Consider the following 57,671-nt stretch of genomic DNA (forward strand, 5'->3'; position numbering starts at 1 on the left):
TGGCGATGGACAGGCGCAGAATGCCGCTGTCGTGGGTGTTGTGGACCAACGGATAGAAGCGGGTCTCGCCATCACGGGCACGCACGGCGATCAACGAAACCTCGCCGGTGAACGGCACAAAGCCTTCCAGCAGGCACGGCACGCTGCCCAGTTCGGCGAAGGTGTCGCTCACGTCTTCAGGGGTGCGCAGGACTTTCTGGCCCTTGCCGTCGTAACCCAGCGTGCGGGTTTTCAGCACGGCCGGCAGACCGATGCTGGCCACCGCAGCGTCCAGATCCGCTTGGGACTTGATGTCGGCGAACGCCGGCGTCGGGATGCCGAGGTCCTTGAACATGCTTTTTCAAACCAGCGATCGCGGGCGATGCGCAGTGCTTCGGCGCTCGGGTAAACCGGCACGAACTGCGACAGGAAGGCAACGGTTTCAGCCGGTACGCTCTCAAACTCGAAGGTGACCAGATCAACATCGTTCGCCAGCTGGCGCAGGTGTTCCTGATCACCGTAATCGGCGAGCAGGTGCTCGCCAAGCGCAGCGGCGCAGGCGTCCGGTGCGGGATCAAGGAAGGCGAAGTTCATTCCCAGCGGGGTGCCCGCCAGTGCCAACATGCGACCCAACTGGCCGCCACCGATTACGCCGATCTTCATGAAAACCTCAGGCCTCGCGTGGGTCTGGATTGTCCAGAACGCTGTCTGTCTGCTCAGCACGGAATTTCTTCAGCACTGCGTGGAAGTGTGGGTGCTTGGCGCCCAGGATACTGGCCGACAACAGCGCGGCGTTGATCGCGCCTGCTTTGCCGATGGCCAGCGTTGCAACTGGAATACCGGCAGGCATCTGCACGATGGAGAGCAATGAGTCGACGCCCGACAGCATGGACGACTGAACCGGGACACCCAGAACGGGCAGATGAGTCTTGGCAGCGCACATGCCAGGCAGATGAGCAGCGCCACCAGCGCCGGCGATGATCACCTCGATGCCACGGCCTTCGGCTTCTTCGGCGTACTTGAACAGCAGATCGGGCGTGCGGTGCGCCGAAACCACTTTGACTTCGTACGGGATGCCGAGCTTTTCAAGCATGTCGGCGGTGTGGCTAAGGGTGGACCAATCGGACTTGGAGCCCATTATCACGCCAACCAGTGCGCTCATCGTCGTGCCTCTCATCGGGCGCCCGCAGGCGCGGCTAAAAACAACAAGCCACGCGGGAAAACCGGCGTGGCTTGTCGTACAAATGATGACCAGTCGAACCGGCCGAAGGCCGCGGAGTATACCGCAAAGCGTCAGGATGACAGCCCCCATACGTTCAACCGTCCAGGTTTTTTATAGCGGCAGGCGGCACGGAAAAGTCCGGCAGAGGATCGGCACTTGTACCTCACACCAATCAAACGAGGACTACTGCAATCGGCGTCGATCCTGATTCCCTGTCGACGCCAGTTGCTATTAGATATCCGGCGTCGGGCTATACACGGCCCGACAATAATCCACCTACTCAAGGAAGAGTACGATGCTCAAGAAATATACAAGTTGTCTGCTGCTGCTCTGCGCGTTAGCGCTGAGTCACAAGGCGTGGGCCAACGATAACCCCTCCAGACAACCGTTAACCCTCTACCTGGTTCTCCACGACGACCTTTCACATCACAACATCCACGAATTGCGCCAGGATTACTTCGCCTGGCTTATCAGGGATCTGGAAAGTTTCACCGATCGTTATGTGCGACTGGCGTTCATTCGGGACGTCCCGGGCCTCACGGACTTCGCTTATCAAAATGATGATGTGGACGAAACCTATTACGCCTGGAAGAACAGGATGGATCGGCATGTCATCAACAACGGCATGGAGCGCAACGCGACCACCAAATACCTGTTGTTAACTCAGAACAAGATCAACTCGAATACGCTGGGCGCGAGTGAGGACAAGAGCTACACGGGCATAGCATCACTGGAAACGTTCGCAATACCCGCGCACGAACTGGGTCATATGCTCGGTGGCACTCATAAGGCCGCAGAGGTTCTCTATAAAGGCGGATGGTGGTGCCAGACGAATATCATCGAAAGTCACGAAAAAATACGCTCCAACTGCTATGTCTACAGCGACGCGAACAAGCAAATTATTGCTGAGCATCTGAACAGGTATCCTTGACGCAACATGGGTCGCTCTTCGGCATTGCCGGGAGCGGCCCTCGTCATGGGGAATCTGGTGCCGCCGCACTTTCGAGCTTGCGCCACAACAGCCGGACATTGGCCTTGCGAACCAGCGCGCAGCGGTAGAGCCGAATCTCCAGCGGGACGTGCCACTGAGTGCCGCCGCAGATAACCAATTCGCCTCGTTCGAGCTCCGCCGTCACGCTCAGCCGAGGCACCCACGCGATACCCAGCCCCTGTAGCGCCATGCCCTTGAGGCTGTCGGCCATCGCCGTTTCGTAAATCGTCGTGAAGCGCACGCTGCGTTGGCGAAGTAGCAGGTTCACCGAGCGCCCCAGAAACGCACCGGCGCTGTACGCGAGCAGCGGCACGCTTTGCTCCCCTTCCAGGTCGAACAGCGGCCGCCCCTCTTCGTCTGTCGAGCAGACTGGCAGCATTTCGGTCATACCCAGGTGCAGCGACGGGAAGATCTCGGCGTCCATCTGCAACGCGGCATCGGGGTCGTAGAACGCCAGCATCAGATCACAACCGCCTTCACGCAGCGCGTGTACCGCGTCGCCGACGTTGGTGGCGACCAGGCGCGTGGCAATGTTCAGCCCTTCATTGCGTAACTGCGCGATCCAGCGCGGAAAGAAGCTCAGCGCCAGCGAGTGAGCGGCAGCGATCTGCATGACCTCACCCTGCCCGCTCTCCAGGTGGTGCAAATGACGCAGTACTTCGCCGAGCTGGTCGACCACTGTCCTCGCGGTGACGAGGAATAATTGCCCTGCCGCCGTCAGCTCGATCGGCGTGCGCGAGCGATTGACCAGCGTCAGCCCAAGCGCCGCTTCAAGGCTGCGAATGCGCCGGCTGAAGGCCGGTTGCGTGACAAATCGACGCTCCGCAGCCTGGGAAAAACTGCGGGTCGCGGCCAGCGCACTGAAATCTTCCAACCACTTGCTTTCCAGGTTCATCGTTTCTCCAGCGTTAGAAATGGCGCATTCGCAGGTGCGACGGAGCGTCATACACTGATTCACACGTTCGCAACAATCCCCGCGTCACAGCACCATTATGCCGATTGTGCATAGGGCAGCGTTTTACAGCATTGGTCCAGAATCGCCTGCAAGCCTAGTATCAGCGGCGTTCCGGCTTAGTCCGTGCCCATCTTGAGACTTTCTCTATCATGTCCTCCGCTGCATCATTTCGCATCGAAAAAGACTTGCTTGGCGTTCTCGAAGTACCCGCTGAAGCGTATTACGGCATTCAGACCCTGCGCGCGGTGCACAACTTCCGCCTCTCCGGTGTTCCGCTTTCGCACTACCCGAAGCTGGTTGTAGCGCTGGCGATGGTCAAACAAGCTGCAGCGGATGCGAACCACCAGCTGGGTCACCTGAGCACCGATAAGCATGCGGGCATCAGCGAAGCCTGCGCACGACTGATCCGCGGTGATTTCCACGATCAGTTCGTCGTCGACATGATCCAGGGCGGCGCCGGCACCTCCACCAACATGAACGCCAACGAAGTCATCGCCAACATCGCGCTTGAAGCGATGGGCCATGCCAAGGGCGAATACACGTTTCTGCACCCGAACAACGACGTGAACATGGCGCAGTCCACCAACGACGCGTACCCGACGGCCATTCGTCTGGGTTTGCTGTTGGGCCACGACTCACTGCTCGCCAGTCTCGACAGCCTGATTCAGGCATTCGCGGCCAAAGGTCACGAGTTCAACCACGTGTTGAAAATGGGTCGTACCCAACTGCAAGACGCGGTGCCAATGACCCTGGGTCAGGAATTCCGCGCCTTCGCCACCACCTTGACTGAAGACCTCAACCGCCTGCGCAGCCTGGCGCCTGAGCTGCTGACCGAGGTCAATCTCGGCGGCACCGCCATCGGCACCGGCATCAACGCCGACCCTGGTTATCAGCACCTGGCCGTTCAGCGGCTGGCGACCATCAGCGGCCAGCCGCTGGTGCCGGCGGCGGACCTGATTGAAGCAACCTCCGACATGGGTGCTTTCGTGCTGTTCTCCGGCATGCTCAAGCGCACCGCGGTCAAGTTGTCGAAGATCTGCAACGACCTGCGCCTGCTCTCCAGCGGCCCGCGCACCGGCATCAACGAGATCAATCTTCCGGCGCGTCAGCCAGGCAGCTCCATCATGCCGGGCAAGGTCAATCCGGTGATTCCGGAGGCGGTGAACATGTGTGCCTTCGAAATCATGGGCAACGACCTGGCGCTGACCATCGCTGCCGAAGGCGGCCAGTTGCAGCTGAACGTGATGGAGCCGTTGATCGCCTACAAGATCTTCGACTCGATTCGCCTGCTGCAGCGCGCCATGGACATGCTGCGCGAGCATTGCATCGTCGGCATCACCGCCAACGAAGTGCGCTGCCGTGAACTGGTCGAGCACTCGATCGGCCTGGTTACTGCGCTGAACCCTTACATCGGTTACGAAAACGCCACCCGCATTGCCCGCGTCGCCTTGGAAACAGGCCGTGGCGTGCTGGAGCTGGTGCGCGAAGAGGGCCTGCTCGATGACGTCATGCTGGCAGACATCCTGCGCCCAGAGAACATGATTGCGCCGCGGCTCGTGCCTTTGAAGGCTTGATCGTCCGGCTCTCCAGCACTTGCAACACGATCACCAGGCTGAGGGTCTAGACACCCCTCACCCTTTTGAGGGCCGGAAGCACACGCTTCCAGGCCCTTTTTTGCCTGCTTTATGCCGGCTTGCAGTAAACCGAATAAAGACTCCAATAACGCGCACCGGTATAGTGCGCACCCTCTAAGAAAGCGAGGAAACACCAATGCTTGAAGTCATCAACGACTTCCTCTCGGGAAAAGTACTGATCGTGCTCATTGTTGGGCTCGGTGGATATTTCACGATTCGCTCGCGTTTCGTTCAGTTCCGTCACTTCTTTCACATGTTCGCGGTGTTTCGCGACAGTTTGCGCAGCAGCGCCGGCCAGTTGAGTTCATTCCAGGCCCTGATGCTGAGCCTTGCCGGCCGCGTCGGCGCCGGTAACATCGCCGGCGTCGGCATCGCCGTCACCCTCGGCGGACCGGGCGCGGTGTTCTGGATGTGGGTCACTGCGCTGGTGGGCATGGCGAGCAGCTTTTTCGAATGCTCCCTTGGTCAGCTGTACAAACGCTGCGACGCCGAAGGGCAATACCGCGGCGGTCCGTCGTATTACATTCAGCACGGCCTGGGCAAACGCTGGCTGGGCATGATCATGGCGGTGTTGCTGCTGGTGACCTTCGGCTTTGCCTTCAACGGCCTGCAATCCCACGCCGTGACCCACTCGCTCAACGACGCGTTCAAGATCTCGCCAAGCTACGCCGGCGTCGGTCTGGCGATTCTGCTGGGTCTGGTGTTTGTCGGGGGATCAAGCGCATCGCCAAGGTCGCCGACCTGCTGGTGCCGATCAAGACACTGGTCTACATCGCCGTCACGCTGTACGTCATCGGCGTGCAGTTCGAGCACGTTCCGCACATGCTGATGACCATCGTCAAAAGCGCGTTCGGCATGGATGAAGTGTTTGGTGGCCTGATCGGCAGCGCCATTGTCATGGGCGTCAAACGTGGCGTCTTCGCCAACGAAGCCGGCCTGGGCAGCGCGCCGAACGTAGCGGCGGTGGCTCAGGTCGAGCACCCGGTTGCACAAGGTGTGGTTCAGGCGTTCAGCGTGTTTCTTGATACGTTCGTCATCTGCACCTGCACCGCGTTGCTGATCCTGCTGTCCGGTTTCTACACCCCGGGCTTCGAAGGCGATGGCATTGCCCTGACGCAGAACTCCCTCGCCGCCGTCGTCGGTGACTGGGGCAAGCTGTTCATCAGTGTGGCGCTGGCGCTGTTCGTGTTCACTTCGATTCTCTACAACTACTACTTGGGCGAAAACAGCCTGCGCTTCCTGCTGGGTGAGAACCGCAAGGCGATCTTCGGTTACCGCGTGCTGGTCCTCGCGTTGATTCTGTGGGGCGCGGTCGAGGATCTGGGCACGGTGTTCGCCTTCGCCGACATCACTATGACGATGCTGGCTTTCGTCAACCTGATCGCGCTGGCGATGCTGTTCAAAATCGCGCTGCGGGTGCTGAAAGACTACGATGCCCAGCGTAAAGCCGGGATCAAGACGCCAGTTTTCGACTCCAGCCAGTTCCCCGATCTGGACCTGGACCTGAAAGCCTGGCCAAAGCCTGATGCCGCTCAGCCTGCGGCGCACATGGCAGCGGTCAGCGGCAAACCGGTCGCGGACGCGCGTTGATCATTTGAACCTCAATCCAGGGAGACAGGCATGAGTCGCAAAAACCACGCACCCGCCCGCCAGGTGATGGTGCTGTATACCGGTGGAACCATCGGCATGCAGGCCAGCGAAAACGGGCTGGCACCCGCTTCCGGCTTTGAAGCGCGCATGGCTGAGCAACTGGCTGCGCTGCCTGAAATGGTCGTGCCGCATTGGTCGTTCCGCGAAATGTCTCCCCTGATCGACAGCGCCAATATGACGCCTGCCTACTGGCAACGCCTGCGTGAGGCGGTGGTCGACGCGATTGAGGTTCAGCATTGCGATGCCGTGCTGATCCTGCATGGCACCGACACCCTGGCCTACAGCGCAGCCGCCATGAGCTTTCAGCTGTTGGGGCTGAACGCCCCTGTGGTGTTCACCGGCTCGATGTTGCCAGCGGGCGTTCCCGACAGCGATGCCTGGGGAAACGTCAACGGCGCCTTGCAGGCATTGGGTCAAGGGCTTGCCGCGGGAGTGCATCTGTACTTTCACGGCGAGCTTCTCCAACCGACGCGTTGCGCGAAGATTCGCAGCTTTGGCCGCAACCCTTTCGCTGCGCTCAATCGTGCCCAGGGCGGCGAAGCCGCCTCGACGTTGCCTGCGGCGCTGGATTATCGCCAGTTCAAGCAACTGGCGAACGTGGCGATACTGCCCCTGTTTCCCGGCATTGGCGCGGCCCAGCTCGACGGTTTGATCGACAGCGGTATTCAAGGTCTTGTGCTGGAATGCTTCGGCAGCGGCACAGGGCCCAGCGATAACGCCGACTTCCTCGGCAGCCTGCAGCGTGCTCACCAGCAAGGCGTGGTTGTGGTGGCGATTACCCAATGCCACGAAGGCGGCGTCGAGCTGGATGTGTACGAGGCTGGCAGTCGTCTGCGAGGCGTCGGCGTGCTGTCAGGCGGCGGCATGACCCGCGAAGCGGCGTTCGGCAAGCTGCATGCGCTGCTGGGGGCCGGACTGGATGGCAATGAGGTGCGGCGATTGGTCGAGCTCGATGTGTGTGGCGAGTTGCGCTGAGCGAGTAGCGTCGCTTAGATAGTTGTCTGCACGCGTTTACCGGCGATGAGCCCAGATATTTCGCAAGGTCGATAACCCACAACAGGCCGCAAATTGCCCGGTGTCCAGACGCTATACTCGCGCAGCAAACACAACCCTGTGGGAGTGAGCTTGCTCACGAAGACGGCATTTCAGCCGCTGAAGATTCAGCGCACGTCCTACCCCTTCGCGAGCAAGCTCGCTCCCACAATTGGTGTATCGGCGGCGTGGTTTCGTATTTGATGAGAGCAAGCTTGCTCGCGAAAGCGGCCTCTTCATCGACGGGTATCTCGCGGATGGACCGTCCTCTTCGTCCGGATGCGTCTGGCGTCAATCATGCCCTCATCAAGCAAGGGCATGACCTCATCACGAATAAGCAACCTCAACCGGCCGCTTGTCCATCGCGTCCTGCAGCATCGAGTTCAGATTGCCGGAGATGTTTTCGCACAGCGCTTTCATCTGAATCTCGTGCTCGGAGGCCTTGAACGGGCTTTGCAGGTCGGTGCCGATTTTCTCGATTGCCAGCAGCATGAAGCCCACGACAGTCGAGGCCAGTGGCGTGAACCAGCCCAGTGTTTCGACCAGACCGATCGGCACGATGATGCAGAACAGCGTGATGAAGAGGCGCGGGAACGTCACGTACGGGTAAGGCAAAGGGGTATTGGCGATGCGCTCCATGCCGCCCTGGTTATTGGAGATTTCCACCAGCGTCGCTTCAAGCCGCTCAAGACGAATGCTGTCCAGCCGACCGGCTTTGTATTCCTGAGCGATGATCGCGGCGGACTCATTGAGGATCGCGTTAGGGAAGTTGTTGGTGCGCGTGCGGCGCTCGAATTCTTCCCGGGAAATCATCGCCGTTACCTGCTCGCCGCAATCGCTGCCCTTCAAATGGGCAGACAGGCATTCAACATAGGCAACATGACGGCGCAAGAGCGTGGCCTTGACCGGGTTCAGCCCGTCCTCGTCATCAATGAACGTCAGCACCTGCCGGGCAAAGCTGCGGGAGTTATTGACCAGCGCACCCCACAGCGTGCGCGCCTCCCACCAGCGGTTATACGCGCTGGTGTTGCGGAAGCTGGTCAGCACGACCAGCGCAGAACCCAACAGGGTCAGGGGCATCGATGGCAGAGTGATCTTGCGATCCAGAAACAGCATGAAGTCGACGGTAACGACGACGTCCCATATCAGCAGCCAGAACAAGGACCAGCCGATGTAGGTAAATGTCCTGATCATGGCGCGGTACTTCTTGACGATCATTTCCTGCAAAGGCCACCTCCGGCGCAATACGTTGAATCAGTCGGCAAGGGCTCGACCCAAGGCTTCGAATACGTCTGGGCAACTTCGTTCGTTACGCGCACAGGCTATATGTAACCAAATACTCAATGGAAGCTGAATCGCTTCTCCAAAAGACTGGCTGACAGATTGTTCATGGAACGATAACGCCCTCGCCGCGCTCAACACCTATCTGGATGCTTCCGCTACCCGTCACGAGGAGAACGTTAATGAGCTCGTCTGCCAACTCTCACTCCACCGAACGATCAGGCGCAGTGCGCACGTTTACGCCGCACACTGACCGCGACCAACTGACCATCAATACCATCCGCACCCTGGCCATGGATGCTGTGCAGAAAGCCAATTCCGGGCACCCCGGTACGCCGATGGCGCTGGCACCTGTCGGCTACACGCTGTGGAAAGATTTCCTGCGCTATCACCCGGAACACCCTGACTGGCCAAACCGTGACCGTTTCGTGCTATCGGTCGGCCATGCTTCGATGCTGCTGTATTCGCTGCTGCACCTGGCCGGCGTGATCGAGATCGATGAGCACGGCAAGCCATCAGGTAAACCTGCGGTGAGCCTTGAGGACATCAAGCAGTTTCGCCAGATGGACTCCAAAACCCCGGGCCACCCTGAGTACCGCATGACCACCGGCGTGGAGACCACTACCGGTCCGCTGGGTCAGGGTTGCGCCAATAGCGTCGGCATGGCGATGGGTGAGCGCTGGCTGGGTGAGCACTTCAACAAGCCGGGCGCGACGCTGTTCGATTACAACGTGTACGTGCTGTGCGGCGACGGCGACATGATGGAGGGCGTGACCGCCGAAGCGGCTTCAATCGCCGGGCACCTCAAGCTGTCGAACCTGTGCTGGATCTACGACAACAACACCATCAGCATTGAGGGCCACACTGAACTGGCTTACAGCGATGATGTGCAGAAGCGTTTCGAAGGCTACGGCTGGAAAACCCTGCACGTCAAAGACGCCAACGACGCCAGTGCGCTGGCCAAGGCGCTGCAGACCTTTCAGCAAACGAGCGATGCGCCGACCCTCATCGTGGTCGACAGCGTCATCGGCTTCGGCTCGCCCAACAAACACAATACGTCTGCCGCCCACGGCGAACCGCTGGGCGATGACGAAATCAAGCTGACCAAAAAAGCCTACGGCTGGGATGAAAACAGCTCCTTCCTGGTGCCGGAAGATGCCCGTCACTGCCTGCGTGACGCACTGCTGGAACGTAGCGGCAGCGATTACGACGCCTGGCTTGAGACCTTCAACCAGTTTGAAAAGGACCAGCCAGAGCTCGCCGATCAGCTCAAGCGCATGCGGGCCGGTGAGATGCCCGAAGGCTGGCAAGACAAGCAGATGAATTTTGAAGCGGACGCCAAAGGCATCGCCTCGCGCGCTTCCGGTGGCAAGGTGCTGAATGCGTTTGCCGAGCAGATCCCGTGGCTCATCGGCGGCTCGGCAGACCTTTCGCCGTCGACCAAAACCAACCTGACGTTTGATGGGGCGGGCAGCTTCGAAGCAGGTAATTACGGCGGTCGAAACCTGCACTTCGGTATCCGCGAACATGCCATGGGTTCCATCGCGAATGGCTTGGCCCTGTCCTACATCCGTCCGTACACCTCGACCTTCCTCGTGTTCAGCGATTACATGAAGCCGCCGATTCGTCTGGCGTCGATCATGGAATTGCCGGTTATTTTCGTCTTTACCCATGACTCCATCGGCGTCGGCGAAGACGGCCCGACCCACCAGCCCATCGAGCAACTGACTCAGCTGCGGGCAACACCCGGTGTGCTGACGATTCGTCCGGGCGATGCCAACGAAACGGCCGAAGCCTGGAAAATAGCGCTGGCGCAAACCAGCAGACCGTCCTGCCTGGTGCTCTCGCGCCAGCCGTTGCCGACCCTTGATCGCTCGAAATACGCCGCCGCCGAGGGCCTGACTAAAGGCGCGTACGTGCTGGCCGATGCGGTCGAAGGCAAAGTGGACGTGATCTTGATCGCCACTGGCAGCGAGGTCGGCATGACCGTCGAAGCGTTCGAGAAGCTCAAAGCCGAAGGGGTTGCGGCGAGAGTGGTGTCGATGCCGAGCTGGGAATTGTTCGAGGATCAGGACAAGGCCTACCGCGACGGCGTGCTGCCGCCGGACGTCAAAGCCAGGGTGGTGGTGGAACAGGCGGGGCCGGTGGGTTGGGATCGGTATGTCGGGCAGACCGGCGCAAAGATCGTGATGAACACCTTCGGTGCATCGGCTCCCATCGACAAGCTGCAGGCCAAGTACGGATTCACGGCGGAAAACATCGCCAAGCTGGCGAAGGAACAAATCGCTGGTTAATCCTGTGTAAGAGCGCTTGCCCGCAACTCGCGGGCAAGCGCCCTCCTTCCTTCAGATCACCCGTTCAGCATCCGGTCAACACAGCGGGCCGACGTTCGCCCTCGAAGAAGAACGGTCGAATCCGCACGCCCACTGCGTTGCCCGCAAATGCAGCAACCAGCCAGAGCCAGCCATGCAGGCTGCCTGAGGCGATGCCGCTGAAATAAGCGCCGATGTTGCAGCCGTACGCCAGGCGCGAACCGTAACCCAGCAACAGCCCGCCAATCACTGCGGCAATCAACGAGCGTGTCGGGATTTTCAGGCTCGGGGCGAATCGCCCTGCAAGGCCCGCCGCCACGGCCGCACCCAACATGATGCCGATGTCCATGACGGTGGTGATGTCCTCCCACACCGGCGCGGCCAGCGCCTTGGCGTTCGCTGGCATTTGCCAGAACGGCCAGCTGCCCACGTCCACACCCAGACCACCGGCGACTTTCGCGCCCCACAGCGCGAAGGCCGAGGTGATTCCCCAAGGGCGACCGGCCAATGCCAGCGTGGCGTAGTTGAGCAGCGCCAGGCCTACCGCACCCCACACCAAAGGCCAGGGGCCGCGGAGGAAACGGCGCAGGCCAACGTGTTCGCTGGTGACGGCCGCTTCCAGATCCCCGTGTCGGCGCTTTTCCAGCTTCACGGTGACAAGGGCAATGACTGCGAACAGGGCCAGGCTCATCAGCAGCGCCGGAATCACACCGAAGGTTTTAACGATGGAAGTGGCGGGAAACGACGGCAGCGAGAACCACCAATCGACGTGATGGGTGGCGATCAGCGAGCCAATGATGAAGAACAGCAAAGTGACGAGCATCCGCGCGTTGCCGCCGCCAACGGTGAACAGTGTGCCGGACGCACAGCCGCCGCCCATTTGCATGCCGATGCCGAAGATGAAGGCGCCGAACACGACGGACACACCTGCCGGGGCCACGAGGCCGGTGACCGGCGTGCCAAACAGCGTACCGGCACCCAGCGCGGGGAAGAACAGGACCACCGCCACGGCAAGCATCACCATTTGCGCGCGCAAACCGGCACCGCGTCGCTCGTTGATGAATACCCGCCAGGCCGAGGTGAAGCCGAATGCGGCGTGATACAGCGTTAGGCCCAGCGCGGCGCCAACGATCAGCAACAGCACTTGCCTGCCGCCAACGGCAGATTGCAGAAACAGAGCGCCGACCACCAACAAGAGGAAGGCGATCAGCGGCGCGCCGAGCTTGCGCTGCGGCGTCGCAGAGAGGGGAATACTCATGGGCGTATCTCGGAGATGGATTGCGATGGCCGCGAGTATACGCCGACGCCTGCTGGATGACGCGCCGACGCCACAACCGGCTTCAGCACCCTCAAACCTGCCAGGCGCTCCGTAACCGCGCCAGCGCCGAGGCAATATCCGTTTCAGGCACCGCTGCAAACCCCAGCACCAGCCCGGCCCGATCATCCACCGGCGTCTCGGACTCCGGCAGCCAGTACTCACTCAACGGCGCTATCTCGACGCCGACACTTTCCGCCTTGGCGACCAGTTCCGTTTCACGCTCCAACGTGTCCACTACGACGGTCACATGGAGCCCTGCAACGGGCTTGATCATCGGGCTGCAACCCGCAAGGGCCTGGGGCCAGCCGGCCAGTAATGCGTCGCGTCGACTCAACGCCGCCCGGCGCATGCGACGGATGTGCCGCTGAAAGTGGCCCGCCGCGATGAACTCGGCCATGACCATTTGCGTGCCGACCTCGGAATGACGCATGTCCACGGCCCGGCGTCGACTGAACGGCTCAACCAGGTTGCGCGGCAACACCAGATAACCCAGACGCAAGGCCGGAAACGCGACCTTGCCGAATGTCCCGACGTACAGCACGCGACCGCTACGATCGAGCGCCGCCAGGGAGCCAGCGGTGCGCCGCTGTAGCGATACTCGCCGTCATAGTCGTCTTCGACGATCCAGCCCTGATTGCGCTCGGCCCACGCGAGCAGTTCCAGCCGCCGCGCCAGACTCATCGTCACGCCCAGCGGGTATTGATGAGACGGCGTCACGTACGCCAGCTTGCAACCTGAGTCATCGAGAGCCGGGCTGCGCATGCCTTCGGCGTCAACCGCCATGCCCTGCAACCTGGCGCCCGCCACCCCGAAGGCATGACCGGCTGCGCGGTATCCCGGATTTTCGATCGCCACCAGGTCGCCCTGCTCAAGCAGCAGCTGTGCACAAAGGGTAATCGCCTGCTGCGCGCCATTGGTGATCACAATTTGCTCAGGCGCGCAGCGCAGGTCGCGAGACGTCCTCAAATAAACGGCGATCAGCTCCCGCAATCGCCATTCGCCAGCCGGGTCGCCATAACCCAGGTGTTGCAGGCCCGGCTTACGCCAGAAAGCCGCGTGCAGCTTGCCCCACGTGTCGAAAGGGAACAAATCGAATGCCGGAACCCCTGTTCGAAACGCCTTCGGCAGGCCGCTTTTTGGAGGCCGCAAATGATGCTGGTCCAGCGTATGCATCGCTGTGCTGTGGATAAGATTGTTGGACAGTCCGGCGTTCAAAAGAGCAGGTATTGTGGATAACCCTGTTGATAAGCCTGGTGATAACCCTGTGGACAGGTGTGTGGATAGTTTTTTTGCAGCCAGCGGTTTCTCCCTCAACAGTGCCACGTAAGTACCATCGCCCACGCGGCTCTCGGTAAAGCCTTCGGCGTAGAGCTGGTCATACGCACGCATCACGCTGTTGCGGGAGATGGCGAGGGACAGCGCCAGATCCCGGCTTGCCGGCAAGCGCGTGCCACCGGACAAACGACCGTCGAGAATGCGTTCGCGCAAAGTCTGATAGAGCTGGCGGCTAAGACCATGGCGGCGGTTCAACTCGATGCCAGCGAAATCAAACGTCAGCGCGGGTGCGGGTACGTGCATGGGATTGGCCCTATGAGATTAACCATTAATGGCTCTTACAACGAACCAATAGGCTGCCTAGGATTGGCTCAGCCGCCAAGGAAAACCTCATGTACACACCCAGCTATTTCAGAGATGAAGACCTCGTCAGCCTGCACGGGCAGATCGAATCCACGCGCCTCGCGACACTGGTCACGTTTGACGAGACCGGCTTGCAGGCGAGCCATATCCCCTTGTTGCTCGAACCGACGCAGGGTCCGCAGGGCACGCTGTACGGGCATCTGGCAAAGGCCAATCCGCAGTGGAAAGCCCTTGAGGCAGGCGCTCAAGCGCTGCTGATTTTCCAGGGTGCGGACGCCTACATCAGCCCCTCTTTTTACGCCGCCAAAGCCGAACACGGCAAAGTGGTGCCTACGTGGAATTACCTGGCGGTGCATGCCTACGGCCGTGCCGATGTGTTCACTGATCCAGAGCGACTGTCGCGGGTCGTCACCGGCCTGACCGACAAGCACGAGGCCGGCCGCGCCGAACCCTGGGCCGTGACCGACGCTCCGGCCGATTACATCGAGAAAATGCTCAACGGCATTGTCGGCTTCGCGATTTCCATCGAGCGGCTGGAAGGTAAACGCAAGCTCAACCAGAACCGCAGCGCCGAAGATATCGCCGGCGTCAGCAAAGGCCTGGCGCTCAGCCAGGACCCATCCGATCAGAAAATCGCTCAGTTGATGAGCCAGGGAGCATCGCGTGTCTGACCTCCACATCCGCCCCGTCACCGCCGAAGATCACGACGCTTGGTTGCCGTTGTGGCACGCCTATCTGACCTTCTACAAAACCACACTGGCCGATGCGGTTTCACAGAGCACCTGGCAGCGGCTTCTGGACAACAGCGAGCCCACCAACGCCGCCCTCGCCTGGCAGGACGGCAAAGCGGTAGGCATGGTGCATTTTATTTATCACCGCTCGAACTGGAGTATCAGCAATGCCTGCTATTTGCAGGACTTGCTGGTAGTGCCGGAACAACGCGGCACGGGCGTTGGTCGCCAGTTGATCGAGTACGTCTACGCGGCCGCCAAACGGGACGGTGCCGACAAAGTCCATTGGCTCACCCACGAAACCAACGCAACTGCCATTCAGCTCTATGAGCGCATCGCTGAGCGTCCGGGCTATATTCAATTTCGCAAACCGTTGTAAGACCAGGAGTTCTCGATATGTCGGATCTCACTCAGTGGCAACCGGCCAGTCTGCCGGACACGCGCACGCTGCAAGGACGCTTTATTCGTCTGGAAAAACTCGACACCGCCCGCCATGGCGATGGCCTGTGGGAGGCACTGGAAGGTCCGGCCGCTGACCGCAAGTTATGGGATTACCTGTTCGTGGGCCCGTTTCCCGAGCGCAGCGCATTCGATGACTATCTCGCAGGCCTGGAAGACTCGACCGATCCGTGGTTTTACACGGTCATCGACCAACAGACCGGGGCCATCGACGGCTTTCTGAGCTTGATGTCCATCGTCCCGAACGCAGGGCGCATCGAAATTGGCCATGTGACCTTTGGCGCCTCGATGCAACGCACGCCAAAAGCCACAGAGGCGGTTTATCTCCTGGCGAAGGAATCTTTCTCGCTGGGCAATCGCCGCCTGGAATGGAAATGCAACGCTAACAACGCCCGCTCCAAACGTGCGGCCGAGCGCTTCGGGTTCAGCTTCGAAGGCACCTTCCGCCAGCACTCGGTGTTCAAGGGTCAGAATCGGGATACGGCCTGGTACTCAATCATCGACAGCGAGTGGCCGGCGGTACGGCAGGCGTTCGAAACATGGTTGTCTGTGGATAACTTTAAGGACGATGAGCAGATCAGAACGCTGGAGCAACTGCGCGGCAACTGAGTGCGTCGAAACGAAACAGCCGGAGGCGCCCAGCTTCAGGCAAAAAGAGGAGCCACGAGAGCTCCCCCAGAGGTAACCGTTTAGCCTGCCGCCTCTGTGCTCGGCAGGCTTTCAACTGTGCAGCGGCTCTTTCAGCCCTCGATTTCGATCAAAATCTCGCCCGGGTTTACGCGATCGCCTTTCGCGACGTGGATGGCCACAACCTTGCCAGCGATTGCAGCCTGGACTTCGGTCTCCATCTTCATCGCTTCGGTGATCAGCACTGCCTGACCGGCGCGGACGGCATCGCCCTCCTTCACCAGCACGTCGACGATGTTGCCCGGCATGGAAGTGCTGACATGGCCTGGCTTGCTGGCCTGGGCACGCTTGCCGATCCCGCTGCCAACGAACTCATTGAGCGGCTCGAACACCACTTCTTCCGGCATGCCGTCGATGGACAGATAGAAGTGACGCTTGCCCTCGGCCTTGACGCCCACGCCTGTGATATCAACGCGGTAGCTTTCGCCGTGAACATCAATGACGAATTCGGTCGGGACGCCCTCGCCGCCCGCCTTCGCTACCGCGCCCGGCTCGGGAATCGGCAGCAGAGGCTCTGGGGCCAAGGTGCCCGCCGCACGTTCTTCGAGAAACTTGCGGCCGATGTCCGGGAACATCGCGTACGTGAGCACGTCCTCTTCGGTGCTAGCCAACGCGCCGATTTCGCCGCGCAGCTTGGTCATTTCAGGCTTCAGCAGGTCGGCCGGACGCACATCGATCAGCTCTTCGTTGCCGATAGCCTGACGACGCAGCGTCTCGTCCACCTGCCCCGGCGCCTTGCCGTAGCCGCCCGTCAGGTAAAGCTTCACTTCATTGGTGATGGTCTTGTAACGCTCGCCGGCCAGCACGTTGAAAAACGCCTGGGTGCCGACGATCTGCGAAGTCGGGGTCACCAACGGCGGATAACCCAGGTCTTTGCGTACCCGCGGAATCTCGGCCAGCACTTCGCCCATGCGGTTCAACGCGCCCTGCTCTTTGAGCTGGTTGGCGAGGTTGGAGATCATGCCGCCCGGGACCTGATTGACCTGCACGCGGGTATCGACCGCCGTGAATTCGCTTTCGAACTGGTGATACTTCTTACGCACAGCGTAGAAATACAGGCCGATTTCCTGCAGCAGTTCCAAGTCCAGGCCGGTGTCGAATTCGCTGCCTTTCAGGGCCGCGACCATCGACTCAGTACCCGGGTGGCTGGTACCCCAGGCGAAGCTGGAGATAGCGGTGTCGATGTGGTCGGCACCGTTTTCGATGGCCTTGAGCTGGCACATCGCAGCCAGGCCTGCGGTGTCGTGGGAGTGAATGAACACCGGAAGCGATTGCTCGGCCTTCAGCGCCTTGACCAACTCGCCCGTGGCATAAGGGGTCAGCAGGCCGGCCATGTCCTTGATCGCGACTGAATCACAGCCCATCGCTTCCATCTCTTTGGCCTGCGCCACAAATGCGCCAATGGTGTGCACAGGGCTGGTGGTATACGCGATTGTGCCCTGGGCATGCTTGCCGGAAGCCTTCACCGCTTCGACCGCCACGCGCAGGTTGCGCACGTCGTTCATGGCGTCAAAGATGCGGAACACGTCGATACCGTTGTCCGCCGCCTTGGCGACGAATGCCCTGACCACGTCATCGCTGTAGTGGCGATACCCCAGCAGGTTCTGGCCGCGAAGCAGCATTTGCAGACGTGTGTTGGGGAGCGCCGCGCGCAATTGGCGCAGGCGCTCCCACGGGTCTTCCTTCAGGAAGCGCACGCAGGCGTCGAAGGTCGCACCGCCCCACACTTCCAGCGACCAGTAGCCGACTTTATCGAGCTTGTCGCAGATCGGCAGCATGTCCTCGGTGCGCATGCGGGTCGCCAGCAGAGACTGGTGGGCGTCGCGCAAAATGGTGTCGGTGACGAAGATCTTTTTAGACATTTGAATCTCCTTTTGGCCACAAGCCTCAAGCTACAAGCTGCAAGTAAAAGCCGAACGCGCTCTCGCTTGAAGCTTGCCGCTTACAGCTTGTAGCTGCTTTGTTCAAAGCCCCGCATGGGCAGCGATGGCGGCGGCGATGGCCAGGGCCAGCTCTTCGGGTTTGCGCTTGATCGAGTAATTGGTGAGCTCGGGATGGCTCTCCACGAAGCTGGTATTGAACTGGCCGCTGCGGAATTCCGGGTTGCGCAGGATTTCCTGGTAATACGCGGCCGTGGTCTTCACCCCTTGCAGACGCATGTCATCCAGCGCACGCAGGCCGCGGTCCATTGCCTCCTCCCAGGTCAGCGCCCAGACGATCAGCTTCAGGCACATGGAGTCGTAATACGGCGGAATGGTGTAGCCGGTGTAAATCGCCGTATCGGTGCGCACGCCGGGGCCGCCGGGCGCGTAGTAACGGGTGATCTTGCCGAAGCTCGGCAGGAAGTTGTTCTTCGGGTCTTCCGCGTTGATGCGGAACTGCAACGCGAAACCACGATGGATGATGTCTTCCTGCTTGACCGACAGTGGCAGCCCGGACGCAATGCGGATCTGCTCGCGGACGATGTCGATCCCGGTGATTTCCTCGGTGATCGTGTGCTCGACCTGTACGCGGGTGTTCATCTCCATGAAGTACACCTCGCCCTCGGCGAGCAAGAACTCCACGGTGCCGGCGTTCTCGTAGCCCACGGCCTTGGCGGCGCGCACGGACAAGTCGCCGATGTAGGCGCGCTGCTCTGGCGTCAGTTGAGGGCTTGGGGCGATTTCGATGAGTTTCTGGTTGCGGCGCTGGATGGAGCAATCGCGCTCGAACAGGTGCACGACGTTGCCGAAGCTATCGCCGAGGATCTGCGCTTCGATGTGCTTGGGATTGACGATGCACTTTTCGAGAAAGACTTCAGCCTTACCGAAGGCCTTGGTGGCCTCGGAAATGACTCGAGGAAACGCCTGCTCCAGCTCTTCCCGGCTGTTGCAGCGACGAATGCCGCGCCCGCCGCCGCCCGAGGTGGCTTTGAGCATGACGGGGTAACCGATGCGATCGCCTTCCACCAATGCTTCGGCGATGTCGGCCACGTTGCCTTCCGTACCGGGCGTCACCGGTACGCCGGCCTTGATCATGCTGCGCCGAGCTTCGGTTTTGTCGCCCATGCGGCGGATCACTTCAGCAGACGGGCCGATGAACTTGATACCCCGTTCAGCGCAGATATCCGCCAGCTCCGCGTTTTCCGACAGAAACCCGTAGCCAGGGTGCAATGCGTCGCAGCCGGTTTCAACGGCGAGGTTCACCAGCTTGCGCGGGTTCAAATAGCCTTCAAGGGGGTCCGATCCGATGCCATAGGCTTCGTCGGCACGCTTCACGTGGAGGGCGTGCCGGTCCGCGTCGGAATAGATCGCCACCGAGCGGATGCCCATTTCGGCGCAAGCGCGCACGATCCGAACAGCGATTTCCCCACGGTTGGCGATCAGGATTTTTTTATCACTGGTATTTCCTCGACCGATTAGCAGACGGACCAGATGGCTGGCCAATACCGCGCGACATTCCGTTACTGCATGTTGCTCGCAGGTGAAGCCACCCTATGACGAATCAGCAATTAACAAAAATGAGTAAATATTGGGTGAACCATAAGCAAAACCTTATAGTTCCCAATATCAACTAATCGGCTAGGGCTTTAGAAATGCGTAAGTCATTGATGCGAATGACATTGCGTCAATTGCGGATCTTCAATGAGGTCTGTGATTTGCGCTCTTACAGCCGGGCAGCTGAGGAAATGTCGCTGACCCAGCCGGCGGTGAGTCTGCAGATTCGTCAGCTGGAAGAGCTGGTTGGCCAGCCGCTGTTCGAGTACGTGGGTAAAAGCTCTATCTCACGGAAGCAGCCGAAGCGCTGCAGCTTGCCAGTCGTGACATCTTCGGTCGGCTGGAGAACCTCGACATGCAGCTCTCCGACATGCAGGGCTCCCTGCAGGGGCAGCTCAAACTGGCGATCGAATCCAGCGCCAAGTATTTCGTTCCTCACCTGTTCGCGGCCTTCAAGCGTAAATACCCGGAAGTCATGCTCAACCTCACGGTCGTCAATCGGGCGCAGGTGATTCGGCGGCTGTCGGATAACCGCGATGACCTAGTCGTCATGTCGATGGTCCCACAGGACATGGGCCTGGAGTTTTTGCCCTTCCTGAATAACCCGATCGTTGCCGTGGCGCAGCCGGACCATCCGTTGACGCTATTGCCCAATCCGACGCTGAAGGATCTGGAGGCAGCAACGCTGGTGGTTCGCGAACAGGGTTCAGGGACGCGCAAGGCCTGCGAAGAATATTTCAAGGAGAAGCGCATTCATTTCGAGCACACGCTGGAGGTGTCCTCGGCGGAAGCGCAGCGTGAATGCGTGGTGGCGGGGCTCGGCGTCGCACTGCTGACGCGCCATGCGCTGAGCCTGGAACTCGCCACCGGCACGCTGATCGAGCTGCCAGTGGCCGAGTTACCGCTGTACCGAAGCTGGTGCGTCGTACAGGCGCGGGACAAACGTCTGTCGCCGGTGGCTCACGCGTTCCTGTCATTCATTCGGACAGAGCGTACGCAAATCAGCGAGCTGGTCGCGCGCTTTGATGGCCACCTTCCGAAGCGCTAGCGCTTTGCCAGAAGTGGGCAGTGGCGCTATCCAGGTAGCTGGAGAGCTCCTGGTTAAGGCGGCGTTCTTCGGAATGGCTTTCGATCGCTCGCCGGAACGCCATGCGGCGCTGGTCTTCCTGCTGACGGCGGGTCTTGGTGCTGGAGGTGCTGTGCTGCTGCGAGTCATCGTAGTGCCGAGGCATATCCTGTCTCCCATTCGTGTGCGGGAGTACAGAGTGGCGGGCAGCGGTGACGATCAGACGTCGGAAGCGTTACAGGTTGATGAATGATGCACGTCTAACTCCGCCTCAATCATTTGAAACACACTGCGACTTCACGTCCTCCATTTCTGGAATAAAGTCAGCAGGCAGGAAGCAAAACACATTTTCTTATTCAAGGAGCTACACCATGAACGTTATCGATACTAAAAACTGGTCCGCACGTATTAACAAAATGCCTTCGCTTGAAGGTCCAAGCCTGACAGTTACAGGAACCGTGATCGTAGGGAACAGCGCTACCCAGGCTGTTCTCGTGCTGCCACCCGTCCAGGACAAGTCTATGGGGCTGAGGCTGGAGCTCAAACTGGAACAAACGGGCGCAGGCGCAACGGCTCTCACCGAGAAATCCGTTACATACTCGGTAGCCGGCTATGACAACACCACTCATGTCACTATTTTCAGTGAGGGAAAAGAGCTGATCCGCATTGATGATATTGAAGTCGTGTATTAATAAATCGGTCCAGCCTTGATATAAAAAAACGCCAGCCAGATTTTTCTGGCTGGCGTTTTTAGTTATGGGTCCGCTGCACATTAATTAAGTAGCGCTGGGCGATCAGTCCTCAGACGATTTGATCGACTTCGGCGACAACCGCAGGCTGCGCAAGCTGCGCTTCACGCTTTTCAGGTGATTGACCAGACTTGGACCGCGCGCCATTGCAACGCCCATCGCCAGGACATCAATGACCACCAGATGCGCGATGCGTGAGGTCAACGGCGTGTAGATTTCGGTGTCTTCGTGCACGTCAATCGCGAGGTTGACCGTGGACAGCTCGGCCAATGGCGTCTGACTCGGGCACAGGGTGATCAGATTGGCGCCGCTTTCGCGCACCAGATTGGCAGTAATCAGCAGGTCCTTGGAGCGACCTGACTGCGAGATGCACACCGCGACGTCAGTGGGTTTGAGCGTCACAGCCGACATCGCCTGCATGTGCGGATCGGAATAGGACGCCGCCGTCAGCAACAGACGAAAGAACTTATGCTGGGCGTCAGCCGCAACCGCACCCGATGCGCCGAAACCGTAGAACTCGACCCGATGCGCCGCCGCCATGACCGTCACCGCTGCCTGCAAGGCATGGGGGTCTAGCTTTTCGCGCACTTCTATCAATGTGTGCAGCGTGGTGTCGAAAATCTTCAGGCTGTAATCGGCGACGGAATCGTCTTCGTGGATGGCGAACTGGCCGAAGCTCGCGCCAGCGGCGAGGCTTTGCGCCAGCTTGAGTTTCAGGTCCTGAAAACCGGTGCAGCCAATGGCGCGGCAGAAACGCACGATCGTCGGCTCACTGATACCGACCGCATGTGCCAGATCGGCCATGGAGCTGTGCATCACGGCCGCCGGATCGAGCAGCACGTGATCGGCTACTTTCAGCTCCGATTTGCGCAAGAGATGGCGTGACTGGGCGATGTGCTGCAACAGATTCAAAGGACAGGACTCAAGTGAAGGATGGGCCGGGCTGTAGCTTTCTTGTAGTTATACTACATGACCTGCAAACCGCACAGTTAAACGATCTTCCCGCAGTCAACCGATTGCTGTTGAGGGTCATGTCGCTGTGTAGTGTAGGGCTTTTCGCACAGGGCTCCAGGCTTCGGTAAGCTGACTGCGCAGGATACTGCCCATTATGCAGGCCTCCACCGGCCGACTGATCAAATAGCCTTGCACCTCGTCGCAACCGTGAGACCTGAGAAACTCCAACTGTTCGCAATCTTCCACGCCTTCGGCCACCACCCTGAGGTCAAGACTGTGGGCCATCGCGATGATCGCCCGAGTAATCGCCGCGTCTTCTGCCCCTTCATTCAAACCACGAATGAAGGCCTGATCGATCTTCACGTAGTGCACTGGAAAACGTTTCAGGTAGCTCAACGATGAATAGCCGGTGCCGAAGTCGTCGATGGCCAGTTTCACCCCAAGTGCGCGCAACTGCTGAAACGTTGTGATGATGTGCTCGACGCTTTCGAGCAACTGACTCTCGGTGAGCTCCAGCTCCAGGTATTGCGGCGCAAGCCCTGTTTCTTCAAGCACTTGGCGCACGAGGCTGACCAACTTGCCCTGCCGCATCTGATGCACCGACAAATTGACCGATACCCTGATTGGAGCCAGGCCCTCGCGCTGCCATTCGCAGGCTTGATGGCAGGCTTTGCGCAGCACGAACTCCCCGATGTTGGCGATCAGGCCGGTCTCCTCCGCCAACCCGATAAACTCACCAGGCGCAATCAGACCGCGCTCGGGATGACGCCAGCGCACCAGAGCCTCCGCGGAATTCAGGCGCCCGCTTTCCAGCTCCAGCTTCGGCTGGTAAAAACCTCCAGCTGCCCTTCTGCAATCGCGCGCCGCAACTGAATTTCCAGCTGCAGGCGACCGGGCGTCCCCGCCTCAAGGCTCTCGCTGTAGAACTGGAAATTGTCGCCGCCAAGATGTTTGGCGTGCTGCATCGCCATATTCGCCTGGCTGACCAGCGCGGCGATGTCTCGGGCAGAACCCGGCAGCAACGCGATGCCGATGGAGGCGCTGACCACCAGCTCATGGCCGGAAACCGATATGGGCGAGCGCAGCTTCGCCAGCAGGCGCGTCGTGATCCGTGCCAGCGTGGTCAGATTGCCATGGCTGTCGAACAGCACGGCAAACTCGTCCGCAGACAAACGCGCGACGGTATCGGCATCTGCCACGTTGGCATTCAGCCGGCGCGCGACAAGGCGCAGCAATTGGTCAGCAATGTCGTGACCCAGGCTGTCGTTGAGCAATTTGAAGCGATCAAGGTTGATGTGCAACAGGGCCAGCGTCCGCCCCCGTGCCGCGCACGCTGATTGGCCTCACGCAGTCGCTCATTGAACAGGGCGCGATTGGCGAGGCCGGTCAGCTCATCGTAATGGGTCAGGTAACGCGTACGTTCTTCGTACTGACGCGTCAGTTCGCGGTTGAGCTCGTCGCTTTTAGCCTGGGCCTGTTGAAGGTGTTCAATGAGCGCCACGTTCTGAAATCGCCGGATCAGGCCCCGCTCGATCAAGCGGTTGACCTGAGCGGCCACCACGATCAGCGCCAGCAGCAAAATCAATCCGAGCCAACCCCAGCCGTGGCGCTGCGAATCGCCGGCCCCGAACAGATAGACAATGGGCGGCAGCAGACACGGCAGCGTGAACGTGAGGAACGCCGGAATGCTGACGGCATAGGCCACGCTGGCAGAAAGCGTCGCAGCGCCGATCAGACCGAACACCCAAGCCTGTTGGGCGAGGCTTTGCGCCGGCATCAGCACCAGCGCAGCGCTGGAAAGGGTGAAACCGCTGACGCATGCGCCGGCCAGAAACATGCGATTCCAGATCGGCTGCGATCGACGATCGAGTGATGCTGACCTGAACGCTGCGACTTGCAGCACACGCAGACACACCAGCGCTGACAGCCAACCCAGCCAGACGCCCACCAGCACGTAACGCTCGGGGCTCCAGAGCAGCCAGGCGCAGAGCAAACCATTGATGAACATGAACAGAGTCGGCAGCAGCGATCCCTGATAAAGAAGGCGGGTGCGCTCGGCGGCGAGCTGAGTCGCGAACTGCTTGCAGATGACACGACGTGTCGCCACCGCGTCTGCCGGGGCTTCGGAGCTGAAGGTCATGGCGGTTCTTATAATTGGGGGCCTTGAACGTTCGCGGAGGATACACAAGGGATCGTCGAGACCAAACAGTCATTAATTAAAATCTACAGACGGCAAAAATGGGACCGGTAACATCACGACCGGCCAGCGTTAGGGTTTGCCCATGCCCTCACGGCACCCTAGAATGCCCCGATGCGCGATGACCTCTCCCTTCTGCTTAACTCCCTCAACGATGCCCAACGCCAGGCCGTAGCTGCCTCCGTGGGTCGTCAGTTGGTCCTGGCCGGCGCTGGTTCCGGCAAAACCCGTGTGTTGGTGCACCGTATCGCCTGGTTAATCCAGGTCGAGAACGCCTCGCCGCACTCGATCCTGTCGGTGACGTTTACCAACAAGGCCGCTGCCGAGATGCGCCATCGCATCGAGCAGTTGATGGGTATCAACCCGGCCGGCATGTGGGTGGGCACCTTCCACGGCCTGGCGCATCGCCTGCTCCGGGCGCACTGGCAGGAAGCGGGGCTGAATCAGAGCTTCCAGATTCTTGACAGCGATGACCAACAGCGATTGGTCAAGCGCGTCATGCGCGAGCTGAACCTTGATGAGCAGCGCTGGCCGGCACGGCAGGCGCAGTGGTTCATCAATGGGCAGAAGGACGAAGGGCTACGCCCCAAACACATTCAGGCTTCGGGCGACCTGTTTCTGACGACCATGAAGTCGGTCTACGAGGCGTACGAAGCGGCCTGTCAGCGCGCTGGCGTTATTGACTTCTCGGAGTTACTGCTTCGGGCGCTGGACCTTTGGCGCGACAACCCGAGCCTGCTTGCGCATTACCAGCGTCGTTTCCGCCACGTGCTGGTGGACGAATTCCAGGACACCAACGCCGTTCAATACGCCTGGTTGCGCCTGCTCGCCCAGGGTGGCGACAGCCTGATGGTGGTCGGCGACGACGATCAGTCCATTTACGGCTGGCGCGGCGCGAAGATCGAGAATATTCATCAGTATTCCGAAGACTTCCCCGACACCGAGACCATTCGCCTGGAGCAAAACTATCGCTCCACCGCGAGCATCCTCAAGGCCGCCAACGGCTTGATCGTCAACAACACCGGGCGTCTGGGCAAAGAGCTGTGGACGGACGTCGGCGATGGCGAACTGATCAGCCTTTACGCAGCATTCAACGAACACGACGAAGCGCGCTACGTGGTCGAGACCATTGAAAGCGCGATCAAGACCGGCCTCGCGCGCAGCGACATCGCCATTCTGTACCGCTCCAACGCCCAATCGCGGGTACTTGAAGAAGCCTTGCTGCGCGAGCGCATCCCGTACCGTATCTACGGTGGCCAGCGATTCTTCGAGCGCGCCGAAATCAAGAACGCCATGGCGTATATGCGCCTGCTTGACGGTCGCGGCAACGACTCAGCGCTGGAGCGGGTGATCAACGTTCCACCTCGCGGTATCGGCGAGAAAACCGTCGAAGCGATTCGCGAGCACGCGCGCCATGCCGACGTGTCGATGTGGGAGGCCATGCGCCTGCTGGTCGCCAACAAAGGCTTGGCCGGTCGTGCGGCGAGCGCGCTGGGGGCGTTCATCGAACTGATCGAAAACCTCGCCGCGAAGGCCGCAGACATGCCCCTGCACCTGATGACCCAAACGGTCATCGAGCAGTCCGGCCTGATCACGTACCACAAGGAAGAAAAAGGCGAGAAAGGCCAGGCCCGGGTGGAAAACCTTGAGGAACTGGTCAGCGCCGCGCGCGCTTTCGAGAACAGTGACGAAGAGGAAGACCTGACGCCGCTGGCTGCATTCCTCGGGCACGCCTCGTTGGAGGCAGGCGATACGCAGGCGGATGAGCACGAAGACAGCATCCAGTTGATGACGCTGCACAGCGCCAAAGGTCTGGAGTTCCCGTACGTCTTCCTGGTGGGCATGGAAGAAGGCCTGTTTCCGCACAAGATGAGCCTGGAAGAGCCGGGGCGTCTGGAGGAAGAGCGTCGTCTGGCTTACGTGGGCATTACCCGCGCGATGCAGCATCTAGTGATGACATACGCAGAAACGCGACGCCTGTACGGCAGCGAAACCTACAACAAGGTCTCGCGCTTCGTACGGGAGGTACCGCCCAACCTGATTCAGGAAGTGCGGCTGTCCAACAGCGTGACCCGTCCGTTCGGCGGCTCCAAAACCATGGCCCCAAGTCGTCTGTTCGATGGCGAAGCCATTCCGCAGAGCCAGTTCTCCCTGGGTCAGCACGTGCAGCATGCGGTGTTCGGTGAAGGCGTGATCCTCAACTTCGAGGGTTCAGGCGCTCAGGCACGGGTCCAGGTGAATTTCTCGGAAGGCAGCAAGTGGCTGATGCTGGGGTACGCGAAGCTTGAGCCTGTCTGATCGACGACTGGCGATGCGTTGATGCAACCCTTGCATTCCCACATCCACCCCCCATCTTTCCTACAGAACTTTCTTCATCTGCCTACAACCCAAGTAGGACAGGCAGGTGAAGATTCACGCAAAAGCCGGAAACATATGGCCGCTGGTCATCCCCATTTGTCCTGTGCAACATGGCGCGCGTGCAATCCACAAACGGGAATTCCCTTATGCAACGTTTTCTTAGCATCGCTTTGGCAATGATCATCGGGCTCACCATGAGCCTTGATGTCAATGCTGCGCGTTTCGGTGGTGGCAAGAGCATGGGCTCGGCGCCAAGTCACCAGGCGCGTCAAACAGCTCCTTCTACTCCTGCCGCAGCACCTAACGCCGCTGGCCGTCCTGCGCCTGCTGCGGGCGGTGCTTCCAAATGGCTGGGCCCACTGGCCGGTCTCGCTGCCGGTGGTCTTCTGGCCTCCATGTTCATGGGCGGTGGCTTCGAGGGCATGCAGTTCTTCGACATCCTGATCATGGCGATCATCGCCTTCGTGATCTTCCGCTTCATCGCGGCCCGTCGACGCAAACAGCAGCCGCAGATGGCTCCCGCCGGTGCTCCTTACCAGCGTGAAACCTTCGAACAACCACAACCGGCCCAGAACTCGATCTTCGGCGGTTCCGCTCCAGCAGCGGCAGCCCGTCCAGTGATCAACGCGCCAGCCTGGTTCAACGAAGAACGCTTCATTGAAGCGGCCCGCAGCCACTTCCAGTCGCTGCAACAGCACTGGGATGCGAACGAGATGGATAAGATTTCCGAGTTCGTGACCCCGCAGATGCTGCAGTTCCTGAAGAAAGAACGCGCCGATCTCGGTGAAGGCTTTCAGTCCACGTTCATCGACAACCTTTCCGTGCAGCTCGACGGTCTGGATGACCGCGCCGACAAGACCATCGCCACGCTGACCTTCAGCGGTGTGTCGAAAACGTCGCGCTTCGATCAGGGCGAAGTCTTCAGCGAAAGCTGGAACATGGAACGCGCTCAGGGCGACAACCAGCCTTGGCTGGTGGCAGGTATCCGCCAGAACGGCTAATACCGCTGAGCTGCTGCAACTGAACCCCGGACTTGTTCCGGGGTTCTGCTTTTATAGAAGCCAAGTTAATTTGGCGATGCCTTTGAGCTACTGTATAACCCGCGCAAATCGTTAGAGGATCCACGTCGTGGAAGAAGTCATCGAACAACTCCGTGAAGCCAATGAACCGGTCCCTGTCCCGCTCGAGCTGCCTGATGAAGATCAGTTGGTCGAGGTTGAGGAGCAACTGTTCATCAATATCCCCTTCGTCTTCAAGGAGTTCTTGCTGACCGTCAGCGACGTGGTCTACGGCAGCCTTGAGCCCGTCACTGTCACTGATCCGGGCTCGCATACGTATTTGCCGGAAGTGGCGGCGACCGCCTGGGACATCGGCGTGCCACGCGAGCTGATCCCGATCTGTCAGGACGGCGAGGATTACTACTGCGTTGAAGAAGACGGCACTGTGGTGCTGTGGTCTGGCGAAGAAGAGCTCGTCACCGAAGAAAGCTGGGAGTCCGTCTGGCACTGGGCGCGGGACGTCTGGCTGGAAAGCTGAGAAGCACAACCGCTCCCCTGAATCAGCGTTGAGGCACGCACCTCAACGCTGATTTACAACTCAGGGCTCAGGATGATTGCCCAGGGTTTCAAGCAACGCGATCTGCATGCGCGTATGCACCCGGATGAACCAGCGCCACAGCACCGCAGCCACTACGGCCGCCACAACGACGATCAGCATTAACCACTCACGCGTCGGCAGCATGCTGGATGACAGCAATGCGATGAGCAGGAAAATCACCATCAATGACAGCAGCGGAATCACTTCGGCGATCACCCGACGGACGCGCGCGGTGTGCCTGCCCGCCATCTCCGGCTTCACGCTCATCTCTGCCAGCAGCATCGACAGCGCCTTGAGCTTGCGATAAGCAGCGATCAGAAACGGCAGTGACAGCAGCAACGACGCACCCCAGATCCAGGCTTTTTGCTGCCCGACATCGCTGACCCAATCGCTGAAATACACACCAATCCGCTCCGCAAAAAATGCCCCGGTGAAGAAGATGGCGATGACCAGCGCCAGATTGATACCGACTTGCAGCAGAATCTTCCGGATCATCGCTGCCAGCACTGCGCCCTGCCCCTGGGGCTGAATGCTGCGCAGCCACTCCCCGTACATTCCAAACACACGCGCCATGCGTGCAGGAACAATGGCGCCCAGCGTGTGGGACAGAGGGTCTGCTGCGCGGATGAGATAAGGGGTCAAGAGCGTCGTGATCGCGGAGACCGCCACGGCGACCGGGTAGAGGAAATCGCTGGTGACCTGCAGTGTCATCCCCAGCGCTGCGATGATGAAGGAGAATTCGCCAATCTGTGACAGCCCCATCCCCACCCGCAGCGAAGTCTTGCCGTCGTTGCCGGCGATGAAAGCGCCAAGCCCACAGGAAATCATCTTGCCCAGCACCACAGCGACGGTGATCACCGCGATGGGCCAGGCGTAATCGAGCAGAATCTTCGGATCGATCATCAAGCCGATTGCGACGAAGAAGATCGCGCTGAACATGTCACGGATGGGCTCGACCAAGTGCTCGATCTTCGCCAGTTGCCTGGATTCGGCCATGATCGCACCGATGAGAAATGCGCCCAGCACCATGCTGTACTCGAGTTTGACCACCAGCAGGCAAAACCCGAAGCACAGGCCTAGCACCGTGATCAGCAGCATCTCGTTGCTTTCGAACTTCGCCACATAAGCCAGCAACCGCGGCACGACCAAGATGCCGATGACCAGCGCGACAATCATGAATAGCGACAGCTTGCCGACCGTGGAAAACACCTCACCGGAGCTGACCGTGCCGCTCACGGCGATGCCTGACAAGAGCGCGATGATGCCAATGCCGAGGATGTCCTCAACGATGAGCACACCGAAAATCAGCTGGGCGAAGCGCTGGTTTTTCATCTTCAGGTCGTTGAGCGCTTTGACGATGATGGTGGTGGACGAGATTGCCAGAATGGCACCCAGGAACAGCGAATCCATGGTGTTCCAGGCGAAGAACTGGCCGATTTCGTAACCGATCCAGATCATCAGCATGATTTCGAGAAACGCGGCAATGAACGCCGTCGCGCCGACCTTGAACAGCTTGCGCAGACTGAATTCCAGGCCGAGGCAGAACATCAGAAAGATCACGCCGAGTTCGGCGAGGGTCTTGATGGTGTCCTCGTCGTGAATGAGGCCAAACGGCGGGGTATGCGGGCCGATGATGAAGCCGGCGACGATATAGCCCAGCACCACCGGTTGCTTGAGCCGATGAAACACCACCGTTACGACGCCAGCGACGAGCATGATCACAGCCAAGTCTTGAATGAAACTGATGGCATGCATGGGCGCTGCTCCTGCTGGCAATCGATGAAATACGCGTATCCGTCTGAAAGAGAGACGACTGCTGTACGAAAACTCGCCAACGAAGCCTGAATATTCTGACTGAGACGCAGGATTTACCCCATCCAAGGGCTTCCGCAGGTTAACACCGCACAAAAGCGCGAGAAGCCAGTGCAATATATGGAAACAGATGGGTACAGGGCGTGACGGCGGAGCGGTCGTTGGCGTCCCGGTATCGATGGTTTTGTCGCCAATCTGCATTCGAGCACCCGAGCAAGGTGCCTTCTGACCCTTTTAGACCGTGAGCAACGCTATGGAACCCGGAAACGCCCAGCTGTCGATGACTGTATTGATGACCCCGGACATGGCCAACTTTTCCGGCAACGTGCACGGCGGGACGCTGCTGAAGTACCTCGATGAAGTGGCCTACGCGTGCGCGAGCCGTTACGCAGGCCGCTATGTGGTGACCCTGTCGGTGGATCAGGTGATTTTCCGTGAGCCCATTCACGTCGGCGAGCTGGTCACGTTCCTGGCATCGGTCAATTACACCGGCAATACGTCCATGGAGGTGGGCATCAAAGTCGTGACCGAAAACATCCGCGAGCGCTCGGTTCGTCACACCAACAGCTGCTTCTTCACCATGGTGGCGGTGGACGACCAGCGCAAACCTGCCAGCGTACCGCCACTGACGCCGGCCAACAGCGAAGACAAGCGCCGTTACGTGCAGGCGCAACAACGCCGCCAGATCCGTCAGGAACTGGAGAAGCGTTATCGTGAAATCAAGGATGAGCCGGTTTAAGCCAGCATCCGGTTCAGTTTAAAGCCGGACTCCTTCGAACCTGACGCGCGGGTGAGCGATTCGGTCTTGCGCGCGTACCAGTTCCAGCTCGTAGCTGCCGCAGGCCTGGGTTTCCAGCAGCACTTCATGCACCGCTGACGCCGCGAATTCGAAGGCGCTGCGCAAGTCGTCACCGAGCAGAACGCGTGACAGGAACAGCCCGGACGTCAGGTCGCCCACGCCGACCGGCTGTCGAGGGAATGCCAGGAGCGGTCGGCGCAAGTGCCAGGTGTCGTGCTCGGTCACCAGCAGCATCTCAAAGCCGTCCGCGGGTTTACCCTGGTAGGCCAGGTGCTTGACGACTACCGCCTTGGGGCCTCGGGCCAGCAATGCTCGCGCCATGGCCACGCAGTCGAGCAACGATTCGGGTTTGCGGCCGGAAAAGCTGTCCAGCTCCAGCTGATTCGGACACAGAAAGTCAGCAACCGCAGCGGCTTCATCGAGCAGGAAATCGCTGACCTCCTGCGGCACGATGCAGCCCTTCTCCGGGTGCCCCATCACCGGATCACACAAATACAGCGCGCGTGGATTAGCGCGTTTGATCTGCGCAACGGCGCTCAGAATGGCCCGTCCCTGCGCTGCGCTGCCCAGATAACCCGACAGCACCGCATCGCAATTGCCCAGTTCGCCTATCTCCGCAATCCCCTCGACCAACGCCGGAATCTGCTGCGGCGCCAGAACTTCCCCGCCCAGTGTCCATATTGAGTGTGGTTGGAGAACTGAACGGTATTCAGCGGCCAGACATTGATGCCGATACGCTGCATGGGGAACACGGCTGCGCTGTTGCCAGCGTGGCCAAACACGACATGCGACTGGATGGCGAGTAGATGGGGCGTACGTTTCATGACAGGTTCCTGAGACCGGGAAGGCACATTAGTGGCGATGCCGGACGAAGTGAAGCGAAATTAAACTTTCGGGCTATGGCTGTCTGTCACCCGACGCAGTTAAGCTGCAAGCCTTCTCTTGGAGTTTCTTTTCCATGCTGACCCTGGGCAACATTTTCGTCCTCATGCTGCTGGCGACTGCCGGCGCCTGGCTGTGGCACGCCCATGGCTTGCGCGAACGGGCGCTGGAACGCGTCAAACAGCATTGCGCCAAACTCGAGCTCGAATTGCTCGACGGCAACGTGGCGCTGAAACGAGTCGCGTTCAAGCGCGACAACGAAGGCCGCAAGCGCCTGGCGCGGATTTATAACTTTGAGTTCACGGTCACCGGCGAGCATCGGCATCCCGGCACGATCACCATGTTCGGTGCCCACGCGGCGCAGATCGAGCTGGCGCCCTACCCGTTCGAAATCAAAGACCCGAAGCCCACCGCCGAAATCATCCAGCTGAGCCAGTGGCGCCAGGAACACAACAAGTGGAAGCAGTAACCCTCTGTGGATAACTTGCTCTAGCGCAGACAGGCCGCCAGGGTTCTCTGCAAAGCATCTTCGTCTTGGGGCACGTCGAAGATCAGCTCAAGGCGAGAATCCTTGCGCCACTCACTCGACGCCCATTCCAGCAAACTCCCGTTCAGCCCATTGCCCGAGATCCACCCCTTCTCACTGTGGATAACGAGCTTGGCCCGCCGCCAGCCCATGCTTTGCAGCCAAATCTGCACGCTCGCCGCATTGAATACTCGCTCAGGGTGCCAGCGCCAGCCAATGCTCCAGCCCTCCGCCTGTTGCTGGCTCAGGCAGACCGGCGTCATCGGCTCTGCCCACACTGCGGGGGTGGGCCAATGACCGGGGGACGCCCGGATTGTCTGAGCCAGCCTGAGCGCTGACGTCGATGCCGGGCAACGAAGCCAGAGACAATACGCCGTGGTCAGTCCAGCGCTGCGAGCGAACAGGCAGCCCATCGGTGATCGCCTTTCGCGTGGACGCGTTCAGCCCTTCGGACTTGTTCATTAGCAGCAGGCCAGCTTGTGCGAGGGCTTCTCGCTGGGGGTCAGGGAGCGCTTTGCCTTGGGCAAGTGCCTGGGCGTCGAGCACCATGACGCTGGGCTGGATCGCCAGGACCCCAACCCAGGGCGCCTCCTGTAATTGCTTGATCAACTGAACCGGATGCCCCAGCCCGGAGGGCTCGATGAACAAGCGGTCCGGTCTGGCCTTGCGTAACAGCCGGCCGAGGCCAATCTGAAAAGGCGCGCCATTGACGCAGCACAGGCAACCGCCAGCCACTTCGCCAAGTGCGATACCATCGTCGCCGGTCGTCAGCAGCGCAGCATCCAGGCCTATCTGTCCGAACTCATTGATGAGCACAGCCCAGCGCTCGCCCACAGGTTTCTGCTTGAGAAGATGCCTGATCAGGCTCGTCTTGCCGGCACCTAGCGGGCCAGTAATGACATGAGTGGGGATGTTCTGCAGCATGTCGGCCATTCTTGAGATCGCTCCTGAAGTGAGCGCTGACGGAGGTAATTGATGCGAGCAATCTGGCTGCCCATATGGCTGGCGTGGACGCTGTTGGCGATGACGTCGACGCAGGTCCGGGCGCAGTCTTGCGTCGTGCACAGCCAAGGCGAGGGAGTGGACGTCAAGGTCTGTCAGGAGAATTTGAACATCCCGCCAGACCTGTTCCATAACGGGTTCTGCAAACCCCAGCTCAAGGATCAGAAAACCGAGGTCACGTACTCGGAGCAGTGCCCTGCCGGGTCATTTGGCCAGTGCAGCAACGCGCAGGTGGCCAATATGCCTTATCGGCAGAACATTCACTATTACGGCGTTGCCAGCGACGCTGCGTTTCTCAAACCGTTCTGCGAGCAGCAGAGCAAGGGCATCTGGAAAACACAGTGAGTCAGACGGGTGCTACGCCGCGTCGCCATACCAGTCGCCAAACGGATCAGGCATCGAGCGCCAGTCTGCAACGCCGGCCGCCATCTCGGCGTCAGTCAGCAGGCATTCATCGAGCTCGGCAGCCAGACGGCCGAAGTCGATGTTCTGCCCGATGAACACCAGCTCCTGACGGCAATCACCGGTCTCCGCCTCCCAGCTGCGCATGATCACCTGCGTGCTTTCGGCGTCTTGCGGCCACTCCGCTTTGGGCACGAAGCGCCACCAACGACCCGCGAAACCGTGACGCATCAAGCCGCCGGCCTGGGACCAGCTTCCGGCGTCCTGGTGTTTGCTGGCGAGCCAGAAAAACCTTTCGAGCGCAGCAGCCGGCCGTTTTCCCACGGCGAATTCAGAAAGTCGAAAAAGCGTTGGGGGTGAAAAGGCCGACGCGCCCGATAAGCCGTGGACGCGATGCCGTATTCTTCGGTCTCCGGCGCATGTTCGCCACGCAACTCCTTAAGCCAGCCCGGTGCTTGAGCCGCACGCTCGAAGTCGAAACGACCGGTGTCGAGGATCTTGCCAAGGGGCACGGCCCCCATGACCATCGGCAGAATCTCCGCCTCACTGTTAAGACGGCGCAAAATTGCCATTAGCTCCCGGCGATCGGCTGAACTGATGAGGTCGATCTTGCTGATCAGAATCACATCGGCGAACTCGACCTGCTCAATCAGCAAATCAGTGATCGCCCGCTCGTCGTCCTCACCCAGGGTCTCTCCGCGGGAGGCCAGGCTTTCTGCTGCATTGAAGTCCTGCAGAAAATTCAGGCCATCGACCACCGTCACCATGGTGTCGAGGCGGGCAACATCGGCCAGGCTCCGGCCCTGTTCATCGCGAAAGGTAAAGGTCTCAGCCACCGGAAGCGGTTCCGAAATACCCGTGGACTCGATCAGCAGATAGTCGAAACGGCCCTCATGGGCCAGCCGGCTGACCTCTTCCAGCAAGTCTTCGCGCAGGGTGCAGCAAATGCAGCCGTTGCTCATCTCCACCAGTTTTTCTTCCGCCCGATTGAGGCTGATGTCCCGCTGAACTTCACTGCCGTCGATGTTGATCTCACTCATGTCGTTGACGATCACCGCGACGCGCAAGTTGTCGCGATTGCGCAGGATGTGATTCAGCAGCGTGCTTTTGCCCGCGCCAAGAAAGCCGGACAGAACGGTAACGGGAAGGCGGTTCATGAAGGTTTCACCAGAGTGCGGATGTGATCGCTTTTTACGTTATAGTATAACGATACACAGGTGCTAATATTTTTTAAGGCCGCTTCATGACTCGGTGGTTTTGGTTGTTAATAGGGTGCTTGCTGGTCTTGAGCACGCAGGCTTTCGCCATGCCGCCCTCGCCAAGGCTGGACAAGGCGTTGTGCACGCGCACCGCGACGCTGTTGGCCTGCGTTGATGCCGAGGACAACACGTACAGCGTGGCGGTGGCAGGGAAAACGATGTTCGTGCGCGGCTTTGAAAGCGCGGGCAAGCGCCACTGGGCTCAGACTAACAGCCGTTATGGCTCGCTGACGTTCTTCACGGGGCTGGCATCGGACGGTGAAATCTGGGTGGGGTACATCCAGAAAGTCGGGTGGACGACGATCAGTCGGGTGTCGAGTTCGAGCGGGAGTCGGACCAAGATCACCTGCGACCGAGTGATGGGTTGTCGGTGACCTGACCCCTGCAGGAATGAGGGAAGACTCCGTCGTCCATACGCCGTGCTGGCTCCCTGGCAAACACTGTCCATGGGGGAGTGAGCTTGCTCACGAAGACGGTGTTCCAGGCGCTATATATGCAGCGGATGTTCCGACCTCTTCGCGAGCAAGCTCGCTCCCACAATGACTGTTTAGGCAGGTGCATCTGCAGTGGTGTCAATTTTGATGAGAGCGAACTTGCACATTCTGCCTCATGGCCTAGTCCGTCAGACCAACGCCTCATTCGCCTTTTGCTCTTGCCGCCAGGCCACGTACGAGCCTGCAGGCGGGTTGCGTTCGAAGTAGCGCTTCATGCCATCAAACAAGCCATCGGCAACCGCCTGCTGATGGCGCGCGGTGACGAGGCGCTGACTGTCGCGGCTGTTGGAGATGAAGCCGGTCTCGACCAGAATCGACGGTACATCCGGTGACTTCAGCACCGCAAAACCGGCCTGTTCCACACGTTTCTGGTGCAGCGTCGTGATCCCTTCCAGGCTGCCCAGTACGGTGTGACCCAAGTCCAGACTCGCGGCGATCGTGGCGTTCATCGACATATCGAGAATGACACCGGCCAGCATCGGGTCCTTGTCTTTCAGGTTCAACAGGCTGGTCGCGCCGATCAGGTCGGCGCCGTTTTCACGTTGGGCCATGAAGCGTGCTGTCGCAGACGTCGCGCCGTTCTCCGACAAGGCAAACACCGACGCGCCGGAGGCCGTCAGCCGAGGGGCGGCGTCGGCGTGGACCGAGATGAACATGTCAGCGTTGTATTTGCGTGCGACGTCCACGCGCTTGCGCAGCGGCACGAAAAAGTCGTCGTTACGAACCAGGCGCACATCAAAACCCTTCTCGCGTTTCAGCCGCTTGGCGAGCAACTGCGCGATGGACAGCACGACGTCCTTCTCCCTCTCTCCCTTCGAGCCGACGGCGCCGGGGTCTTTGCCACCGTGACCTGCGTCGACGACCACCATGATGTCGCGCTTGGAACGGTCCCTTCCAGGGTTCTGCGCGGGTGGCTCTTTCGCCAAAGGCGCTGCTGTGGCGAGCTGCACTGGAGGACGGGAAAGCACGTCATGCCCCAAGTCCACAACAAGCCGGTTGCCCTGCGCGCCTTCGGGCCCTAGCAGAAAACTGTTGATCTGCACGGGTGATGTCAGATCGAGCACGATGCGCGTGTCGCTCTGGCCGAAGTGACCGGAACGAATCGATTTGATCGGCGTGTTTTCAAGCGCCAACTGACTGAAGTTGCCATCAAGCCGCGCGCCACTGACATCGATGATGATCCGCTCCGGCGCGCTGAGCGTGAAGGTCTTGTACTGCACCGGGCCGCTAAGGTCGAACACGAGCCGCAGCTTACTATCGGAACGCCACAGGCGGGCGTTTCGGATCTGCGTCGCGTTGACTGAGAATGGAAGCGCAAAGGCGGCGCTGGCCAAAAGCATGTTGAGCAGCATTTGACGTCGGTGCATGGCACGTTCCGAAGGCGAAGAGCATCCCGGCTCAGAGATGGAGGGCGATGGTTACAATATAACAGCCGGGATATCGGGCAAAGATGAAGCTTTTTATAAGTTAGGCGGGATTTTATTGAGCCTCTTCAAAGCCTAAGGCGGAAAAGCTCATGTGAAACAACAAGATGTTCCACGTGGAACACGGCCCGTCATCTGTACAAACAAAAACGCCCCGACAAGTCAGGGCGCTTAGTAAGCAGAGAAAGTCAGGTCCTTGGTTTTACAGTGCCGCACTGCTGACCGAGCCATACAGCGCGCGTGTCCATGCTGCCGTTCTGTTGCTGACCTGTGGCGTTGAACGAGCCAATGACATGGGTGTTGAACTCGCGGTCACTGAGGAACTGTGCTGTGCCGGTGCCTTGAGCGCGTGGGCAACTGAACTTGAACTTCCAGGTAGCGCCGGTACGTTCTGTGATCTGCTGGGTGCAGCCCGACTTCGGATCAGTCAGCGGAATTTGCTCATTCTTGACCTGCTCCTGCGTGAGGCAAATACGAACGCCCTTCCCGCCCAGAGTAACGCCTTGTTTTTCCAGCATTTGTTCCATGGCTGCGCGCTGCTGCGGCGCCATCATCTGCAATTGGGACAACATCACCTGCAAGTCCGGCATCTGCTGGCCGTCCACCTGCATGTTGCTTGAGCTCAACTCCCACAGCCCGGGCTGCAACACCTGAGCCTGTGCAAGAGGCGCAGCCAGACAAACCATCAACGCCAGTACTCGCTTTTTCATGAATCGGATTTCCTTTAGGACTCTTGGGCATCTTGATGCGACCTGCTGGCAGGTCACTGAACGATGACGGTTAGACGACAGATCGGGCAGCCAGTTGCAGCCTCAATAAAATAGCGACAATCCCGGCGCCATGTGGTCTGTTAGACACCAATAAGCTTATGGCACAAGGTTGCGCATGGATTACCACAGCCCGTATTTCTTTGGCTATTTGCTGGGTTTCACTCACCTGCTGGGCATTGTCGCAGCAATCCACGCCTTACTCACTGTGCGTACAGCTCAAGGCTCAATCGCTTGGGCGATGCCCCTGATCTTCATCCCCTATGTCGCGCTGATTCCGTATCTGGTTTTCGGCAGGAGTACGTTCGACGCGTACATCAAGGCGCGGCGTCAGGCGAATACCGAGATGCGCGCGGCAATCGCCGACTTCAACTGGAAGCCGTGGATTGAAGAGGCAGTAGCAGCAAGGCGATCCGACGCTTATCGATCCCTACGCGCGATGCCGAAGCTGGGACGCATGCCGTGCCTGGCAAACAACGAAGTGAAGCTGTTGATCAACGGCGATGAAACGTTTGGCGCAATCTTCGAGGCCATCAAAGGCGCCCGGCAAGTGGTGTTCGTGCAGTTTTTTATCATCCACGACGATGATCTCGGTCGCCGCCTGCAAGGGCTGCTGCTGGAGAAAGCCGCAGAAGGCGTCGCCGTCCATGTGCTCTACGACCGCATCGGCAGCCACGCGCTGCCGGCGCGTTACATCGACAAGCTCCGCGACGGCGGCGTGCAGATCAAGGCGTTCGCAACCCGGGGCGGCTGGCTGACGCGCTTCCAGATCAACTTCCGTAATCACCGCAAGATCGTCGTGGTGGATGGGATCAAAGGCTTCGTTGGCGGGCACAATGTGGGCGATGAATACCTCGGCCTCAAACCGCCGCTAGCGCCATGGCGCGACACCCACGTCAGCGTTGTCGGACCTGTCGTAGCGTGTCTGCAAGAATCGTTTGCCGAAGATTGGTTCTGGGCAACCCGCGAGATACCACCGCTGATCCTGCCGGACAGTTACCCGGAAGACGGCGTGCTGTGCCAGTTACTGGCCAGCGGCCCGGCCGATGCGCAGGAAACCTGCTCGCTGTTCTTCGTAGAAGCCATTCACGCGGCGACCGAAAGGGTGTGGATCACGACACCGTATTTCATCCCCGATGAAGCCGTATCGGCGGCGCTGAGGTTGGCGGTCTTGCGCGGAGTAGATGTGCGCCTGCTGCTGCCGTCGCGCCCCGACCATTACACGGTATATGCCGCTTCCAGCCTGTACGCCTTTGAAGCCGTCCGCGCAGGCGTTCGTATCTTCCGCTACAAGCCCGGCTTTCTGCACCAGAAGGTGGTGCTGGTGGATAACGCGATCTCGGCGATCGGGAGCGCCAATCTGGACAACCGTTCGTTCCGGCTCAACTTCGAACTCATGCTGCTGACCGTGGACGAGGACTTCGCACGCGAAGTCGAAGCTATGTTGGTCGACGACTTCGCCCTTTCCCACGAAATCTCCAGCGAAGAAAGCAAAGAGACCCATCATTTGCAGCAGTTGGGGATGCGGGTAGCCAGGCTGATTTCGCCGATTCTGTAAAGGTGAGTGAGCAGTACGCCAAGTGTGGGAGTGAGCTTGCTCACGAAGACGGTATTTCAACCGCCGATGATTCGGTGGGTGTACCGACGTCTTCGCGAGCAAGCTCGCTCCCACAAGTTGACGCCATTACGCGTAGATGTCGTCCCTGGTCAGCGGCAAATCATGGCTGCCGTCCGCGTGGGGTTTCACCGCCAGGATCTGATGCAGATTGATCCAGCCCTTGGAAAACGCATACGCGCAGCCAGCCAGATACAACCGAAAGATCCTGAGCGCCTGCTCCGGCACCATCGCGGCGGCGACGCCGAGCTTCTCCTCCAGACGCGCGCTCCAGTGTTCGAGCGTCTTGGCGTAGTGCAGGCGCAGACTTTCCACATCGACGACTTCCAGACCCGCCTCGCTGATGAATCCAGTGATCATCGACAGGTGCGGCAGCTCACCGTTGGGAAAGACGTAGCGATCAATGAAGTCGCCGGCGCCCCGCCCTACAGGTCGCCCGTCGGTGTGCTTGGCGGTGATGCCGTGATTCATCACCAGACCGCCCTCCTTCACCGCATCAAACAGACATTTCGCGTACAGCTCCAGATTGGCGTGGCCGACATGCTCGAACATGCCGACGCTGACAACCTTGTCGAAACGGCCGTCTTTAGGCAGATCCCGGTAGTCGAGAAGCTGCAGTTCGACACGGTCCTGCAAACCGTCCGCGCGCACCCGCTCCCGGGCCAGCGCCAGTTGCTCGCGGCTCAGCGTGATGCCGAATACCTTGACGCCGTATTCACTCGCGGCAAAGCGGGAGAGGCCTCCCCAGCCACAGCCGACGTCGAGCAAATACTCCCCGGGTTTGAGCCGTAGCTTGCGGCACAGGTGGTGAAATTTGTTCTGTTGTGCCTGATCGAGCGTCTCGTTGCCGGTCTTGAAATACGCGCAGGAGTAGACCATCTCCCGGTCCAGCCACAGGCGATAGAAGTCATTGGAGAGGTCATAGTGGTAGGAGATCGACGCAGCATCGGTGGCCTTGTCGTGCTCGGTGCGCACAGGGAGATAGTCGTCGTCCTCGTCCACCAGCGCCTTGGTCAGCTCGTCGCACACCCGGACCACTTCGCTGATCGAGCCTTCCAGCTCAAGCCGACCCTCAACGAAAGCACTGCCAAGAAGGCCCAGACTTGGGTGGGTGAAATCGGAAACAAGCGACGGGTCCTTTACCACGATCGTGACGCGGGGGTCATTTCCCAAATCGAGTTCGTTGCCGTCCCAGAGCTTGAGACGCAGCGGCAAATGAAGGTTCTGTAACGCCGGTGGAAGTTGCGCGAGCATATGAAATCCCCCTGATCCAGCTACATGGAAAAGGGTAGTCCATAACCGGCCCCAGATCAGGAGCCGCCAGGCGATCGGCTGGTTTGAACGACGACGAATCTACAACGGGTACGACCCTGCGCCCCAGAATTCGAGCCAGTTTGACGCCTGCAAATGGAGCACCCCGAACAAGACTGAACTTAATTTGTAACAGAGTTCTTCAAAGCTCAAGCAAATTTTAATACTTAGTGGAGGCCTCTAACCCGACGCTTTCAATGCAGGCGCCGGGAAATCTGGCTTAGGAGGGATTGTGAAACTTCGCGATGGGCTCATGAAAACGCAGCAACCGCCCGGCATTGCCCAGCACCAGCAGCGTGCTGAGGTTGTGCAAGACCGCAGCGATCATGGCGCCTGCCGCACCCAGCACGCCGAAAGCCGCCATGGCAACAATGGCCAGCGTCCAGCCGAGTCCGATGATCACATTCACCTGCAAGGTATGGCGACACTGGCGGCTCAGGCGCACGCAGGTGCCCAAGCGGCGCAGGTCACTGCCGATCAAGACGATGTCGGCAGAGGCCAACGCGATGTCCGCCCCACCCGCCCCCATCGCGACGCCGACTACGCCGGCCTTCAACGCCAGCGAGTCGTTGATACCGTCGCCGACGACCATTGGGCGAAAGCCCTTTTTATTTCGCTCATGACCCGATTGAGCTTGTCCTCGGGCAACGCCTGGGCGTGGATGTCGCCGATGCCGACCTCGTGACCCAAGCTGTCGGCGACACTCTGCCGATCCCCCGTCAGCAACAACTGTCGACCCAAGCCTAGCTCCCGCAGCTCACTCAGCGCCTGACGTGCTTCAGGCTTGAGGCTGTCGGCCAGCAGCAGCCAGGCCAGGAAGTGGCCATTTAGCGCGAGCCCGGCAATCGGGCCATCGTGATCGGGGATAGGCGAGGTCGCGATTCCCAACTGTGCGAACAGCTCAGGCCGTCCTAATGCAGCTTCACCCCGCGCGGTCCGCGCAACGACGCCCAGCCCTTGGCGCTCACGAATGTCATCCAGAGGGAGCAGATGATCCTTGTCGACCAACGTGGCCAGCGCGCGACTGACCGGATGACTGCTCGCCGAACCCAGGCTTGCTGCCAACGCGATCACATCATCGCCCGCGCCCTCCTCGGCCTGGACCGATTGCAGGCGCAAACTCCCATAAGTCAGCGTGCCGGTCTTGTCGACGACCAGCGAAGTGAGGTCGGCCAGCTCCTCAAGAAATGCCGAACTGCGGATCAGAATGCCGTGGCGGGCGGCGACTGCAATACCGGCGATGGCTGTCGCCGGCGCCGACAGCACCAACGCGCAGGGGCACGCGGCGACCAACACCGCCAGCATGGCCTGGGCGTTATTGGTGATGAACCAGGTCACGGCCGCGATCAACAACACCAGCACCATGTAGCTGCCCGCGTACTTTTCCAACAGGCGAGTGATGGGCGGTTTGGAGCGTTCGGCGCTTTGCATCAGCGCGATGACCTTGCCCAGGGTCGACTCGTTGCCGATACGCGTCACTTCAATACGCAGCAGCCCGTCGAGGTTGATCGCGCCACCGAAGACTTCCATGCCCGCCCGCGCTTCGAGCGGAACGGACTCGCCCGTGATGGGGGCCGTATCGAGACTGGCCTGCCCCGAGATCACCAAGCCGTCAGCCGGTACGCGGTCACCGGCGCGCACTTCAACGCGGTCACCAGCAACCAACGTACCGTTGTCGACTTCGCGGATGGCGCCATCCTTATCGATCAGCCGGGCATGGCTGCGGGTCAAACGGCCCAGTGCCTGAATAGCTTCCTGAGAGCCGATCACGCTGCGCTCCTCCAGCACGTGGCCGAAGATCATGATGATTGGCAGCAGCGCGGCGGTCATCAGATCGCCCGTCGCCCAGGCGCCCAGCATGGCCAGTGCGATCAGTTGATCGGTAATGCCGTGCAGACTCGGGTACCGCAAGCTGTGCCAGCCGGCGCTGACCACCGGGATGGCCACCAGCAGAGAGGCGGCGCCCAACAGCAGCTGGCTGACCCCAACTTGCTCGGGCGAGAAAAATCGCCAGACCAGCCCCAGCGCGAGCAGGCCGAGGGCAAGCATCGCCAGCGTCAACTGCCGGGCGGCGCTGCGCTGTTCGCGACTGGTTAGCATGCTGCCGGGCGCGGCGGGCTCTGCATGCTGGTGAGAAGGTTCGTGGGAATGGTTATGCACGGCTTCGCCACTCATTTGTCAGCTCCCTGAATGATCAGACGGGAATCGTCGCGGGGGTCGACCGTGGTCACTGAACCCGCCTGTTTCAGGATGGCGGGCACCCGCTCGCGGTAGATCCGCAGCAGCAATCCGGGATCGCTTTTGTTCTGGATCGACATCGCCAGCCCGGTCACCGCAGCGGTGTCGGTCTGCGCCTTGGCCAGCCGCTCGGATGCTTGCGCATGGGCGACCTGCAGGGTCCGGTCGGCTTGCTGATTGGCGGTCTGGTTGAGTTTCTCTGCGTCAGTGCGCGCGTTTGCCACAGCCTGATCGGCTTGCTGACTCGCAGTCAGCACCGCGTTGAACGCGTTTACCGCAGCCGCTGGCAGACTGGACTGCACGTCGACCCGCACGACTTCAACACCCAGCCCCACGCCAGTGGCCGTCAGCTCGCCAAGCCGCATATTGATGCCCTGCACCAGATCGCCGCGCAGGCGTTCTCGACGCTCGGCAGACTGGCTGTCAGAGCCGACCAGCTCGGGACGCGCCACCAGAATGGTGTCCAAGTCACGCGCTGCAGCAAGGCTGACGGCGCTGCGATTGACCAGACGATCCAGCGCCGGCAGCACGTGCTCGCCCTGCAGAACGAACTCCCGGGGATCTGTCACTTTGTAGTACGCCGTCACGTCGAGCTGTACGACACCGGCGTCACCCGTGAGCAGATAGCCCGAGCCTGCCAGCGCGTCGCTCATCGGCGTCGCAAAACTGGTGATCTTGTCGGCCGCCAACGCAGTGGGTGAGCGCAACAGCGTTTCGACGTGCCGCTCGATCACGCGATCAGCGGAAGGCAGCAGCACCACCTGCTCGAACGGTTGCGGCCAGGCCAACAGCAAACCGGCGTTCTGCACACGGTCCAACTCGCCGAATCGAAACACGACGGCGCGGTTCTGCGGATCGATTTCTCGCACGTTGGAGACCGCCCAGCCGAGCGTCGCCAACAGGGTCACGACATACAACCCCAGAAACGCCAGGCGACTGGCCTGCAGCCAAGGGCTGTTCACCACCGGCCGCTCGATGTGCGCAGCGTCGTGCTCGGTCATGGCTGCGTTCCAGCCTTGCCATCCAGAGTCGGCGGGCCGTCCACGAGCACCCGGAACGGTGCGGCATCGGTGCGCAGAATCAGTTTTGTGCTCGGCCCCACCACGGTGCCGAGGGTGTCCAGCGAGCGCAGCAAGTTGTACAACTGGGGCGAACCGGCGTAGGCGCGGCCGTAAATTTGCGCCGCTTCAACGCGGGATTGCGCCTCGATATCGGCGGCTTTCACGGTGGCGTCGGCCTCGACAATCCGCGCATCGCGTTCGGCAGCGGAGCGGATCTGCGCCGCCTCGCGCTTGCCGATGGCGGTGCGCTCGGTGGCGATGGTTTCGCGCTCCGCGCGCATGCGGTCGACCGTCGCGTTGAGGGTCACCGAAGGCAGCGTCAAACGTTCGACCCCGACTTGCAGGACGCGAACGCCGTAGGTGGTCAGCAGTTGCTTGTCGATCTGCTGACGCAGCTGGTTTTCGAAATCGGCGATGCGCACCTGATTGGCGTCGGTGTTGATCAGGCTCGACAGATCGAAGCTCGCGGCGGTGGTCTCGAGTGCAGAGCCGACGAAGGTGCGGATCTGCCGCGCGGCTTCGTCCGGCTGGTTTTGCACGGCGCGCATGAAGCGCTTCACGTTGTCCGGATCGCCCTGCACCTGCCACGCCACGTACGCCTGAACGATGATGCGCAGGCCGTCACGGGTACCGACGTCCTGCAAACCGCTTGAGGTGGTGCGCAAACGCAGGTCAACGGGGATCGCTGCTTCGAATGGCGCCGGCCAGCGCCAGCTCAGGCCGGGATCCAGCAATACCCGGGCGGGATTGCCAAAGCGCGTGATGACCGTCGCTTCGCCGGAGCGCACCTGCACCAGACTCGCCGCCGCAACCGCGAAGGCAATCAGCACCGCCGCCAACGCAGCACGACGCCACGGAAACACGGTCGGGCCGGAGGCTTCGTCATGGTGATGACCATGGTGGTGGCCGCCATGACCATGGCCTGCGTGGTCGTGACCGGAATGGTCGTGGTGATCGTGGGAATGAAACAGACTCAAGGGAAGACTCCTTATTCAGCCGAGGGCTGGTCAGCTGATTGAGTCGACGCTGCGGGGTCGACCGGGAGGACAAAAGATCGTAAATCGATGGTCGGCGCGCTGGTGCCGCCAAGCCGATGATCCAGCACCAGCAACTTGGCGTGGGTCAGCCCCTGGGTCAGCTGACTGAAGTACTGCTCCAGCAGAAATGCCTGGCCCGCTTTGGCGTAGCCCTGCTGTTCGGCGCTGAAACGCAAATCCGCACCTTGCGCCGTTGCCATCACTTCCCGCGAACTCGCGGCCGCCTGGTCATGGGCCATGCTGGCGTGTAATTGCGCCACGTTGGCCTGATCGGCCGCCGCGCCGCGTTCTCGGGCAATCAACGCCTGAGCGCTGATCTGAGCGGCCTGGACCGCGTGATAGGCGTTGGCCGCACCTGCTGGCGGATGAATCGACTCGACCACGGTGGCGAGAATCTCTACACCGCTGTCGAGTTTTTTCAGGTCGCGCTGTACGGCGTCGCCGATGTCGGCCGCCAGATCATTCCGCTGCTCGCCAAGTAACTCGTCGAGAGTGCGGGATGCAAAGTCGTGTACCAGCACGCGGCTGGCGGTGCTGCGAATCAGGCTGGGGATGTCGGCGCTGTTGTACGTGGCGGCCAGTGCGGCCTCGTCCGTCAAACCGATGCGATACACAAAGCGCACGTCCATGTTGACGATCTGGAAGCTCTGCTTATCACCGGAACCGCTGGCGATCACTTGCGATTTGTCATTGATGTGCGTGGCGTCCCACAGCCGGTTGGCGATGGCAGGCGGCGGGCCTTCGGCAGGGTCAAGGGTCTGCTCGGCGCCCGCCCCTTCCGAAACGCTGGTCGCCAACTCGTGAACCACACCGTTTTCCACCGCCAGCACCGTTCCGAAGGGCCAAGGCAGACCGGCGTGCAGACCCGGCTCGAGGACTTCAACCGGTTTGCCAAACCGCTCGTAAATGCCACGGCCTTGCATGGGGATTTCGTGAACACCGCTCAGCAACCAGCCGAGGCCGATGATGACCGCCAGCACCGGCAGAAAGGCGCGGCGCATGTAGGTAAACGCCCAGATCTGCCGCAGGTCGATGCCGAAGCGGTTGTGCAGTTCGTTTTGCAGCGCCAGCAGCGGACGCGGCGGCCAGCGCAACAGGCCGGCAACGAAGCTGCTGGCGGTCAGGCGCGGTTCAAGGCGTTCGTTGCGCGGGCTAAAGACGGACAAAAAGGCACGGATGAGTAACTCGACGGCGACCAGCCCAGGCAACAGGCCGATCAACACCGCAAGCCGGGCGGGCCATACGCGATCAGCGGAAGAGAAAAACAGGCACAATGCGGTGACCAGTAGTGTCCCGATGGCGACCTTGGTGATCTGCGCCAGCTGCTCGGCTTCAGGCCAACTGGCCTCGGACTCATTGCTGAATTGCCGCTCCAGCACCAGCAGCGCAAACGCGATCAACAGGAGCAAACCGCCGACTACGTTACCGACGAGGCCGACATTGCTGCCTGCCAAGGCAAGGTTCCAGATCAGGCCAATGCTGACCAGCGACAGCAACGCCCAGCCTGCCAGCCAGAACACTGGCAATCCGACCTGGCCGACCATCGAAGTGCCAGCACCGCTGATGCGTCCAAGCACGCGGTCGTACCAGCCCTGCTCGTCGCCATTAAGCAGCGCTTCATCGTCAGAGGCAGCCGCAGAGGGCGGTGCCATGACGCCGGCGCGCCACTGGCTGACGACGTGGGCCGACTGCAACGCCCCGGCCAGTACGAGCAGGCTCGCGGCGCTGTTGGTCAGCACCGCCGTCCACAGCGAATTGGGAGAAAAGAGGTCAACGAAAAGCGACACCACCAGGCCGATGATACCCATCGCTCCTGTCAGATACGTCAGCCGTGAAAGACGTGTCGATTGAACAGCCGCCTGCTGAAACCTCGGTAGGCTCGCCGGTGCAACGCCCTCATCATCCAGATCAACCCGCATTGCAACTCCAAAGCCCGTATAACGCTGTAATCATTACCCTTCCGCCCACTCTCCGGCGTTGCAATTACGCGGCGCCAAGCCACCCCGACACAAGGCGTTACGATATAACAGAAGTCGTGAAATTTTCGTCTGATTATTCGTTTGCGCAGCGCTGGATGCGGGGTCAGACAGCCAGCAGACAGGTAAACGTCGCCTGCCGTCGTATCGGTTTGAATCCCTAGACAGACAGGAGTGCGCCTTCCGGGCTAAATGCCGGTCCTACGAGATGCGCGGGAAATAGCGACGGGTCATCCACTTGACTTTAAAGTGCTCGGGGAGAAATATTACGACCATCATTTAAGCAGCTTTGCTGACGAGCGACATTTGCCCAGACACGGCTACGCTTCCCTCCATTGCTGGATTCCTCGAGGAGTACGTTCATGAGTCACTACGACGTTGTCATCATTGGTGGCGGCCCCGGCGGCTACAACGCGGCGATCCATGCGGGCCAGAAAGGCTTGAAAGTGGCGTGCATCGAAGGCCGTGAAACATTGGGGGGAACGTGCCTGAACGTGGGCTGCATCCCTTCGAAATCGTTGCTCCACGCCTCCGAGCTGTATGAGGCGGCGACCGGCGAGGAATTCAAGAAGCTCGGCATCGAGGTCACGCCGACGCTGAGCCTGACCCAGATGATGGCGCAAAAGGTCGAAAGCGTGACGGGCCTGACCAAGGGCATCGAGTTTCTGTTTCGCAAGTACAAAGCCGACTGGATCAAAGGCTGGGGCCGCCTCGCCGGGCCCGGCAAGGTCATCGTCACCGACGCTGCTGGTGCCGAAACCGAATTGACCGCCAAGGACATCATCATTGCCACCGGCTCCGAGCCGACGCCCCTGCCAGGCGTGACCATCGACAACAAACGCATTCTCGATTCCACCGGCGCGTTGTCGTTGAGCGAGGTGCCCAGGCATCTGGTGGTAATTGGCGCGGGGGTCATCGGTCTTGAGCTGGGCTCGGTCTGGCGCCGGTTGGGGGCGAAGGTGACGGTGATCGAATTTCTCGACCATGTCGCCCACGGCACGGACCTTGAGGCGGGCAAGACGCTGCATCGCTCGCTGTCGCGTCAGGGCATGGCATTCAAACTCGGCTCGAAGGTCACCTCTGCCGTCGCTGCGGAAACCGGCGTCACCCTGACCGTCGAACCCGCCGCCGGTGGCGAAGCCGAGCAAATCGAAGCGGACTACGTGCTGGTGTCCATCGGCCGTCGCCCGGTGACGAAAGGGCTGGGCCTGGAAACCGTCGGCCTGGAGGTGGACAAGCGCGGCGTTTTGCCCAACAAGGGGCATCGAACGGCGGTAGATGGCATCTGGGTCATTGGCGACGTGACGTCCGGCCCGATGCTTGCGCACAAGGCGGAGGATGAAGCCGGCGTGTGTGTCGAGCGAATCGTCGGCAAGAAGGGTGAGCTGAATTACAACCTGATCCCCAACGTCATCTACACGCAGCCCGAGCTGGCCAGCGTCGGCAAAACAGAAGAGCAGCTGAAGGAGGAAGGTCGCGCTTACAAGGTGGGCAAATTCCCGTTCAGCGCCAACAGCCGCGCCAAGGTCAATCACGAAACAGACGGCTTCGCGAAAGTGCTGGCGGACGAGCGCACCGATGAGATTCTCGGTGTACACCTCGTTGGCCCCAGCGTCAGCGAGATGATCGCGGAGTACTGCGTGGCGATGGAGTTCGCCGCCTCCGCCGAGGACATTGCCCTGACCTGCCACCCCCATCCGACACGGTCTGAGGCGCTGCGGCAGGCAGCGATGGCTGTCGGGGGGCATACCACCCAGGCTTGAAATGCGCGGCCAGATCGGCCGCGCGAGCAACACGTTGAAGCGAAATCGGTTGTGCCCTGAAACGATTTTTTCCCTTTGCGCGAACAAGATGCCGAGATTGTTATCTGTTTGTTGGTAATTTGCGTTCGGCAAGGATTGGGAAAGCGCACTTTTTTGTGCAGGAAGGCACAGCATCTTCAGAGGCTTCACCATATGAATCGCAGGAATCTCTTGAAAGCGTCCATGGCGCTGGCAGCCTACAGCGCGCTGCCCGCCTCAGGTCTTTATGCGGCACGCGCACTGGCTGCGGCGGCCGATGGCGACATCGAACACTTTGACTTCAAGACCTTGCAGGACAACGCCAAACAGATGGCCGGCAAGCCTTACGTCAGCACCAAGCAGACATTGCCGCCTACCCTGGCGAACATGACGCCTCAGCAGTTCAACGCGATCAAGTACGACGCCGGCCATTCACTGTGGAATGACGTGAAAGGCCAATTGGACGTGCATTTCTTCCACGTCGGCGCGGGCTTCAAGACCCCGGTGCGCATGTACAGCGTCGACCCGGCAACCCAGCAGGCGCGTGAAGTGCATTTCCGCCCCGAGCTGTTCAACTACGAAGCCAGTCGCATCGACCAGAGTCAGCTCAAGGGCGACTTGGGCTTCGCCGGTTTCAAGCTGTTCAAGGCCCCCGAGATCGCGATCAACGACATCCTGTCGTTTCTGGGCGCCAGCTACTTCCGCGCCATCGACAGCAATAAGCAATACGGTCTTTCCGCCCGGGGTCTGGCGATCGACACCTACGCCCACAGCCCTGAAGAATTCCCTGACTTCACACAGTTCTGGTTCGAAAAGCCAACCAAAGACGCCACACGGTTTGTGGTCTACGCGCTGCTGGACTCTCCCAGTGCAACGGGCGCGTACCGCTTCGACATCGACTGCCAGGCTGACCGCGTGGTGATGGACATCGACGCGCACATCAATGCGCGGGCTGACATCGAGCAGTTGGGCATTGCGACCATGACCAGCATGTTCAGCTGCGGCACGCACGAACGCCGCATGTGCGACACCCTTCACCCGGAAATCCACGACTCCGACCGGCTGGCCATGTGGCGCGGCAATGGCGAGTGGATCTGCCGTCCGCTCAATAACCCGGCCAAGATCCAGTTCAACGCCTTTGCCGACAAAGACCCGAAGGGCTTTGGCCTGGTGCAGACCGACCACGATTTCAAGACCTATCAGGACACCGTGGACTGGTACCACCGCAGGCCAAGCCTGTGGGTCGAGCCGACGACGGCATGGGGCGAGGGCTCCATCGATCTGCTGGAACTGCCAACCACCGGCGAAACCCTGGATAACATCGTCGCATTCTGGAACCCGAAAGTGCCGGTCAAGGCCGGCATGTCGATGAACTACGGCTACAAGCTTTACTGGAGCCCCCTGCCCCCGGTCAGCACGCCGCTGGCTCAAGTGCACGCCACGCGCTCGGGCATGGGCGGTTTCATCGAAGGCTGGGCACCGGGCGAGCACTACCCGGACGTCTGGGCGCGCCGTTTCGCCGTGGACTTCAATTGTGGCGGCCTGGACCGGTTACCGGAAGGTTCGGGCATCGAGCCAGTGGTCACCGTGTCCCACGGCAAAGTCCAGGATTTCAATGTGCTGGTGCTCCCGGACATCAAGGGTTTCCGCGTGACGTTCGATTGGTACCCGACCAGCGATTCCGTGGAGCCGGTGGAAATGCGCATGTTCATCAAAACCGGTGATCGCACGCTGAGCGAGACCTGGCTGTACCAGTATTTCCCGCCCGCAGCGGACAAGCGCCGCTACACGTGAGCGTGATCGGCTAATGGCGTAGCGCGATTCAATCTTGGGAAATGGCGTATTCGCCGCTGAATACTCAGCGGTGGATACGCCGCACTTGTAACGAAAATGAGTCATAGAAACTCGTTAATCGCCGACGAATTCCCCTCTTTTTAACAGCGCCAATTTTCTATCCCCCAATAAAATCAACAGGTTACAAACGCCGATATTTAACGCTGATTAAATACGTCTGAAAATTTGACTAATTGATTGACAGCCTTCCGATCTGCGGCTGATATACCCCTGTCGCGCCGCTCGCAAGGGAACCGAAAAGCCCTTCATTTCTCCCGCTGCGACCACCCAAATCATTGCGATTGCACGCCGTCGATGGCTACACCCGCGCTGCCCGGGGAGTAGCCTTTCCCGCACGGCGTTTTGCTTCGCACGCTGACGCTTATCACACGTACAAATGCTCCCGAGGGGCTGCACATGATGTCGACTTCCCCGTTTACGTTGAAAAACCTTCATTGCTTTCATTCAATAAATCAACGGCAATCGCGCTGGTTGCGATCAGCCTGATGCTGGTGGAGACCTTCAACGGGGCCCTGCGTTTCTATCTGGATCAGGCAGGGATTTCCGTATTGCTCTACGCACCGAAGATCGCGTGTCTGTTGTTCTTCGCACTTGAACTGCGCAGTTTCAAGGCCGGGCCGGGCGTCTGGCTGAGCCTGCTGGTGCTGTTGCTGTCGGCAGGATGGGCAGCGCTGAATGGCGCCCAGGCCGGGAATTTCGCATTCGCGTTGTACGGGATCAGCCCGCTGCTTTTCGGGATCGCCTGCGGCGACCAGATCATTCGCCACAAGCGCCTGTTCATGTGGGCGATTGCCTTTTGCCTGCTGGCTTCGTTGGGCGGTATTGCCCTCGACCGGTATGTCAGTCTGCCGTGGAAGGGCTACAGCTACACCGTCGGCGGTACCGAGCTGAGCGCCAACACGGCATGGACCTCCGAAGACATGGACCGCCCGGCGGGTTTTGCGCGGATTTCCAGCTCACTGGCCATCATCATCTCGGTTCTCAGCCTTTACCTGATGGCGACCCTGCGCTCGAAATTGCTGGGTTTGACGGTCTGCGTAATCGGCTTCGCCGGGGTGATATTGACCACAAGTAAAGCGCCAGCACTGGCGTTCATCGGCGGAACCGGTCTGCTGCTGATGATGCGGTTTCGCTGGACGGCCCGGGCGACCATCCTTGTCGCGGTCGTACTCGGTATGTCGCTGCCCTTCGTGGCGATGATGACCGACTTCGATCCCAACAAGATCTCGGCCACCAGTTCGCTGGCGTCCATCTACGACCGGCTCATCAACACTTGGCCCAACGTCATTCGGACGCTGATGGACGATGATCGAACGTTCACCGGTGTGGGCTTCGGCCTGGTTGGCAGCGCCGTGGCCGCCTTCCCGGTTCCCGGCGCTGACATCTTCATGGTGTCCGACAGCACCGTGGTTTACCTGTGGGCGACGTTTGGTCTGGCCGGGCTGTTTCTCTACGCCCTGCACATCCCGTTGTTTTTCATCCTTGCCGACAGTGCCAGCCGCTACGGCCAAGCGTTGCTGGTGACAGGTTTCTGCATCTGCATTGTCAGCTGGACGACCGATACGCTGGAAGTGACCCTCGCCAACATGTTCCTGGGCATGGCCATCGGGCATGCGCTGGCCATGAAATCGCGGGGCAGGCTGACGGCCCCAAAGCCCCATGAGGTACCCACATGGAACGGCCTGCCGGGTCTGAGTTGATCGAGGCAACCCTATGAACATCCGCAGCATCGGCCTGGGCGCTCTGGCAGTGATTGCGGCCCTGTTCGCCGCCAACGTCGCGCTGGCCGAGCCGTTTATCGTCGGCGTTGCCACCCATTCGATGAATAACACCGGGCAATCGCTGCGCAGCCTCCAGATGGCGAGCGAGGCGGGTGTCAAGTCGATACGCGATGACGCCTTTTGGTCTACGGCCGAACCGGTGCGGGGCCAGATGCAGATCATTGCGCCGTGGCGCGCATGGCTGAGCTCTGCCAAGGGACTGAATCTCACGCCGATGGTGATTCTGGGATACGGCAGCTCATATCAGGGCGGCGCAAAGCCGCGCAAGCCTGAGGTCAAGATCCCTTACCTGAACTATGTGGATTACCTCACTCGCCAGTTGGGCAATCCGGTCAAGTTTTATGAGGTCTGGAACGAGTGGGACCTGGACGGCCCGGCTGATGCGCGCCTGAGCAATGACTACGTCGCGCTGGTCCGTGACGCGGCACCCATCATCCGCAAAAACAATCCCCAGGCGCTCATACTCGCCGGCGCCGTAACAAACCTGGGTATCAAGAGCGGCTTCGTCGACCGCATCCTGGCCGCAGGGGTGATGAAGTACGCCGATGGCCTCTCGCTGCATCCCTATGTGCACTGCGAAGGCAGCTACCGCAACACGCCGGAAAGCTGGGTCGGCTGGATGCGGGATCTGGACCGTCGAATCACCGCCAAGGTCGGCAGGCCGGTCCCGCTGTATCTGACCGAGATGAGCTGGCCGAGCCACAATGGCAATTGCGGCGTCAGCCCCGAGCGCCAGTCTGCATACCTGGCCCGCGCTTACTTCCTCATCCGCACGCTGCCGAACGTCAAAGGCATGTGGTGGTATGACCTGATCAACGATGGCACCAACCGTGCCGAGCAGGAGCACAACTTCGGCCTGCTCGATATCAACCTCCGTGCGAAACCGGCTTATTCGGTGCTCAAGGCCATCAGCCCTTACCTGCCTGATCTCACCTACGAGCCGGCTAACAGCCTGCAGTCCGACGGCGTCTTCCAACTGGTATTCAGCAACGGCCGCGAGCGGATTCTGGTGGCGTGGGCCAGCGGTCGCGAGCACGAAGTCACCATCAGCGCTCCAGCCATGAAAAACAGACCGATGCGCATCCTTGATACGCAAACGCCTGACAAAGGCATGACTGACTCCCCGCAACAGTGGGTGTGCGATGACCAGCGTTGCTCGGCCCGGCTGACGCTGACGGAGTTTCCGAAAATCATTCGCCTAAGCCCTGACGCCTGAGCCGCGACGCCTGACGACCGCACCTGTGCCAACCCGCCTGACCCTGTCAGCGCGGGTTTTTTATGTGCTGCAGGAGCAGATAGTGGCAATACGACATTTACTGGACATGTCTTGCTGCTACCTTACGATCTGGGGCAGACACGCTGCCGGGGGAACGTATGGGGCTTCGAGGAAGATTCATCGTTGGTTGTGTGCTCGGGCTGCTCATGCTGCCAGCCGTGGCTGAGCCGTATATCGCGGGCGGAGCCCAGTGGAAACCCTATGCCTACGAGGACAAGGACGGTCATCTGGCAGGGATCTCCATCGACATCGCGCGACGTGTAATGAAGCTGGCCAGCCTGGACGTTACCTTCGTCACCTACCCGGTCAACCGCCTGCAGTCGATGCTGCGCAAGGGCGAGATCGATATCAACTACGCTGACTCGCTGATCTGGAACGGCCCTGAAGAGCAACGTCGATACGTGTTCTCCAAACCCTACTCCACGGTCAAAGAGCACCTTTACTTTCTGGCCGATCACCCTGCGCGCGGTCAGACCATCGCCCAACTTGAGCACCTGACCATCGGCATGGTTCGGGGCTACAACTACCGGGCCCTGGACCCGGCCATCGAGAAGCGCCGCCTGACCCGGCTGGAAACCTCCAGAGACGAGGCGCTGATCAAGCTGCTCCAGAGCAAGCGCGTCGACGCCATCGCCATGGTCGACGACATCTTTGATGAGCTGACTTCGAGCAACGATCTTGATCCCGGCCAGTTCGTCCAGGGCGCGCGACTCAGCGAAGCGCCGCTGGTATTCAAGCTTCAGCCGCAATACGCCTCTTGGTTACCGCGGATCAACAGCGCGATCGACAGTCTGAACAAGACGGGTGAGCTGGAGCGCATTCGACGCAAGTACTTGCCGGGGATGCAGAGGGCGAAGTGAACGCAGCCCGATCGATGAGCCAGCCATTTTGTAACCTTGGAACAGTAGGCAGCGCGCATCCCAGACCTGGAAAATACAATGCCGACCTCAAAAAAAACCCCACCGAGAGGTGGGGTTCTTGTTACTTCGTCTGTCCTCGGGGGAGGTGCATGCACCCGCGTATCCCGTGGCTAGTGAAAAAACTATATGGACATAGGTTTATCAAGTCAATGCAAAGAGCCTGCGCTGTCTCGACCACCCTCTCATCGGCTCGGATGGCAACGTATCGAAGTGCGGCTGCGGCTGCCGGGTTCGGGGGTGAAGAGGCTTTGGCACTTTACGCCTGGAACGCTCGCGTATCGGGCGCACTGCTCACACCCCTGCATATATGTGAAGTCGTTGTTCGCAACGCCGTTGCTGACGCATTAGAACTAATTCACGGACCCTCCTGGCCATGGAGTTCTGGCTTCGAACGCAGCCTTCCTCGGTGCGCAGGCCCCGGCTATAACCCGCTAACAGACCTGCAGCGCCTTAAGTCGAAGCGCAGCACTGCAGGCCAGATTGTCGCCGAACTAAAATTCGTATTCTGGGAGAAAATGTTTACCAGCCGACATGACGATCGAATCTGGAACTCGTGTCTTATCCAAGTCTTTCCCAACCTGGAGCCCGCCAATACGACCTCAGAAAACCGCAAGAAGATATTTGAAAACCTGAACAACGTGCGACTGCTCAGAAATCGCATTGCCCACCACGAACCTATTTTCAGTCGAGATCTCCAAGCCGACTTCTGCATCATCATCGGACTGGTAGAAGCTCGGTGCAGAGCATCCGCCTCGTGGATGCTGAAGCAGCAGCATGCTCTAGAGGTCATCGCCACCAAGCCTTTCTAGGCGTCTCCTATGCGCGAATGCGGTAGAGCGCTGAAGATAGCCTCTAAACCGTCGATTTGACCTCAACATTCAACCCCAACATCTCACGAGCGATTCGGTCGGCATCGACGAAGGCACGGGAATAACTGCCCGAGGATGGGACATAGTGGTTGTAGTAGGTCGACCCTTCCACCAGTGCGCCAGTTATCCACAGATTGGGTTGTGCCCTGCCTTCACTGTCTACAAGCACGCCCTCACCGTTCTTGGCCAGGCTGTGGATAATTCCGTTGCTCTTTAAAGAGCGAATGATCTTTGGCAGCGACGATATGTCACAGGCAGTGCTGACGTGAGCCTTAAAGATTCTATGTAAAGGCATCGCCAGATTGCCCGCGAGCACCACTCCGGGCCCCGCTCCATCGGCACTGTGGATAACTTGAGCATGGCGCACCCAATGGACAATTCCTGCGTCGGCCAAAGCCAGCAGCTCCTGGTGACGTTCCTTTTGCGGCCCGGCCACCATTCGATTGACGTGCGGCGCGTACTCTCCGAAAAAAACACGGCTTGAATCAGCTGTCAGCCCCCGGTTATCCACAACGCGGCGGAGCTGCTCACGACAACTTCTCCACACTTCAACCGCGGCTTTAATCGGGCTTGCATCAACTCCCAAACTGCTCTGCCCGATGTCGCGCTCGATGAATGCGCGCATGGCCTGGGCGTAGTCAGCAGATTCCATGATCGACATGCGCGGGTTATACACAGCCTGGTCCAGTGGCGGCGAGTTGAAACGTGCTGTCATTTCTGACGACACGGTTTCAAGCCGGCCTGAGTAATAAGCGCGCGCAACGTCCGCTTTGATCCTCACTGGCGATTCACCCTCTTGAGAGGCGATCATCCCGAAGTATTCCGCGAGCATTTCGGCTTTGATCAACGGCAGGACCTGCTGCTCAAAATCCAGGCCGGCAGGGTACTCCGCTCGCAGATCAGCAACCGCCGACAATGTAAAAATCAGCGCCGCATTCGAGGTCCGATGGGGCACGATGTCCGGCCGTGTGCGGTACGGCAGACCGCTGCGCGAGAACATGTAGATTCGTGGCTCTCGCCCACTCGGCTCGTAGAGTAAGCCTTCCGCTCGTTTGCTGAATTGGCCTCCGCGCCCGACCGTCAAATCGGCAACGACGTCCATGGCGGTCAAGCCTAGTCCTTCGATGCCAACCGCTTCTGTGGATAACCCGAAATGAGGCGAATTAGCGTGGCGGTCCGTTGCTAACGATCTGGGCAGCTCCCCACGCTTATCCCGCAACCGCTGCGCATGACCCACTGTGATTGCCAGCCAATCCACAGCACGCTCCACCTTGGCTGTGGACAGTACAAACTGGCCCATATCGGTGTGCTCTATGTTATCCACAGCGTGAGGATGATGAATGACGCGCACGTTTGTCGGCAGACTGCGAATGACTTCCTCGTAAGTCCACGCCAGGTACTCTCCCAGCCAGCTGCGCGGCAGGAACTCATTGGGCTGTACGCTACGTGAAGACTTATAACGCAGGCACCACTCGTAAAAATTCGGTCCTTGTCGTCCCGTGTGACCATTGAGGGCGGCCGTGTCCGGAAACATCGAAATCTGCGAGGCGACGGTGTTGAGCATCAGGTATTCGGGTTGATCGACAGCGTGCAGACCTGGCCCCGGACGCTGAGGGTCGAATACATTGACCTCTATGCGCCGCGTCGTGCCAGCCGCCAGCGCACCGATGCGCTCCAGCACCGTCAGCCCGCGTGAACCGCAGCCGACAATGCCGATTCTGATGGCGGGTTTATCCGACCCTGGGGATAACTTTTCGCCGGCCAGCACTGCACTCAGTTCCATCTCAAGGTTTCTCCGAAGAACGATTCGATGGCGACGCCACGGGACTCTGCCAGTGCGGTGTCGACGATGAATTTGCTCAGGGCCAGGTCCAACACGCCAAGGCCGAACGGCGAGAAAATCGAGGGCTTTACGGGATCAAGCTCGACCTCGCCACGAATAAGGCCGGCCAGCGTGCCGTTCATGAACGCGCGGCTGCCTGTCAATTGCTCTGCCAGATGCGGCGACGTGTTGGCCTTCATGCAGTGCTCGACGTCGTCGCAGAGGTTGTTCACCTCTAACAGCAACTGGGGCGCGATGTCCCGCAACGAAATGTTCAGCACAACCTGCCCGGCGCGAAATGCCATAGGCGGTTTGACGTAAGGCTCGCCGGCGGTGGTGGCGAAGATCACCAGATCGGCTGCCAACGCCTGTTCCAGCGAGCCAGTCCGGGCTGTGCATAAGTCGACACCTTCGATAAAGCCTGTCAAAGCGTCTGCAGACGCCATGTCAAAGTCGTGAACAACGGCGTGGCCGATGT

General features: G+C 60.0%; 40 protein-coding genes and 9 pseudogenes (2 of these 49 running past the window's edge). 25 read left to right on the forward strand and 24 right to left on the reverse strand.

Annotation, left to right across the window (positions count from 1 at the left end; all coding sequences use genetic code 11):
* Window positions 1-642 (reverse strand): annotated as a pseudogene (locus JN403_RS04145) (5-(carboxyamino)imidazole ribonucleotide synthase) (it extends 440 nt beyond the left edge of the window).
* 7 nt (window positions 643-649) lie between these two features.
* On the reverse strand, window positions 650-1,141 hold the full coding sequence (gene purE / locus JN403_RS04150; RefSeq protein ID WP_074885928.1) for a 5-(carboxyamino)imidazole ribonucleotide mutase: 492 nt from the start codon (window positions 1,139-1,141) through the stop codon (window positions 650-652).
* A gap of 355 nt (window positions 1,142-1,496) precedes the next feature.
* Between purE and JN403_RS04155 the strand changes: the two genes are divergently transcribed.
* Complete coding sequence (locus tag JN403_RS04155; protein ID WP_205485492.1) at window positions 1,497-2,132, forward strand: hypothetical protein; 636 nt, start codon at window positions 1,497-1,499, stop codon at window positions 2,130-2,132.
* Between the two features lie 43 nt (window positions 2,133-2,175).
* On the opposite strand, the gene JN403_RS04160 is transcribed toward JN403_RS04155, so the two are convergent.
* Complete coding sequence (locus tag JN403_RS04160; RefSeq protein WP_205485494.1) at window positions 2,176-3,087, reverse strand: LysR substrate-binding domain-containing protein; 912 nt, start codon at window positions 3,085-3,087, stop codon at window positions 2,176-2,178.
* Between the two features lie 209 nt (window positions 3,088-3,296).
* Here JN403_RS04160 and JN403_RS04165 point away from each other — a divergent pair, with 209 nt between their 5' ends.
* The 3 genes and pseudogenes from JN403_RS04165 to JN403_RS04175 all read left to right on the forward strand — a co-directional run bounded on the left by JN403_RS04165 (window position 3,297) and on the right by JN403_RS04175 (window position 7,406).
* Complete coding sequence (locus JN403_RS04165; RefSeq protein ID WP_205485496.1) at window positions 3,297-4,721, forward strand: aspartate ammonia-lyase; 1,425 nt, start codon at window positions 3,297-3,299, stop codon at window positions 4,719-4,721.
* A gap of 196 nt (window positions 4,722-4,917) precedes the next feature.
* Window positions 4,918-6,371 (forward strand): annotated as a pseudogene (locus JN403_RS04170) (alanine/glycine:cation symporter family protein).
* A 30-nt stretch (window positions 6,372-6,401) separates the two neighbouring features.
* Window positions 6,402-7,406 (forward strand): asparaginase, encoded by a 1,005-nt coding sequence (locus JN403_RS04175; protein WP_205485498.1) that lies wholly within the window; start codon window positions 6,402-6,404, stop codon window positions 7,404-7,406.
* Between the two features lie 384 nt (window positions 7,407-7,790).
* On the opposite strand, the gene JN403_RS04180 is transcribed toward JN403_RS04175, so the two are convergent.
* Window positions 7,791-8,690, reverse strand: coding sequence for a bestrophin family ion channel (locus JN403_RS04180; RefSeq protein WP_172610235.1), 900 nt, complete (start codon window positions 8,688-8,690; stop codon window positions 7,791-7,793).
* A 236-nt stretch (window positions 8,691-8,926) separates the two neighbouring features.
* Between JN403_RS04180 and tkt the strand changes: the two genes are divergently transcribed.
* On the forward strand, window positions 8,927-11,038 hold the full coding sequence (gene tkt / locus JN403_RS04185; RefSeq protein ID WP_205485506.1) for a transketolase: 2,112 nt from the start codon (window positions 8,927-8,929) through the stop codon (window positions 11,036-11,038).
* 64 nt (window positions 11,039-11,102) lie between these two features.
* Here the strand turns inward: tkt and JN403_RS04190 are convergent, their stop codons facing one another.
* Both JN403_RS04190 and JN403_RS04195 read right to left on the reverse strand, forming a co-directional pair.
* On the reverse strand, window positions 11,103-12,314 hold the full coding sequence (locus JN403_RS04190) for a YeeE/YedE family protein (protein WP_205485508.1): 1,212 nt from the start codon (window positions 12,312-12,314) through the stop codon (window positions 11,103-11,105).
* A gap of 91 nt (window positions 12,315-12,405) precedes the next feature.
* Window positions 12,406-13,952: pseudogene (locus JN403_RS04195) on the reverse strand (PLP-dependent aminotransferase family protein).
* 89 nt (window positions 13,953-14,041) lie between these two features.
* Here JN403_RS04195 and JN403_RS04200 point away from each other — a divergent pair.
* The 3 genes from JN403_RS04200 to JN403_RS04210 are packed head-to-tail and all read left to right on the forward strand — an operon-like array spanning window position 14,042 to window position 15,811.
* Window positions 14,042-14,683, forward strand: a complete 642-nt coding sequence (locus tag JN403_RS04200; protein WP_205485510.1) for an FMN-binding negative transcriptional regulator — start codon at window positions 14,042-14,044, stop codon at window positions 14,681-14,683.
* Window positions 14,676-15,122, forward strand: a complete 447-nt coding sequence (locus tag JN403_RS04205; protein WP_205485519.1) for a GNAT family N-acetyltransferase — start codon at window positions 14,676-14,678, stop codon at window positions 15,120-15,122. Before JN403_RS04200 ends, JN403_RS04205 begins: the two co-directional genes overlap by 8 nt.
* Window positions 15,123-15,139: 17 nt before the next feature.
* Window positions 15,140-15,811, forward strand: coding sequence for a GNAT family protein (locus tag JN403_RS04210; RefSeq protein ID WP_205485521.1), 672 nt, complete (start codon window positions 15,140-15,142; stop codon window positions 15,809-15,811).
* A 131-nt stretch (window positions 15,812-15,942) separates the two neighbouring features.
* On the opposite strand, the gene oadA is transcribed toward JN403_RS04210, so the two are convergent.
* Window positions 15,943-17,751: a sodium-extruding oxaloacetate decarboxylase subunit alpha gene (gene oadA / locus JN403_RS04215; RefSeq protein ID WP_122623593.1), complete on the reverse strand. Its 1,809-nt coding sequence runs from the start codon at window positions 17,749-17,751 to the stop codon at window positions 15,943-15,945.
* A gap of 102 nt (window positions 17,752-17,853) precedes the next feature.
* Window positions 17,854-19,287: an acetyl-CoA carboxylase biotin carboxylase subunit gene (locus JN403_RS04220; RefSeq protein WP_205487226.1), complete on the reverse strand. Its 1,434-nt coding sequence runs from the start codon at window positions 19,285-19,287 to the stop codon at window positions 17,854-17,856.
* Window positions 19,288-19,478: 191 nt separating this feature from the next.
* Here JN403_RS04220 and JN403_RS04225 point away from each other — a divergent pair.
* Window positions 19,479-20,413, forward strand: a pseudogene (locus JN403_RS04225) (LysR family transcriptional regulator).
* On the opposite strand, the gene JN403_RS04230 reads toward JN403_RS04225, so the two are convergent.
* Window positions 20,367-20,597, reverse strand: coding sequence for a hypothetical protein (locus JN403_RS04230; protein WP_172610227.1), 231 nt, complete (start codon window positions 20,595-20,597; stop codon window positions 20,367-20,369). The pseudogene JN403_RS04225 and the gene JN403_RS04230 overlap by 47 nt on opposite strands.
* Window positions 20,598-20,802: 205 nt before the next feature.
* On the opposite strand from JN403_RS04230, the gene JN403_RS04235 reads away from it, so the two are divergent.
* Window positions 20,803-21,123: a hypothetical protein gene (locus JN403_RS04235; protein ID WP_205485523.1), complete on the forward strand. Its 321-nt coding sequence runs from the start codon at window positions 20,803-20,805 to the stop codon at window positions 21,121-21,123.
* Between the two features lie 102 nt (window positions 21,124-21,225).
* On the opposite strand, the gene hexR is transcribed toward JN403_RS04235, so the two are convergent.
* Together hexR and JN403_RS04245 are read right to left on the reverse strand one after the other, a co-directional pair.
* Entirely contained in the window at window positions 21,226-22,092 is an 867-nt protein-coding gene (hexR, locus tag JN403_RS04240) for a transcriptional regulator HexR (RefSeq protein ID WP_065988147.1), read from the reverse strand.
* A gap of 117 nt (window positions 22,093-22,209) precedes the next feature.
* A pseudogene (locus JN403_RS04245) lies at window positions 22,210-24,274 on the reverse strand (EAL domain-containing protein).
* A gap of 171 nt (window positions 24,275-24,445) precedes the next feature.
* On the opposite strand from JN403_RS04245, the gene uvrD reads away from it, so the two are divergent.
* From uvrD to JN403_RS04260, 3 genes are all read left to right on the forward strand, one after another.
* Window positions 24,446-26,629 (forward strand): DNA helicase II, encoded by a 2,184-nt coding sequence (gene uvrD, locus JN403_RS04250; RefSeq protein ID WP_122623598.1) that lies wholly within the window; start codon window positions 24,446-24,448, stop codon window positions 26,627-26,629.
* Window positions 26,630-26,835: 206 nt separating this feature from the next.
* A complete protein-coding gene (locus JN403_RS04255) occupies window positions 26,836-27,690 on the forward strand; it encodes a Tim44 domain-containing protein (protein WP_122534217.1) in 855 nt (284 codons plus the stop codon).
* Window positions 27,691-27,817: 127 nt separating this feature from the next.
* Entirely contained in the window at window positions 27,818-28,225 is a 408-nt protein-coding gene (locus JN403_RS04260) for an SMI1/KNR4 family protein (RefSeq protein ID WP_065988140.1), read from the forward strand.
* Window positions 28,226-28,285: 60 nt separating this feature from the next.
* On the opposite strand, the gene JN403_RS04265 is transcribed toward JN403_RS04260, so the two are convergent.
* Window positions 28,286-30,040 (reverse strand): cation:proton antiporter, encoded by a 1,755-nt coding sequence (locus tag JN403_RS04265; RefSeq protein WP_172610224.1) that lies wholly within the window; start codon window positions 30,038-30,040, stop codon window positions 28,286-28,288.
* Between the two features lie 310 nt (window positions 30,041-30,350).
* Here JN403_RS04265 and JN403_RS04270 point away from each other — a divergent pair, with 310 nt between their 5' ends.
* The gene (locus JN403_RS04270) at window positions 30,351-30,836 is read left to right on the forward strand and encodes an acyl-CoA thioesterase (protein WP_122534219.1); all 486 of its coding nucleotides are present in this window, start codon (window positions 30,351-30,353) and stop codon (window positions 30,834-30,836) included.
* Window positions 30,837-30,854: 18 nt separating this feature from the next.
* Here JN403_RS04270 and pdxY read toward each other — a convergent pair.
* Window positions 30,855-31,720, reverse strand: a pseudogene (gene pdxY / locus JN403_RS04275) (pyridoxal kinase PdxY).
* A 134-nt stretch (window positions 31,721-31,854) separates the two neighbouring features.
* Here pdxY and JN403_RS04280 point away from each other — a divergent pair.
* Window positions 31,855-32,247 carry a DUF3301 domain-containing protein gene (locus JN403_RS04280; protein WP_122534221.1) on the forward strand — a complete coding sequence of 131 codons (393 nt, stop codon included), beginning with the start codon at window positions 31,855-31,857 and terminating at the stop codon, window positions 32,245-32,247.
* Window positions 32,248-32,267: 20 nt separating this feature from the next.
* Here the strand turns inward: JN403_RS04280 and JN403_RS04285 are convergent.
* A pseudogene (locus JN403_RS04285) lies at window positions 32,268-33,228 on the reverse strand (CobW-like GTP-binding protein).
* 51 nt (window positions 33,229-33,279) lie between these two features.
* On the opposite strand from JN403_RS04285, the gene JN403_RS04290 reads away from it, so the two are divergent.
* Window positions 33,280-33,651 (forward strand): NADH:ubiquinone oxidoreductase, encoded by a 372-nt coding sequence (locus JN403_RS04290; protein ID WP_205485526.1) that lies wholly within the window; start codon window positions 33,280-33,282, stop codon window positions 33,649-33,651.
* A 12-nt stretch (window positions 33,652-33,663) separates the two neighbouring features.
* Here the strand turns inward: JN403_RS04290 and zigA are convergent.
* Window positions 33,664-34,865, reverse strand: a pseudogene (gene zigA / locus JN403_RS04295) (zinc metallochaperone GTPase ZigA).
* 149 nt (window positions 34,866-35,014) lie between these two features.
* On the opposite strand from zigA, the gene JN403_RS04300 reads away from it, so the two are divergent.
* A complete protein-coding gene (locus JN403_RS04300; RefSeq protein ID WP_240356932.1) occupies window positions 35,015-35,341 on the forward strand; it encodes a glutamine synthetase in 327 nt (108 codons plus the stop codon).
* Window positions 35,342-35,589: 248 nt separating this feature from the next.
* On the opposite strand, the gene JN403_RS04305 is transcribed toward JN403_RS04300, so the two are convergent.
* Entirely contained in the window at window positions 35,590-36,828 is a 1,239-nt protein-coding gene (locus tag JN403_RS04305; RefSeq protein ID WP_205485531.1) for an N-acetylmuramoyl-L-alanine amidase, read from the reverse strand.
* Here JN403_RS04305 and JN403_RS04310 point away from each other — a divergent pair.
* Window positions 36,827-36,964 (forward strand): hypothetical protein, encoded by a 138-nt coding sequence (locus JN403_RS04310; RefSeq protein ID WP_205485533.1) that lies wholly within the window; start codon window positions 36,827-36,829, stop codon window positions 36,962-36,964. The two genes, JN403_RS04305 and JN403_RS04310, sit on opposite strands and share 2 nt — an antisense overlap.
* Window positions 36,965-37,073: 109 nt before the next feature.
* Here the strand turns inward: JN403_RS04310 and JN403_RS04315 are convergent, their stop codons facing one another.
* The gene (locus tag JN403_RS04315) at window positions 37,074-37,595 is read right to left on the reverse strand and encodes a DUF3617 domain-containing protein (protein WP_122534226.1); all 522 of its coding nucleotides are present in this window, start codon (window positions 37,593-37,595) and stop codon (window positions 37,074-37,076) included.
* Between the two features lie 175 nt (window positions 37,596-37,770).
* On the opposite strand from JN403_RS04315, the gene cls reads away from it, so the two are divergent.
* The gene (gene cls / locus JN403_RS04320) at window positions 37,771-39,210 is read left to right on the forward strand and encodes a cardiolipin synthase (RefSeq protein ID WP_205485535.1); all 1,440 of its coding nucleotides are present in this window, start codon (window positions 37,771-37,773) and stop codon (window positions 39,208-39,210) included.
* 126 nt (window positions 39,211-39,336) lie between these two features.
* Here cls and cfaB read toward each other — a convergent pair whose 3' ends face one another.
* From cfaB to JN403_RS04345, 5 genes and pseudogenes are all read right to left on the reverse strand, one after another.
* On the reverse strand, window positions 39,337-40,521 hold the full coding sequence (gene cfaB / locus JN403_RS04325; protein ID WP_205485544.1) for a C17 cyclopropane fatty acid synthase CfaB: 1,185 nt from the start codon (window positions 40,519-40,521) through the stop codon (window positions 39,337-39,339).
* 277 nt (window positions 40,522-40,798) lie between these two features.
* Window positions 40,799-42,753: pseudogene (locus tag JN403_RS04330) on the reverse strand (cation-translocating P-type ATPase).
* Window positions 42,750-43,817, reverse strand: coding sequence for an SPFH domain-containing protein (locus JN403_RS04335; protein ID WP_205485546.1), 1,068 nt, complete (start codon window positions 43,815-43,817; stop codon window positions 42,750-42,752). The pseudogene JN403_RS04330 and the gene JN403_RS04335 overlap by 4 nt, the downstream one beginning before the upstream one ends.
* Window positions 43,814-44,854: a protease modulator HflC gene (locus tag JN403_RS04340; protein WP_205485549.1), complete on the reverse strand. Its 1,041-nt coding sequence runs from the start codon at window positions 44,852-44,854 to the stop codon at window positions 43,814-43,816. The genes JN403_RS04335 and JN403_RS04340 overlap by 4 nt, the downstream gene beginning before the upstream one ends.
* A gap of 11 nt (window positions 44,855-44,865) precedes the next feature.
* Window positions 44,866-46,833, reverse strand: a complete 1,968-nt coding sequence (locus tag JN403_RS04345) for a protease modulator HflK (protein ID WP_205485551.1) — start codon at window positions 46,831-46,833, stop codon at window positions 44,866-44,868.
* A gap of 419 nt (window positions 46,834-47,252) precedes the next feature.
* Between JN403_RS04345 and lpdA the strand changes: the two genes are divergently transcribed.
* From lpdA to JN403_RS04375, 6 genes are all read left to right on the forward strand, one after another.
* Window positions 47,253-48,653 (forward strand): dihydrolipoyl dehydrogenase, encoded by a 1,401-nt coding sequence (gene lpdA, locus JN403_RS04350; RefSeq protein WP_205485553.1) that lies wholly within the window; start codon window positions 47,253-47,255, stop codon window positions 48,651-48,653.
* Between the two features lie 192 nt (window positions 48,654-48,845).
* A complete protein-coding gene (locus JN403_RS04355; RefSeq protein ID WP_205485561.1) occupies window positions 48,846-50,465 on the forward strand; it encodes a glucan biosynthesis protein D in 1,620 nt (539 codons plus the stop codon).
* 494 nt (window positions 50,466-50,959) lie between these two features.
* Window positions 50,960-52,225, forward strand: coding sequence for an O-antigen ligase family protein (locus JN403_RS04360; RefSeq protein WP_205485563.1), 1,266 nt, complete (start codon window positions 50,960-50,962; stop codon window positions 52,223-52,225).
* Window positions 52,226-52,238: 13 nt separating this feature from the next.
* Window positions 52,239-53,522, forward strand: coding sequence for a hypothetical protein (locus JN403_RS04365; RefSeq protein ID WP_205485565.1), 1,284 nt, complete (start codon window positions 52,239-52,241; stop codon window positions 53,520-53,522).
* Window positions 53,523-53,740: 218 nt separating this feature from the next.
* Entirely contained in the window at window positions 53,741-54,442 is a 702-nt protein-coding gene (locus tag JN403_RS04370) for a transporter substrate-binding domain-containing protein (RefSeq protein ID WP_205485566.1), read from the forward strand.
* Between the two features lie 149 nt (window positions 54,443-54,591).
* The gene (locus JN403_RS04375; protein WP_240356811.1) at window positions 54,592-55,311 is read left to right on the forward strand and encodes a hypothetical protein; all 720 of its coding nucleotides are present in this window, start codon (window positions 54,592-54,594) and stop codon (window positions 55,309-55,311) included.
* 43 nt (window positions 55,312-55,354) lie between these two features.
* On the opposite strand, the gene JN403_RS04380 is transcribed toward JN403_RS04375, so the two are convergent.
* Entirely contained in the window at window positions 55,355-57,154 is a 1,800-nt protein-coding gene (locus JN403_RS04380; RefSeq protein ID WP_205485567.1) for an FAD/NAD(P)-binding protein, read from the reverse strand.
* Window positions 57,145-57,671 carry the 3' portion of a 2,3-diaminopropionate biosynthesis protein SbnB gene (sbnB, locus tag JN403_RS25855; protein WP_345945834.1) on the reverse strand. It continues 481 nt past the right edge of the window, so the window shows 527 of its 1,008 coding nt (coding positions 482-1,008); the start codon falls outside the window, past its right edge; the stop codon is at window positions 57,145-57,147. Before sbnB ends, JN403_RS04380 begins: the two co-directional genes overlap by 10 nt.

This window comes from Pseudomonas sp. 15A4 (assembly GCF_016925575.1).
In the GTDB taxonomy this organism is placed as follows: domain Bacteria; phylum Pseudomonadota; class Gammaproteobacteria; order Pseudomonadales; family Pseudomonadaceae; genus Aquipseudomonas.

Excerpts from the sequence above, each read along its gene's own strand:
- JN403_RS04235 (WP_205485523.1), top strand. The coding sequence starts at position 20,803 with ATGAACGTTATCGATACTAAAAACTGGTCCGCACGTATTAACAAAATG.
- JN403_RS04265 (WP_172610224.1), bottom strand. The coding sequence starts at position 30,040 with ATGCATGCCATCAGTTTCATTCAAGACTTGGCTGTGATCATGCTCGTC.
- JN403_RS04355 (WP_205485561.1), top strand. The coding sequence starts at position 48,846 with ATGAATCGCAGGAATCTCTTGAAAGCGTCCATGGCGCTGGCAGCCTAC.
- JN403_RS04365 (WP_205485565.1), top strand. The coding sequence starts at position 52,239 with ATGAACATCCGCAGCATCGGCCTGGGCGCTCTGGCAGTGATTGCGGCC.
- JN403_RS04345 (WP_205485551.1), bottom strand. The coding sequence starts at position 46,833 with ATGCGGGTTGATCTGGATGATGAGGGCGTTGCACCGGCGAGCCTACCG.
- JN403_RS04290 (WP_205485526.1), top strand. The coding sequence starts at position 33,280 with ATGCGAGCAATCTGGCTGCCCATATGGCTGGCGTGGACGCTGTTGGCG.
- JN403_RS04165 (WP_205485496.1), top strand. The coding sequence starts at position 3,297 with ATGTCCTCCGCTGCATCATTTCGCATCGAAAAAGACTTGCTTGGCGTT.
- JN403_RS04310 (WP_205485533.1), top strand. The coding sequence starts at position 36,827 with ATGGCACGTTCCGAAGGCGAAGAGCATCCCGGCTCAGAGATGGAGGGC.
- JN403_RS04155 (WP_205485492.1), top strand. The coding sequence starts at position 1,497 with ATGCTCAAGAAATATACAAGTTGTCTGCTGCTGCTCTGCGCGTTAGCG.
- JN403_RS04305 (WP_205485531.1), bottom strand. The coding sequence starts at position 36,828 with ATGCACCGACGTCAAATGCTGCTCAACATGCTTTTGGCCAGCGCCGCC.
- JN403_RS04270 (WP_122534219.1), top strand. The coding sequence starts at position 30,351 with ATGGAACCCGGAAACGCCCAGCTGTCGATGACTGTATTGATGACCCCG.
- JN403_RS04210 (WP_205485521.1), top strand. The coding sequence starts at position 15,140 with ATGTCGGATCTCACTCAGTGGCAACCGGCCAGTCTGCCGGACACGCGC.
- purE (WP_074885928.1), bottom strand. The coding sequence starts at position 1,141 with ATGAGCGCACTGGTTGGCGTGATAATGGGCTCCAAGTCCGATTGGTCC.
- JN403_RS04300 (WP_240356932.1), top strand. The coding sequence starts at position 35,015 with ATGCCGCCCTCGCCAAGGCTGGACAAGGCGTTGTGCACGCGCACCGCG.
- lpdA (WP_205485553.1), top strand. The coding sequence starts at position 47,253 with ATGAGTCACTACGACGTTGTCATCATTGGTGGCGGCCCCGGCGGCTAC.
- uvrD (WP_122623598.1), top strand. The coding sequence starts at position 24,446 with ATGCGCGATGACCTCTCCCTTCTGCTTAACTCCCTCAACGATGCCCAA.
- JN403_RS04375 (WP_240356811.1), top strand. The coding sequence starts at position 54,592 with ATGCACCCGCGTATCCCGTGGCTAGTGAAAAAACTATATGGACATAGG.
- JN403_RS04255 (WP_122534217.1), top strand. The coding sequence starts at position 26,836 with ATGCAACGTTTTCTTAGCATCGCTTTGGCAATGATCATCGGGCTCACC.
- cls (WP_205485535.1), top strand. The coding sequence starts at position 37,771 with ATGGATTACCACAGCCCGTATTTCTTTGGCTATTTGCTGGGTTTCACT.
- JN403_RS04190 (WP_205485508.1), bottom strand. The coding sequence starts at position 12,314 with ATGAGTATTCCCCTCTCTGCGACGCCGCAGCGCAAGCTCGGCGCGCCG.
- JN403_RS04230 (WP_172610227.1), bottom strand. The coding sequence starts at position 20,597 with ATGCCTCGGCACTACGATGACTCGCAGCAGCACAGCACCTCCAGCACC.
- oadA (WP_122623593.1), bottom strand. The coding sequence starts at position 17,751 with ATGTCTAAAAAGATCTTCGTCACCGACACCATTTTGCGCGACGCCCAC.
- JN403_RS04200 (WP_205485510.1), top strand. The coding sequence starts at position 14,042 with ATGTACACACCCAGCTATTTCAGAGATGAAGACCTCGTCAGCCTGCAC.
- JN403_RS04280 (WP_122534221.1), top strand. The coding sequence starts at position 31,855 with ATGCTGACCCTGGGCAACATTTTCGTCCTCATGCTGCTGGCGACTGCC.
- tkt (WP_205485506.1), top strand. The coding sequence starts at position 8,927 with ATGAGCTCGTCTGCCAACTCTCACTCCACCGAACGATCAGGCGCAGTG.
- JN403_RS04335 (WP_205485546.1), bottom strand. The coding sequence starts at position 43,817 with ATGACCGAGCACGACGCTGCGCACATCGAGCGGCCGGTGGTGAACAGC.
- JN403_RS04315 (WP_122534226.1), bottom strand. The coding sequence starts at position 37,595 with ATGAAAAAGCGAGTACTGGCGTTGATGGTTTGTCTGGCTGCGCCTCTT.
- JN403_RS04380 (WP_205485567.1), bottom strand. The coding sequence starts at position 57,154 with ATGGAACTGAGTGCAGTGCTGGCCGGCGAAAAGTTATCCCCAGGGTCG.
- cfaB (WP_205485544.1), bottom strand. The coding sequence starts at position 40,521 with ATGCTCGCGCAACTTCCACCGGCGTTACAGAACCTTCATTTGCCGCTG.
- JN403_RS04175 (WP_205485498.1), top strand. The coding sequence starts at position 6,402 with ATGAGTCGCAAAAACCACGCACCCGCCCGCCAGGTGATGGTGCTGTAT.
- JN403_RS04160 (WP_205485494.1), bottom strand. The coding sequence starts at position 3,087 with ATGAACCTGGAAAGCAAGTGGTTGGAAGATTTCAGTGCGCTGGCCGCG.